Below are 57,671 nucleotides of genomic sequence, written 5' to 3'. Positions count from 1 at the left end.
GTAATGCTCCATATTCTAACCTGACCTGTGTTTCAATTCAGCAACAATTGACAGTATTTCATAAAAAATCCCTGCAATTGCAGGGAGATTTTCAATTTAATACTTATTGAAGTAGAAAATCACTCCGCCGTTGCTTGATCAGCAGGTGCATTTGCAACTTCTTCAGGAACATCAGTATTATTTTCATCTTGTAATGGCTGATCAATAGCATCGATAGCCGCTTGTTGTTCAGCACTAATATCTGATGCTTCAACAGCAACTTCTGATGTTGATGTTTGATCTGCAGCTGGTGCACTTTCTTGTTTAGAACAAGCCGTCATAGCAAGAGTAGCAGCCAATAGTGCAATTACGCATAATTGTAATTTCATGATGTTATTCCGCATGATAAATCAGATTATGATCATAATATTTCAAAATTATTTCATTTTCATGACGAAAATTAGTCAAAAAAAAAGACCTTCTTAGAAGGTCTTTTTTCTTAAATCCAATTAAGCGCGTTCAAGTAGAACAGCGACTGCTGGTAATGTCTTGCCTTCTACAAATTCAAGGAAAGCACCACCACCAGTTGAGATATAACCAATTTTGTCAGCAACTTCATACTTATCAATCGCAGCTAAAGTATCACCACCACCGGCGATAGAGAAACCTTCAGATTCTGCAATCGCTAAAGATAGCGCTTTCGTGCCCTCACCAAATTGATCAACCTCAAATACGCCTACTGGACCATTCCAAAGAATTGTTTTTGAAGTTTTTAAAATTTCAGCAAATGCTTGAGCTGTTTCTGGACCAACATCAAGAATCATGTCATTGTCAGCAACATCTTCAACTTTTTTCACTACGGCTTTTGCTGCCGCTAATGAGCCAAGGAAGTCATCAAAGTTAATTTCTGATGCGTCAGCAACAACAACATCTGTTGGCAATGGAACCGATACTTTCGCAGCAATTGCTTTAGCTGTATCGATTAAGTCATTTTCACAAAGTGATTTACCAACGTTATAGCCCGCAGCTGCTAAGAATGTATTCGCTATACCACCACCGACAATGAGCTGATCACAAATATCTGATAACGATGTTAAAACATCTAGTTTAGTCGATACTTTTGAACCCGCTACAATAGCAACCATTGGTTTTTCAGGCGTCTGAAGCGCACGACCGAGTGCGTCTAATTCAGCGGCAAGTAATGGACCTGCTGCTGCAACTTTAGCAAGACGAGCCACACCTTCTGTCGATGCTTCTGCACGATGTGCAGTACCAAATGCATCCATAACAAACACATCACAAAGTGCTGCATATTTTGCTGCTAACTCTGGATTATTTTTCTTTTCGCCTGTGTTAAAGCGACAGTTTTCAAGTAACACAACTTGGCCTGGCGCAACTTCAACACCATCCAAATATTCAGTGAGTAATTTAACTTCTTGACCCAATGCTTCAGTTAAGTAGGCAGCAACAGGTGCAAGTGATTGTTCAGCTTTAGGCTCACCTTCAACTGGACGACCAAGGTGAGAATAAACCATTACTGCTGCGCCTTTTTCAAGAGCGGCTTTAATTGTTGGTAATGCAGCGCGTAAACGTGCATCACTCGTAATCACACCATTTTTAACAGGAACGTTTAAGTCTTCACGGATCAGAACACGTTTACCTGCTAAATCGAGGTCAGTCATACGCTGAAAGTTCATGTATAGCTCACTTTATAGATATCAAAACCGCATAGATTCTAAATGATTATGCTAAAAAAGGTGAGTAAAATTTCAGAAAAGCTGTAGAAATCTTTAGATTTGATTATGATAGATGGAGTCGAACCACAAAGTGTTGCTATGTCTATCCATCCAGATCCAAGTATTAATCGTTTAAATGTTTTCGGCGAACCGCTCGCCAGTTGTTGTTTTGATCCTATTACAGGATATTTCAGAAATGGTTTTTGCCACACTGCACCCTCTGATTTAGGTCAACATACAGTCTGTGCCGAAATGACGTCTGAATTCTTAAGTTTCTCGCAACGAATTGGGAATGATTTGACAACACCACTACCCGAAGTTGGTTTTCCCGGTTTAAAGCCTGGTGATTTCTGGTGTATTTGTGTGACGCGCTGGGTTGAAGCTTATCAGAATGATATGGCACCGAATTTAAAACTTCAGGCTTGTCATCAATCAGTACTTGCTTATGTCCCGATCGACATTTTAATGGAATTCTCAGTGTAATGAATCATCATGTTGCTTCAACGTCAGCAAGAATTATTTTAGCTTCTGGCAGTCAAACACGTAAGGAACTACTTAATCGATTACATATCGATTTTGAACAAATATCACCCGATATCGATGAGACTCCGCGTGGGGAAAGCCATGCCGATGATCTTGCCTATCGACTCGCATATGAAAAAGCAAAATATTTTGCTGAGAAAGATCCAGATGCGATCGTTATCGGTTCTGATCAGGTGGCTTGGCGTGAAGGCGCACCTGACATATTTATTGGAAAACCTTTATCTCCTGAAAAAGCAATCAAACAACTTCAAGCAAATTCAGGAAAAATTGTTTATTTCAGTACGGCATTAAGTGTTCAACACGCTTCATCTGGGTTTGAAGAAACCATTGTTGAACATTATAAGGTCAAATTTAGGCATTTGAATCTGGAAGAAATTCAGCGTTATGTCGCACTTGAACAACCTTTACAGTGTGCTGGAAGTTTCAAATGCGAAAGTTTGGGCATCAGCTTATTTGAAGAAATGATTGGGCAAGACCAAACCACGTTGATGGGCATGCCGATGATTCAATTGTGTAAAATTTTACGTGAATTGAAAATTCTAGTGCCTTGATACGTTGCATATTAATAAATAAGACCGAGTTCAATAACTCGGTTTTTTTGGAATTATTTGTTACTAGCAACTGATGAATGAAATAAATACCCTATTTTTAGCTCAAATAATTACAACTGAGCTAAATTAATTTATATACACAAAGCTGTGGAAAATTGATCGATAAGCGATCTCAAAACATAGAAATTGTAAAAAAGTTCAAATGATCATATTTGGGTTGTTCATTTCAAGTTAAGAATATGAATTACATGAACAAGTTAAGAAACTTTGTATAACATCCATTATCTTAGTTTAAGTTATCATTGTTAAAGTTTTTTTCAATTTTGGATACTATCTTTAGGGGGATACATATGCATGATAACTTCTGGAATAGATTTCTACATATAGAAAAAAAACTAAAAGAATTTAGTACTCACTTAGATTTTGACATTAGAAACAATGAAACTTTTTCTATAGAAATAATGAATTTGTATCTTACAATTTGTTCAGAAATTGAAGCTATTTTTAAGGCTTGTACATCTAATATTGGTAATTCATTCAACTTTAGAGATTTTCGTGAATACTATAAAGATGAAACACAACTACAAAGTCTATCTCTCTTAAAGTCTGACGTAAAAATTAAATATACATCTTTAAAATTCACTCCATTTGATAAGATAGATAGCGATGAAACAATTTTATGGTGGAATCACCATAATAAAATTAAGCATGATCGTGAGATTAATAGAAATCTCGCGAACTTAAAAAATCTATTAGACTCAGCTAGCGCACTTTTTTTACTTAACTTAGTCTACAGATTTGTAGTTCAAGAAAAAATATACCTTATACCCCCTCCTGAAATTTTCGAAATAAAAGACTTCTTGGTCAGCATTCATTCTTCAGGAGGTGGGCTTCTATATACATCCAAAGCCTGTATAAATAGTTTTGGTGCTGAAAGCCCTTTTGATGATGATTAGTTTAGTTAATATTTGATTCAATAAATCTGCCTCATTTAACATAATGGCTGTTATACGATATGAAATTCCCCTCAAAGTGTAAATTAATTATTTCTTTAAAATAGCTATATTCATTTTTTTCATATTCATTTGTATCATCCATAAGCAAGAAAACATGCGCTTTTAAAGCCGTGTCACTTGCAGAACTTGCATCGTTCAAGGGACAATAAGCCAAACTAAATTGTAGTCCTTATTATGTCCCAAACTTTAGACGTTCTCGGCGGTATTAGCGCTGAACAATTCCTTACGGAATATTGGCAAAAAAAACCGCTCCTCGTTCGTAATGCAGTTCCTGAAATTGTGGGTTTACTTGAACCCAATGATGTTATGGAGCTTGCACTCGATGAAAACGTGACTGCACGTTTGATCAAACAAAAAGATCGTGACCCTAATCAATGGAATGTGAAGTCATCGCCACTGCTCAAAGCAGACTTCCAAAAAATGCCAAAATTATGGACACTACTCGTTCAAGCGGTCGATCACTATTCGTTTGATCTTGCTGAGTTATGGAAAAAATTTCCTTTTATTCCTCAATGGCGTCGTGAAGATATTATGGTGTCTTACGCACCACAAGGTGGTTCTGTCGGTAAACACTTCGATTTTTATGATGTATTTTTAGTTCAAGGTTACGGACATCGCCGTTGGCAATTAGGCCAAATGTGTGATGAACAGACAGCACTCGTTGCAGGTCAGCCTTTAAAACTTTTGCAAGAAATGGAAGTTCATTTTGATGAAGTTTTGGCGCCAGGAGATTTACTATATGTCCCACCTGGTCTTTCTCATTATGGCGTAGCTGAAGATGAGTGTTTAACCTATTCTTTCGGTTTCCGCATGCCAAATATCTCAGACATGATGGATAGTCTTGGTGATTCTTTTTCAGAACAAGAGCAACTGGAAAAACCATTATTAGATATCACACGCTCTGTCAGCACTGCTGTCGGCGAAATTTCAGATCATGAGCTTAGCTATTTGCGCGAACAACTTTTAGCTCAACTGCAAAATCCTGAGATGCTAAATGAAGCCATCATGTGTCTCGCTTCGCAACCTGGTTATCCTAACAATATTCCAGAAAATGACGAAATTGGAACAGGTGATTTAGAAGAAGCACTTGAAGAAGGCTATTTATTAAAAATCGAACCTGCTTCACGTTTGCTGTATAGCAACTTCAATGATGAACTTAACTTTTGGGCAAATGGAGAGCGCTTATGTATCTCCGAAGAATTTAAACCTCATTTAAAACGTATCGCTGATGGTGAAATGATCGCTTTAGATGAAAGTTTATATGATCAACATATTCTTGAAGATCTCGCTGAACTCTTGAATAGTTCGATCATTATGTTGCTTCCTTCGGAAGAAAACTAAACCTATAAATATAAATTGTTAGCTTACAGCTGTAAGCTAACAATTCACTACTTGTCTGATTCCATAGAAGTTCGTAAGGTAATTACAGTAAAGAACGATGGAAAATAAAAATGGCAAGTCCTGCTCAAGCAATAAGACATAAATTACTGAACACTTTTTTTTCAAGACATTCTGTATGGTTCGCATGTATTATCATCGCCCTGAGTATTACGTGGCTTAGGCTATTTTACAACCCCCATTATATTTATTATTTTCTATCCGACAGTGTCATTAATATTATTTGGCTACTGACCAGTTTACTCAGTGTCTTAGGCCTATATGATGTACTTCAAAATAAACATTCAATTTTAAAGAACTACCCAATCATGGGGCATTTTCGCTTCTTATTTGAAGATTTCAGACCCGAAATTCGTCAATATTTTATTGAATCAGACCAAGACGCTTTACCCTTTTCAAGAATGCAACGTAGCTTAGTTTATCAGCGTGCAAAGAATGAAAATGCTGATAAGCCTTTTGGTTCAATTATTGATGTATATCAAGATGACTATCGTTTCATTACTCACTCTCTTGCACCGAAACTCCCAGCTGATACCAGCACCTTCCGCATTAAAGTGGGTAATGATCAGTGCGCTCAACCTTATAGTGCATCAATCATGAATATCTCAGCAATGAGTTTTGGGAGTTTAAGTGCTAATGCAATACGCGCACTTAATCTCGGTGCCCACATGGGTCAGTTCTATCATGATACTGGCGAAGGAAGCCTAAGCCCCTACCATCTTGAAAATAATGGAGATATTGTTTGGCAAATCGCCAGTGGATATTTTGGTTGTCGAACTGAAGACGGTCTCTTTGATCCTGAAAAATTTAAAGCTCAAGCCAAACATCCCAATATCAAAATGATTGAGCTAAAACTGTCTCAAGGTGCAAAACCAGGTCACGGCGGTATTTTACCCAAACATAAGATTACAGAAGAAATTTCGAAGATTCGTGGTGTTCCTCGTGATCGCGATTGTATTTCCCCGCCAAGCCACCCTAGCTTTAATACACCGATTGAAATGATGCATTTTATTCAAAAGTTACGTGAACTATCAGGTGGTAAACCTGTTGGATTCAAATTATGTATCGGACAGCCTTGGCAATTTATGAGTATTGTCAAAGCGATGCTTGAAACCAATATTGTTCCTGATTTTATCGTCGTAGATGGATCAGAAGGTGGAACCGGTGCTGCACCGATTGAATTTAGCGATAATATCGGAACGCCACTGCGTGAAGCGCTCTTATTTGCACACAATACCTTAGTAGGTGCTGGATTAAGAGATAAAGTAAAAATTGGCGCAAGTGGTAAAATCATCAGTGCTTTTGATATTGCGAGTACCTTTGCCTTAGGTGCAGATTGGGTGAATTCAGCTCGTGGATTTATGTTTGCTGTCGGTTGTATCCAAGCTCAAAGTTGCCATACCAATCAGTGTCCAGTTGGGGTAGCAACACAAGATGCTGAGCGCCAAAAAGCAGTCCATGTACCAACGAAAGCAGAACGTGTTTATAATTTCCACAAAAATACATTGCATGCACTGGCGGAAATGATAGCAGCTGCAGGTTTAAATCATCCGAGCGAAATTAAAGCTCATCATCTCGCGCAACGTATAAATGATCGTGAAATCAAAAATTATGCTCAATTACATTTTTGGTTAGAATCAGGTCAATTATTAAACTGTAAAGATAGAGATGAAGAAAATTTCTATTTCAGAATGTGGAATTTGGCAGATGCCAGCAAATTCTAGTTTCGTCAAAAAGGTGCTGAAATCAGCACCTTTATTTTAAAAGTATCCTTTGTGACTTTGAGCATGCAAGAACGCTGGGATTAAACCCGTTAATGCTGCCCGTATATCCGCACGCTCATTGATCAACTGATGAGATCCCTCCTCTAACATGAGCAAGGTCTGAAGGCGAAACTTTCTGCGTATAAATTCGATATTATAACGCCAGTCTACGGTTTGATCTTGGGCACCTTGAGCGAGCCAAACTGGAATTCGGCATGCAGGTCGATTTTCCATTTCCAACATCCACTTTGACATTGCTAATATCCAATCCATCCCCATCATACGCGGTTGTAGTGGATCTTTTAGACGTACAAATCTTAAAAATTCAGGGTTGTGATTATTGCGCTTAAAATGTCTTGGAACTTCACGTTTGATACGGCGAATGATGCCCAAGCCTACTGGATTATGCCACCATGCTGTTTTTGCAGGTCTGACTAACGGGGACAAGAGCAAAACGCGTTCTACAATTGGATTTTTACGTTGTTCAGCAAACTCCAACAAATGATGCATCCAAATTGCACCACCAGTACTCTGTCCGATACCTAGCCATGGTTTAGGCAATTGATCAGCTTGTTTTACATATTGGTGAACCGCATGGAGTACTTGCTGATAATGATCAAAGTTCTGAATGCTGGCAGCATTGCCATCACTTAACCCATGTCCAGGCAAGTCATAAGTTAAAACACTAAACCCTTGATCCAGTAATTCACCAATAATTGGTTGGTAAATCCCACTGTGTTCCAAATAGCCATGCAATAAGAATACAGTACCTTTCACCTGCTCTATGCGAGGTTGATACACCTGCACATGAAGTTTGAACAAAGGCATTTTGATATAACCCTGCCAATAATTCGCTTCAAGACGATCAAGTGCGTAAAGATGACGATAAGCTTGAATCTCTTTCGAAGGAGAATAAGGTCGATTTAAGTTTAAAGGTTCCAACCTTAATGGTGTTTGTTCTCGATTCGGAATGGGTAAATCGAGTTGTTTCAACACATTTGGATTCAGAAATGGAATATCAGACATTATGGCACCTCCCGACAACCGCTAGAGCCAAACATTACATCTCTGATCGTGGCAAGTAATTCATAATTTGCACGACGACTGTGATCGTAATTTAATTGGCTAGGACGCCATGTTGTCAGCATTGTAGGCATGGGCGCTTCAACAGGAACTGTCTTGATACCGTTCAAAGCAAAAAGACGTCGTGTACGTGTCATATGATAACGATCGGTAATCAGAATCACTGTCGGCGCTCCTCCTTTTTTTTGTAATAATAATGAACTAAAGCGTGTATTCTCACAGGTATTCATGCTGCGTTGCTCTAATAGATTCGCTTCTACCCCACGCGATGCTAACCAAGCTTGCATATACGGTGCTTCAACACCACTCAATACAATAGGTAAATCCGTTTGCTTCTCAATCTCAAGTGTTTTTTCTAGTCTAGAGCGTGTGTAATCATTAACTACGATATCAATTTTATTATCCCCTAGCGTCAACCCACCACCCAACACAACTATCGCATAAGGTTTATCTTTTTGATTTGATAAAGTTTTATTTTCATTTTGAATCAACGCGATATCTTTATAGATTTGCGGATCTAATGTTTGAACCTCATCTTCTTCTAAGGGATGATTTCTAAGGAAAAATTCATATTTTTCCATTAAAGCCAAGCGCTGATTTTTTTCTTCATTAATGGATGAATTTGTTGAATCAGTTTGGCTTATGGCAACATCACTGGCTAAATCAGGCTGATCAATTGCGAAGACAACATCCTCTTTAGTTTCATTCTTTGTATTTATATCTGTAAGCAATTCATCTTTAATTTTTTGTTTTAATAACACATAGCGAGTTTGAATTTCAGCAAGCTGTTCAGCCCCTTGATCATTCAATTGTTCTTCAATAAGTTTGAGATAAGCTTGTCTTGCAATCCACAGCCTTGAACCAGGCTCCAAATCCTCCTTATCAGTTAACGCTGCCATTTGCTGGCTCTTGGCCGCAATTTCGTCAACTTTGATAGGGACAAATGCGTGAAGTGATTTCACAACAAGTGCTGAATAAAATGGTGTATACCAGAAAACCATGAGACAGCCCAAAAGTGCGAATATGATCGCCATCATACGCACCGTTGCCACCATCCAATGTTTTCTAGACATACTGTCCTTTTTAAACCAAATGAGATTGAATAGAACCTTTTTGATCGAACAAAACAGGCTCAGGTTCTAATAAAATACCAAACTTATTTAACACATCTTGCTGCACAGAGCGATAGGTTGCCTGCACATCTGTGAGAGATGCATCGGCGTAATTGACTAAAACTAAAGCCTGTCGATCAAACATTCCCACTTTTCCTAATTTTTTTCCTTTCCAGCCTGATTGGTCAATCAACCAACCAGCTGCAACTTTTACAGAACCATCTGCTTGAGGATAGTGTGGAATCGTGGGATGAAGCTGTAAAACTTCCTCAAATTTCGTTTTAATTAAAATCGGATTTTTAAAAAAGCTCCCTGCATTTGGATATTCTGCAGGATCTGGGAGTTTACTTTGACGAATTTTGATCACTTGTTGCTGTAAATTATATGGCGTAATGTCATCGCCCATCGCAGCTTTTAAATCTCCATAATTCATTTTGAGTTGTGGCTGTTTAAGTAATTTAAAGATGACCGCAGTAATAACAAACCGCTCAGGCTGATCTTTAAAAATGCTGTGTCGATATGAAAAATGACAATCACTCGCTTGGATTTGAACGATTTCATTTTTAGTACGATCAAAAGCCTCTACAAATTCAATAAATTCACCGACTTCAACGCCATAGGCACCAATGTTCTGAACAGGTGCAGCACCCACCCACCCTGGAATCAATGCGAGATTTTGCAATCCATAGAAACCTTGCTCTGTTGTCCAAAGCACGAACTCATGCCAGTGACGTCCAGCACCTACTCGAATTGTTACATTGGTATCATCTTCAGCAAGCAGGACAAGATCATCTAAATGTAATTGAACAACCAAAGCATCTAGATGCTCAGGGAGCAGCATATTACTCCCCCCTGAAAGTATCATCATGTTTAATTGAGCTTGCTCAGCGAATTCAATTGCTTCACGCAAATCTTGAAGAGATCGAACAATACAATAATGAGATGCAACAGCATTTAAATTCAACGTATTGAAAGACTGGAGTTGTATATTGGTTTGAATATCAATCATATTTTTATCTTACTCAACGTTTGACTGCTGCAACATTGGTTTTAAGTAACTAATCCATGCTTTACTGTTCGACTCACATTGATCTAAGACCAACTCAAAGCCATCATCTCCACCATAGTAAGGATCAGGTACTGGTTGATTTAAATATGAAGGATCTTTGGCACTCATGAGCTCTATTTTTGCTCGCAGTTCATGGTTTTGAAATATTTGCGCTGCTTCAACTTGCAGTTTCTGAATATTGACTAGATTTTCATGATCCATCGCCAAGATTAAATCAAATTCCTTAAAGTCTTCAATACGAATCTGTCTCGCACGTAATGAAGATAAATCATATCCTCGTTTCAATGCGTGCTTTTGACTTCTATAATCAGGCGCTTTGTTTGGGTGATAATTACTGGTTCCAGCTGAATCAACTTGAATATTTAATTTTTCTAAATCCGCAAAGTGTTTCATTACCACTTCTGCTGTTGGGGAACGACAAATATTTCCTAAACATACACATAAAATTTTGTATGGCATTTTCGTCGTCATCTTCGCCTCAAAAATACATATACTTTCGCAGTGCATATGTTAAGTTATTTAAGGAGTGAATCCTATAGAACTGTAAAACAATAATCTTATTTAAAGCGAAAAAAGGATGTGTGATGAGCCAATTTCAATTTCAAACTGTCGGGAATATTATTTCTGGTTTAGGGAGTATTCAACAGCTTGGCTCAATTTTAAAACAACATCGATTTAATAAAGTTCTTCTCGTCACAGATCAAGGGATGATTGATCACCACCTCCACCAACCTATTCTTCACATTTTCAACGCTACTGGGACTGAGTTCAGTATTTTTTCCGATGTCGTTGCAGACCCTCCAGAAGATGTCATCTTAAATGCAGTAGATGAAGCAAAACGTTTACAGATTGATGCAGTCATTGGTTTTGGCGGTGGTAGCTCCTTAGACGTGGCAAAAATTATTGCCGTACTTTCACACCCCAATCAAACCCAAACGATTTCTGAGTTATATGGCGTCAATCAAGCTCAATCGCCACGATTACCACTCATCTTAGTGCCTACAACTGCAGGTACGGGTTCTGAAGTTACACCAATCTCTATTGTCACTACAGGCAAAACAACAAAAACAGGAATTGTTTCACCCGTTCTGTATGCGGATACTGCCATTTTAGATGCAACTTTTACTCAAGGTCTTCCGGCTCACATCACTGCAGCAACAGGAATTGATGCAATGGTGCATGCAATTGAAGCCTACACCTCAAAACTAAAGAAAAATTTCTATTCTGATTTGCTCGCTAAACAAGCATTGGATTTATTGAATCAAAATTTAAAACTTGTTCTAGAGCAACCCCAAAACCTAGAAGCGCGCCAAAAAATGCTCTTAGGCTCTATGTTGGCTGGACAAGCATTTGCAAATGCTCCTGTTGGAGCTGTTCATGCGCTTGCCTATCCTTTGGGCGGGCATTATCACTTATCGCATGGTCATACCAATGCAATCGTGCTTGTTGAAACACTGAAATTCAATGCACCTCAAGCGAAGAAATACTATGCTGAACTGATGCAATGGATTGACCCATATAGCAAAGGCAATACTGATGGCTTATGTGATTTATTTATTGATCATATGGAAAGGCATGTTAGCCAGAGTGGGTTGAGCTTAAAACTCAATGAGCTAGGTGTACAAGAATCAGATTTAGAGATGTTAGCTAATGATGCGATGCAACAAACGCGCCTCTTACAAAACAATCCTAGAGCTCTAAGCTATGCTGATGCTTTAAGCATCTACCAAGCAATTTATCATTAAATGACTCGAAATCTTTAATCAACTTTCTGAATAAAATATGACAACTATTTCAAAAAAAACTAGAGCAGACTATCAATTCTTTTTTCCCATCCAAACCCGTTGGGCTGATAATGACGTGTATGGGCATGTCAATAACGTCACTTATTACAGCTACTTTGACACCGCCGCAAATGCGCTACTTATTCAACACGCACTATTTGACTTTAAAACTTCGCCTATCATTGGACTCGTTATTGAATCAAAATGTACATATTTTTCTGAACTATCCTACCCCGAAGTGATTGATGTTGCTGTCGCTATCGAAAAGATTGGACGATCTTCAGTGACGTATAGCATTTCAATATTTAAGAAAAATCAATCAGAGCCTGCTGCTCAAGGTTATTTTGTGCATGTATTTGTCGACCGTGACTCTCGTAAAAGTATTGAATTACCAAACTCAATACGCGAAGCCTTAACTACGTTTATGACGAAATCAACTTAAGACTTAAGCTGAATATTATGTAGCTCACCGCCGAAAATTTTTAACAAGTCTTCCACGACGGGTTCTTGATGAATCAATTCTTCAGCACGTCGATATGCCTTTTGCTTACGCTTTTCCTGCAGATCGAAAGGCGTCTCACCGTTTGGTTCGTTGTATTTTACGATTAATTGAGATTTTGAAAATGATTGCTTGAGTGCTGCTTCTAAACTCGGAATGAGTGAGTGCAATAAAGCTTCGTATTTTGCAGGGATATAGAATTCACATGTTCCATCAATTTGACCTTGCATAAGACCTTGTTGTGCTAATTCTTGTACCGCAGGTGTTAATGGACTATTTCTGAACCAATATTCCCACTTTTGAGTATCCCATTCACCTACCAATTCGACAGGCTCAAGCCTTAAAATATCTTGAGGCATTAAACCTTTTAAGCCAGCATCTGCGACAACATTTTTATTCTCATCAAGTAGATCTAGACTTGGGCAATGAGTGCCATTCGATGATCCTTCTTCTTGAACTGACAATTCAGCGCTTTCAGCAGAATGTTCATTTGGCTTAGGCTCTAAAAAGAAAATATTGTCTTGATCAACAATAGAAGATTCAACAGGCTCTGAATTAAAGCTTGCTCCAAATGAAGTCAGCTCAATCTCCCCACTGCCTACCACAGAGTTGGTTAAATTCTCTTGTTTCACTTCAACAGATACAGACTGATCGACATCATCCGCATGATTTAATTCTGTTGAATGCAAGCTTTCAGATTCAGATTTTTCAGGATGAACTGACTCCGTAGGAACAGCCTCATCATCTGATGCCATCATCTGTTGAAATAAGATTAGATCCGTATTTTCCTCATCATTTACATCACGACTACGCTGAATCGAACTCGTATTATTCTCAGGCGAACTGATTTTCGATCCTGCTTCTTGATGATCAGCCGATATAGATTCTGAATTCTCTGTCGAAATCTGATTGAAATTTTCAGCTTCTTTTAAGACATTTGATTGTTCTGGAGGTGCTTGAGTGGTCAGCTGCTCATTATTCGCCATCGGGCGGAATGCCAACAACCTGAGCACACACATTTCAAAGCCTTGCTCTTGAGTCACTGCAATTTGTAATTCAGCACGACCTTTACATGCAATTTGATAATACAATTGTAGATCTTGAGCAGAAATCATGCTCGAAAGCTGCATAATTTTCTGATTAATCTCAGCACTATATTTTAAACTCAAGTCTGGTAAGTATTGGAGTAAAGCCAACTCATGTAAAGTTGAAATGAGTTGATCCAACACCAAAGAAACATCAAGTGCTTGTTGACGGAATTGGAGTAATAAAGCACTGACTTTAGCACGTTGATTTTGATGTATCGCCAAAATAAGGTCGAAAATAATCGTGCGATCAATCAAACCCAGCATTTCTTTCACATCTTGGTGGTGAATCGCACCTTGCCCATATGCAATTGCTTGATCTGTTAGCGACAGTGCATCACGTAAAGAACCTTGTGCTGACTCAGCGATCTGCCAAATCGCATCAGCTTCCGCATTAATTGATTCTTTAGTTAAAATTTGTGTGAGATGTGAAGTGATTTCATCAACCGCCAATGGGCGTAAAGTAAATTGCAAACAACGTGAAATAACCGTAATTGGAAGTTTTTGAGGATCTGTCGTCGCAAATAAAAATTTGACATGTTCAGGCGGTTCTTCAAGTGTCTTGAGTAAAGCATTGAAAGAATGTGTGGACAGCATGTGTACTTCATCAATGAGATACACTTTAAAACGACCTTGCGTTGGTGCATAAGGTACGTTATCCAATAATTCTCGTGTATCCTCAACTTTGGTTCGGGAGGCTGCGTCAATTTCAATTAAGTCTATAAATCGACCTTCATTGACTGCGGTACACGTTGGGCATACTTCACACGGTGTAGATGTTACACCTGTTTCACAGTTCAGACATTTAGCAAGAATCCTTGCAATCGTTGTTTTACCAACGCCACGCGTCCCCGTAAAAAGATAAGCATGATGCAGTCGACCACGCTCTAAAGCACTGGTTAATGCACGCGACACATGGTTTTGACCAACCAATTCTAAAAAATTACGTGGACGATATTTACGCGCAAGAACCTGATACATGAATGCTCCCTAATTACAGGACTAAGCATACTGTTTTTTTTGGCAAGAGTGAATGCGTTACAGATCATTCATACATTCAAAAAGCAATTTAAATCCAACTCTTTTTTCTTGGGAAAATTTAACCTGTTAAATTCAAACTAAAATCATCGAAATTTTCGTATTCCTCACCAGTCCCATCGATACGAATTTCGAGCATTTTGTTGACCAAATCGACAAGAATGATATTTCTGGTTGGGACACCGTTTAATTGAATCAAAGACTTTTCAGTATTAATGAATTTGAACTGACCTTTGATTTCTTCTGCTTGGTTATGACCGCTTAGACTTAATCGTGACAACACATACGTTTGGTCTGCGTTAAGTTGTAAATCAACAGCCATACCAGGACAATCCTCACAACGCGAAAAACACCCCATACATGGCGTAGTACCTTGATACAAACCAATATATTGAGGTGTTACTTGATTTTTTATTGAATCATTCTGTTTCAAGAGTTGATTTGATTGCGTGGACTGATCGCAAGAAGCCATATGAATCGACGATATCAAAACGAATGGGATGACAGTACTACGGCGCATAATCACAAATCAATTTTAACAATTTTGTGAAAATTACCATATCTCAAGTCTGCAAATGAATCAATGCGTATGTTGGTGCACGTGAACCCCATCATCATGTAAAACTTGATCAGGGTAAGCGAGTCCAATCCCTTTAATTACTTCAGCAAAATATGACCCTTTATCTGTATAAACTTTAATAATTGCATATTGATCTTCAATACTTTGAGTAATCGTAAAATAGTTTAGATCAGCAGGATAATCCTCAAATTGCCCCTTGTATCGCACAATTCCATCCTCAACTTGTTCAATCTCAGTAATTTCAGCCACACGGTTGATACCAAATTGCAAAAGTTTCAAGGGAAATTTACTGCCCTCTTTCATGCTCGCCACTTGATCAGGACTAAACTTAAATAAATAACCCGAGTCAGCCCGATGCTGAAAACTTTCTGGAAGAATCATATGCCGTTCAACATTTTGTTCTAGTACAGGCATAAGCTCAGGCATCAGATGAGAACTCGATGATTCATTCTTATTTTCAAGCCGTTCGTCATGAGCATTAACATTTTGACCCAGTTCATTTTCAACTTGATGCTGCTGTAAGCTTGCAGATGATTTGTCTTTTTCGGGTTTTAGATATAACGTAAATGTAGCAGTCACAAAAACTGCTACACCCAATAAAATATAAATTACTTTCATACGTTATTTGAATAGCGACACTGCTTTAGCATTTTTATTAATCATAGTGACAGCATCACGATCATTCGTACCCCCTAATTGGTATCCATACTTTGGATGGAATAAATCTGGGCTTGAGAAATAAGAGATACTATTACCTCCCATAATCGTACCACCCAATGGATGCTCCAAACCACGTGCTGGTCCAGCGGTATCATCATGATTCACCCCCATATTATGACCGAATTCATGACGTAAAACCGTGATTCCACAGTTAATACTTCCACTACCGATCATATAATTAGAGTTAGGGTTTTCAAGCAAGTAAGCTAAACCACAGCCTTCTTCATCACCTTCATAATATACAGCATCAGCTTTTAAGCGATTACGCTCATTCTGAATAACTTTGTCCACACGACCAATATCAAGGACATTGTTTAATGTTTTAGAACCTGGTGTTTTATATTGCAGATAACCAACGTTGCGCAGATAAAACTTGGCATTTGAATTCTCTGCAGACACATTGGTTAGATCAAAGCCTTCAATCAACCTCATTTTCGCTGCATTTGCACCTAATTTCTCTGCAACAGCAGGACTACTCACCAAAAGCATGTCAATGGTTGCACTATCAGCTTGCCATCCTTGAGATGTATAGACAAAACGTTGCGTTTCACCAGTTTGAATCGTTTGTCGTAAATTATTGGATGCCTGAATTGTGCTGCTCCACGCCGCTCCAGAACTTATGATTATCTTGTCATTGATTTGAGCGCGATCAGGTAAATTAATTACTGATTGCCAATTTCCATTTGCCAACTTAACACGTGTCACTGGTTGTTTAGGATCAGGAACTTTTTGATTATTTAAATCTTTCGCTTGTATCACACGTTCTGGTGCAGAAACTAAAATCCACTTCGCTAATTCTTTTACAAACATAAATTCATATCGTTCACCTCTATTTAGTTTTAAAGTTGCTGAGGTATTGATATTCTGATTTGAAATAGTAGCTTGCCATGTTGCAGTCGACTTCACGATCACACGATCACGGTCATATGCTGAACTTGGTAATGTGAATTGTGACACCCAGTTTCCATCACCAAAAATAATTTCAGTTAAAGGGCTATCTGTTTTATTTAACTGAGTACCCACTGAACTAACATTTAGTTGTCTCGGCTTGACATATTCAGGCACCCATTTTTTTAGATTTTGATTAAATACAAACCAATAGCGATCTCCTTTTTTTAAATTAAAATTACTCGAAAAAAGAAGATTTGTTGTATCAATTGATGAATCCCTGCCTGCATCAGATTCAATCAACATTACCGTATTGTTAGCAACATCGCTCGGCAATACTATTTTCTTTGCCCAAGCGCCATCTTTTAGATGAACTCGCTGTATTGTTTGTTGATTAGATATAATATTTTGTACACTTGAATTATCTAAAATGACACTGGGTGTACTGTTGATTCGCCATTTTTTTAAAGATTCACTATAAATAAAGTCGAATGTGTTTCCTTTATTGATTTGAATTGATTCAAGGGGAATATCAATATTGGAAGTATCTAGATATGCCGCATATCCCGCCGATGAGGAAATTCTAATCTTGTCATTATTTTTTGGATTGTTTGGCAGATAGATTTGTTTCGTCCAATTTCCATCACGCAATTCGAATTCTAATTCAGCATAACCGCTCGGAATCTGCCCGCTTTGCTGATTTTGGTTTGGTGTAAGTACTGTACTTGCCACAACACCACTCATCAAACAACCCATTAGTAAAAAGGTAATTTTTTTATTCATCATGTCACTATTTGTTTATTTTAGTTAAAGTTAGTATACATTATAAATACAAATTCTCCTTTGTAAATGTTAAAACCATCCCTTTTTACCATTATTAATGTGATCCACACATCTTAATGCCTCTTGCGATAAACTCCACAAACGATAATCCCCTGTAATTGACCCAACAGGATAATTATGGGTATAGGCGAAGCTTAATTTTCTTTCAGGATCACACCAAGCCCCTGATCCGTTGTAGCCCATATGACCAAATCCATTTTTTGCACTTTTACCCAGCGTGATAACTCTGTGATAACCCAAACGCCAATGCATAGGTATTGGCATCACCTTGTCTCGATCATAGCTTTGAATTTGCGAAAGTTGTTTGAATACAAGTGGCTTGATAAATTGTCTTGATTCGAACTGACCATAGTGCGCCATCATGGCATAGATTTTCGCTAAACTTCTGGCTGTAAAGACACCATTAGCAGCAGGAATGGGTTGAGTCAGAACACGATCATCAAAAAAGCTAAACCCCTTCATTCCCTTTGGAATCATTGCATCTATAAAATCATCAGGATTTTGACCAGAATATTGAATGATACGATCCGAAAATGAAACTTTCTGTTTTTTCTTCTTTTGTTGTGCAACTTGAGTAGTTGATGACTTTTTTTCAATATTTGTTTTTTCTAGAGGTTTGGCTATTCTTGAAAGTTGATCCTGAGGGACACCAAAATAGGCACCATCTAATTGCAGTGGTTCTACTAAATATTGATTCATCAGCTCAGAAAGATTTTGCTGAGTCGCTTTTTCAATCAGCCCTCCTAATAACCAGCCATACGTAAGTGCTTGATATGCATAATTTGAATTGGGTTTAAAACGTGGTGTCGCGCTAGCCATCACATTGAGCATGTGATCCCAGTCTGCCATTTCAGATGCTTGAGCAATGACATTTCTAACATCATATAAACCACTACGGTGACTTAATACGTCAGCCAAAGTAATCTTAGATTTTCCATGTTCAGCAAATTCTGGCCAATAATCAGCTATGGGTTGACGATAGTCTAATTTCCCTTCACTCACTAGAATATGCGACAAAGTCGCTAAGATCCCCTTTCCGGTGGAATAGCACATCGCCATCGTGTCTTCTGACCACTCTTCACTCGATGACTTTTTTCCAACATAAATATCAACAACTTTTTCTTGACCATAATATACAGCCAATGATGCACCACCTTGTTCAGTACGAGAGTCTTGTAAACGACTAAATAAATGTGCCAAATCTGCAAACTGATGGTGAACGATACCCTTATAATTATGTGTGTCAGCGTAAATTAAATCTTTTAGAATTTTCATCTTCTATCCTTGATTTATAGTTATAAAAAAGCCTAACAAACATGTTAGGCCTAGAGCATCTATTAAAGTGGTTTCACAACACCAGAAACATGAGGTTTTTGTGATTTTGCATTACGAACTAACAAATATGTCGCTTGATCTCGCTCACCCGTTAAAAATTCAACCTCAGATGGTAAAAACATAGGCAACTTAAAATAAACATCAGCATCATAAGCATCCGGTAAACTAATACTTGCTAATGCTTTAGCTTTACTCCACATGCCATGCGCAATCGCTTGTTTAAAACCAAATGCTTTTGCTGTAACTGCATGAATATGAATGAGGTTAAAATCACCTGAAACGAGCGCATAGCGACGACCCGTGTTTTCAGCGACTTTCCAATTACCCTGTGATTTAAATTCAGGTAACTGATCTTCTTTCGCCTTTGAAGAGGATGAAGTATTTGTTTTTTCACGAGAAAGATAGGTTGTTAAACCCTCCATCACCACATCATTACCTACTTTCGCAGTGGTAATGAAGTCAAATTGCAAACCTTTGTCATGTGGTTTTAACTCACCAAATTTGCATGATAGCGTGATGGTTTCATTCACTCCAATTTTGCGATACTGCTTAACTTGATTACGAATATGAACTAAACCCAGCAAAGCAAATGGGAAAGGTTCTTGTGTCATCATTTGCATCTGCAAACTTTGAGAAATGACTGCCAAGTAAGTCGATGGTACATATCCATTATTCTTATAACCACAAATTTCGTTATAAGATTTTAAATGGTCATGATCAACACGATATTCATCAACGATGTAATCCACTTGTGGCAGTGTCTTTTCGCCTTTCGGTTTTTTAAAAATTAAACCTTTAATGACTTTAGGATAAGCTAAATAAGCTTTTGGCAATTGACTAAAGTGACGTGTTTTCATGTTAAAAATTCCCATTTATCTTTATAAAAATTTACAGTTTGCAGCTCAACAAAACGATCATAACAAATCATACGAGCAATAAAGAGAGCAATGCCTGAACATTACTCTCTTTCATTTAACAATCTATGACCACTAAAGCTTAAGCACCTAATAAACTTTGACCGCACACACGTACAATGTTTCCATTCAGCCCCGTTGAAGCAGATGAAGCAAATAATGCGATTGTTTCAGCCACATCAACTGGTTGACCACCTTGACTCATCGAATTCATACGGCGACCCGCTTCACGAATTGCGAATGGAATCGCTGCTGTCATTTGAGTTTCAATAAATCCAGGAGCAACAGCATTAATCGTTACACCATTTTTCAAAATTGGTGCTGTAAATTTCACTAAACCAATCACACCAGCTTTAGAAGCTGCGTAGTTCGTTTGACCGAGGTTACCCGCAATACCTGAAATCGAAGATACGCAAACGATGCGACCATTTTCATTGATGCCTTCATTAGACAACAAATATTCATTCACACGCTCAATCGCAGATAAGTTAATGTTAATCACAAGATCCCAAAGCTCTGGCTTCATATTAGCAAGCGTTTTATCACGTGTAATACCGGCATTATGGACAATCACATCTAGCCCGCCTTGAGCAGCCGCTGCAGCTTTGATTTTTTCTCCAGCATCTGGTGCAGTGATATCAATCGCTAAAGTCGATCCACCAATTTCACTCGCAACACGATCAAGATCTGCTTGTTGTTGTGGTACATCTAAGCAAATGACATGAGCACCATCACGCGACAAAACATGCGCAATCGCTTCACCAATACCACGACTTGCACCTGTGACCACTGCAGTTTTGCCCGCAAGTGGTTTAGTCCAATCAACATCAACAACATTTGCTTTTGAAACACGAATGACTTGACCTGATACATACGCTGAGCGCGGAGAAAGTACAAAACGAAGTGTAGATTCAAGATTTAAAGCAGCATCTTGATCTACATAAACCAATTGTGCAGCAATACCTTTCTTAAATTCTTTACCTACAGATTTCACGAAACCTTCTAATGCACGTTGAGCAATCGCTTGTTTCACTGTAGGTGCTGATTCTGGTGTCAAGCCAACGACGACTACACGACCTGAAGTTTGAATTTGGCGAGCAATTGGATTAAAGAATTTATACAATTCAATTAACTGTTCAGAGTCCTGAATACCCGAAGCATCAAACACAACTGCTTTGAATTTCGACTCTTTATCGCCTTCATTAAACGCACCTAAGTTCAACCCTACTTTAGCTGCAGCTTGTTGTAACTCAGCATTGTTTCCCGCATAGCTGTTGGCATGAATATTACTCAGAACTTGCGCAATTTCACCATTAAAAAGACTTTTAGACGCAGAACCGAATAAAACAGCGCCTTGAACAACAGGCGTTGCTGATTCAAAGCGATCTAAGTGAATTGGAGATGGTAAACCTAAATTTTTGATGACAAATTTACCAATTGGAGATTTTGCAAAAGCTTGATATTGGTCAGTCATGAATATGATCTCTCGATAGAATAATTTTTTGAAGGATCTATGATGTAGATGAAGTTCAGTTCAAACTCTGATACTTAGTAAATTAATCGATCCCTGCGTTTCAGTTAAATAATACTTGAGTTATTCTATGTATGTCTTGACCTGAAAGCATTGCTAAATGTCATTTTAGTCAATACGACCTCTTAGCGATTATGCTAATGTAGCACTCAAGAATATCCCAAATATGCTTGGAAAAGCCTTATGAGCAAAACAACTCAAGAAAATCCAACAACTGAGAATTCTGCGAAAGCGACTGTGTCAAATACATCAAAAGCTCGTTCAAATGCGAGTAGTGGTAATGCAAACAGTGCCAACAACGCAAATACTCCAAAAGCGACTCGCCCTCGTACGTCGACGACTCGCAAAAAAACAGCAGCAACAAATAAAACTAAAGCTGAAAATCAAACTTCAGCAACTACGACTCAATCTTCCGCTGAACAGGAAAAAACTATGACTCAAAATACTGTACGCCGTGTTGCAATTATCGGTGGTAATCGTATTCCTTTCGCACGTTCTAATGGTGCTTATTTCACAGCTACAAATACGGATATGCTTACAGCAGCATTGAATGGTCTAGTTGAGCGTTTTAATCTTCAAGGTCAACGTCTGGGTGAAGTTGTTGCTGGTGCTGTACTGAAGCACAGCCGTGATTTCAATATGACGCGTGAATGTGTGTTAAGCACAGAGCTTGCACCTGAAACTCCAGCTTACGATATCCAACAAGCTTGTGGTACTGGGCTTCAAGCCGCTTTCCTCGTAGCGAATAAAATTGCATTAGGTCAAATTGAGGTGGGTATTGCAGGTGGTGTGGATACCACTTCAGATGCTCCTATCGCATTTGGTGATGGATTACGTAAAGCCCTCTTAGAACTCAACGTTGCAAAAACAGGTAAAGATCGTCTTAAAGCGTTAACTAAAATTAACGTAAAAGATTTGCTAGATGCTCCTAAAAATGGTGAACCTCGTACTGGCCTATCTATGGGCGATCACCAAGCGATCACAACACTTGAGTGGGGCATTTCTCGTGAAGCTCAAGATGAACTTGCTGCATCGTCTCATCAGAAAATGGCTGCAGCTTATGAAGCAGGATTCTTTGACGATTTAATGACGCCATTCCTCGGCCTTGAGCGCGACAACAACTTACGTCCTGACTCAACTGTAGAAAAGCTTGCAAAACTTAAGCCAGCGTTTGGTAAAGGTGATGCCCGTACAATGACTGCGGGTAACTCTACTCCACTTACCGATGGTGCTTCTTGTGTATTATTAGCATCAGAAGAATGGGCTAAAGCAAATGGTCACGAAATTTTAGCGTATTTAAGTTTCTCTGAAACTGCTGCTGTAGATTTCATTGGTAAAAAAGAAGGTTTGTTAATGGCTCCTGCTTACGCAGTTCCACGTATGCTCGATCGTGCTAATTTAAAACTTCAAGATTTTGACTACTATGAAATTCATGAAGCATTTGCATCTCAAGTTCTTTCTACATTAAAAGCTTGGGAAGATCCTAAATTCTGTAAAGAACGTCTAGGCTTAGATGCGCCTTTAGGTTCAATTGATCGTGCGAAGTTAAACGTTAAAGGCTCTTCGTTGGCTGCAGGTCACCCATTTGCCGCAACAGGTGGACGTATTATCGCAACTGCTGCAAAAATTTTAAATGAAAAAGGTTCAGGTCGTGTACTTGTGTCGATCTGTGCTGCAGGTGGTCAAGGTGTAACGGCAATTATTGAAAAATAATTCGATGTTCTTAACAAATAAGCCCCTCGATTGAGGGGCTTATTTGTTATAAATTTTAATGATTTAAAGTCTCAGGCGCATAACCCAGTTTAGCCTCGATCCCATCATAGAACCATTGAAATATAAACGTATACACCAGAATACTGAGCGTCAAAGCTAAGTCGACGATAAAAGCTTGTATGAGCGTCATATCCATCATATATGCTACAATTGGAATGGTCACTAACATCAAGCCACCTTCAAATCCTAGCGCATGCAATATACGAACTTTTACAGTACGCTTCCACTGATTGCGCGCTTCAATTTTTTCAAAATAATGATTGAAAATCATATTCCAGATCACTGAAAGTACGGCCATAATCACACCTAATGAACCTGCAATCTCCAGGGGAACTTCAAAAATAAAACTCAAAGAAATTGCGATGATCACCAATAGAATGATTTCATAGCTTATTGCGTGAATAATTCTTCTCTTTGAAAAAAACATGCGTTCACTCATCAACATTGTTATTCATGAGCGCATTTTATTTTCATAATATTGAATGATCGAGTTAGAATCTATCAAAATTTTTGAAAGAACAAACATGAATATTAATCAAGAACAATTGGTCGTTTTTAAAACGGTGATGGAAACAGGTTCTTTTTCCGCAGCCGCACGTCAGTTAGGCAAGGTCCCCTCTGCTGTCAGTATGGCGATTTCCAATTTAGAGATTGATCTGAATCTTCAACTGTTTGAAAGAGTAGGACGTGAACCACAGCCAACACTTCAAGCCAAAGTTTTGTATGAACGTACTAATCATTTATTGATTGAAATGAATCAATGGAAACAACATGCATTTGGTTTGAGTAGCGGCATCGAAACCGAATTAAATATTGTGGTGGTATCTGAGTTACTGCATAGTAGATGGACTGATTATATTGTTTTATTAGAACAACAATTTCCTCAACTACAAATCAATATATTCAGCGCACCACAAGAAGATGCTCAACAAATGATTTTAACGGGTAAAGCACATTTAGCATTGATGTTTGAGCGTGAACATATTGAGGCGAATGAACAATTCGTGGAATTAATGAAAGAAAGTTTAATTCCAGTTGCATCTGTTCATCATCCGCTGTGCCAAAATCAAAAAGTGAGCTATGAAGAAATTTTTCAAAGTCGTCAGATTGTAGTCGCTAGTCGCGATCGGAACATTAAGCCTGAATTACTCTTTTCCAAAGATGCATGGCGTACAGACAATCACCATTCTGCATGTAGATTAATTTCACAAGGACTTGGATGGGGAGTTTTACCCACTGAAATGCTTATCGAACAACCAACATTAAAGAAAAAACTTAAAGTTCTACGATTTTCAGATTTCACTCCAAAATTTGATTATTTTATCGATCTGGTTTGGAGTAAAGAGCAACCATTGGGCAAAGCTGCTCAATTTTTAATTCATCACATCAGAAATAAAAGAAAAATGTAGGAAAATAACTTGATTTAAAACTTTTGTAGCATGTTTCAAAATAATCATGTGTTATAAAGATGGTATAAGTAATGAAACAAAGAATTAGATCGCAATGACTGAAACAGCTTTATCTCAATTAAAAAACTTCACTACAATTGTTGCAGACACAGGTGACTTAAACGCTATAAAAAAATTTAAGCCATTGGATGCTACCACTAACCCTTCACTCATCACGGCAGCAGCTTCATTACCTGAAAACAAAGAACTGATTGAAGCTGCATTTGATCAAGCAAAGTCAGAGGGTTATCAGTCAGATGAGTTAATCGATAGAACAATTGATATCCTGACTGTCAAATTAGGTGTGGAAATTCTAAAAGTAGTTGAAGGTCGAGTATCAACAGAAGTTGATGCAGCACTTTCATACGATACAGCCGCGACAATTGCTAAAGCTAAAGAATTACTCGCTCTCTATGCGACTTATGGTGTTGATCAAAACCGAATTTTAATTAAAATCGCCTCAACATGGGAAGGTATTCAAGCTGCTAAGGTTCTTGAAGCAGAAGGCATTCATTGCAACTTAACTTTGTTGTTTGGCTTACATCAAGCAAAAGCATGTGCGGATGCTCAGGTCACATTAATTTCACCATTTGTAGGTCGTATTCTCGATTGGTATAAAAAAGCTGAAAATGTGGATCACTATCCAATTGAACAAGATCCTGGTGTGCAATCCGTTAAACAAATTTACCAGTTCTACAAACAAAATCAGGTGAAAACTGAAGTTATGGGCGCAAGCTTTCGTAGCATAGAACAGGTTCTCGGACTTGCTGGATGCGACCTCTTAACTGTATCACCGAATTTACTTGACGAATTGGCTCAAGATCATCGCCAAGTTGAAGTTCAGTTAAATGCAAATGCACACAGCTCAAATATCGAATCACTTAGTCCAATCACTGAAATAGATTTTAAAGCGCAAATTCAGAAAGATCTTATGGCATCGCAATTATTGCAAGGCGGTATAGATGGCTTTATTAAGGCAAGAGATCAACTCAGCTCTCTGTTAAAACAATCATTTGGCATAGATGCTGATATAAAAGCTTAATTGCACCTATCCATCATTCTTTCAATCGAGCTCTTAGGAGCTCGATTATTTTTTAAGAGATAAATGAGTGTTTGGTATAACTGATCTTCCAACCTATTTAATAGGTACATTACTTATTATTTTATTACCTGGACCTAACTCGCTCTATGTCATGTCTATTGCGACTCGCTTTGGCATAAAAGTGGGCTATCAAGGTGCTTTCGGTATTTTGTGTGGAGATAGCATCCTTATTTTGCTAACTGTCTTAGGTGCCGCAACATTATTGCATCAATTTCCCTGGATTTTTTTCGCCCTAAAAATTATTGGTGCTTTATATCTTAGTTATTTAGGTATCCGTTTAATATATGCAGCCTATTTAACTTGGAAACGTCCAAGTAAAGATCAAGCTAATGTTTCTATTGTACAAAAACAAGAAAAATTTCATCCTTTTCGTACCGCATTACTCATTAGTCTGATTAACCCAAAGGCAATACTGTTCTTTTTATCGTTTTTTGTTCAATTTGTAGATCCAGCTTATCCTTATCCAGCCCAAAGCTTTTTAATGCTTGCTGTAATTTTACAATTAATGAGTATAGCCTACTTAAGTATGTTGATCTTCACAGGTATCAAAATTTCAAATTACTTCAACACGCATTATAAATTAGCAGCTGCTTCTGTTGCCGCTATTGGTATTTTATTTGGATTGTTTGGGATCAAACTTGCGACATCAACAATGTAATCTTAACTTCACAGAATCATTAGGGAAATAATATAAAAATGCTCATAGACGTGATAACAAGAATAAAAAAAGATTTAAGTCTACCTGCTGTTTTCGCTGGCTTTATTACATTTTTAATTGGCATTAGCGTTTCATCTGTACTGGTTATTCAAGCTGGACAAGTATTAGGTGCAAATCAAGCACAGATTAGCTCATGGTTTTGGGCACTGGGTTTGAGTATAGGATTATCAGGACTGATCTTAAGCTGGAAGTTTAAATATCCAGTTGCAACATCATGGTCAACAGCAGGACTAGCACTGATTATCGCTACAGGCTCAGGATACAATTTGAATGAGGCGATAGGGGCATTTTTAATATGCGGAATTATGACTGCTGTATTGGGCTTTTTTGGAATATTTCAAAGAATTCTTGAATTTTTACCGCAATCTCTTACAAGCGCCATGTTAGCTGGAGTGTTATTAAAATTTGGCATTTCATTATTTACGGTCATGCAAGACCAATTGATCTATGTTTTAATCTTGATCAGTACATATTTTATAAGTAAAAAAGCATTACCCCGTCACTCCATTGTCATTACATTGTTAGCTTGCATTATCGCCACACCTTTTTTCTTTGAATATACAGCAACCAAAATTCACTACGGAATGACGTATCCAGTATGGATTCAGCCTGAATTTCACTGGTCAAGTATTCTGGGTTTAGCTATTCCCCTCTTGATCATCAATATGGCTTCACAATATTTACCTGGTTTAGCAATGATCAGATCCTATGGTTACAAACCTCATGTCAACCAATTAGTAAGTTGGACAGGAATTGCTCAAGCAATATTCGCTCCGTTCGGGGCATTTTCAACCAATATCGCAGCAATTAGTGCAGCTGTGAGCCTTGATGAACAAGTTCATCAAGACCCTGCTAAACGCTATATTGCAGGTATGGCTTGTGGAGTGTTCTATATCTTTATGGGCATTTTTGCAGCGACACTAACGGGATTATTACTGTCATTCCCTAGAGAAATGATCACCACTTTGGCGGCGATCGCACTTTTTGCAACGATTGGACATAACATCAGTATCGCATTTAAAGAAGATTTAGATCGTGATGCTGCTTTAATCACTTTTTTAATGTCTGCATCTGGAGTTCAGTTTTTGGGCATTGGATCTGCTTTTTGGGGATTGGTTATTGGATTTATTATTTATCATTTGATGCGTATACAAATTAAAAAGCCTATTTAAAAAAATAGGCTTTTGTGAATTAAATTACAGGATATTCACCCGTACCTTCAGGCCAAGGTGTCAATAATTCATATCCTTCATCAGTCACAGCAACCATATGTTCCCATTGTGCAGACCAAGATTTATCTGCTGTTACTACTGTCCATCCGTCTTTTAATTCTTTAACTTTGGCTTTGCCTGCATTCACCATAGGCTCAATGGTAAACACCATTCCTTTTCTTAATACTAATCCCTGACCAGGCTGTCCGTAATGCAATACATTCGGTTGCTCATGGTAGGTTTTTCCAATACCGTGACCACAATATTCACGTACAATCGTAAAACCTTCGCGTTGCGCAACTTGTTGAATAGCATGACCCACGTCACCTAGTGTCGCGCCAGGTTTAACCGTTTTAATACCTGCAAGCATCGCTTCATAAGTCGTATCGACTAATTTTTTTGCTTCAGGTTTAATTGTACCTACATAGTACATTCGACTGGTATCACCAAAATAACCATCCTTGATGATTGCAACATCAATATTAATGATGTCTCCATCCTCTAAGATAATATTGGAAGCAGGGATACCATGACATACAACTTCATTTTTCGAAATACAGGTTGTTTTTGTATATCCGTAATAACCCACATTTGCTGGCGTCACCTTGAGTGTATTGACGATGTAATCATTACAGATATCATCAAGATACGCAGTACTCACACCTGGCTTCACATAATCACCAATCATTGCAAGCACTTGTGCCGCAAGCCGACCCGATATTCTTAGTTTTTCAATATCTTGTTCAGTTTTAATGGTGACAGCTGTTGCCTTCATGATGAACCCCTTTTTAATTCAGGATTCATTATAGGACTTTCATTTGTCGATCACAAACGCTATAGACTATCTGTAACTTAATCATTTTCGACTATTATTTAACCATTCAGTACATTATTTTATTTTGCGAATCAAGATCTATGCTCTGCTTAATTTCAATTCAATAAATAAATTTATTTTATTAGTTTTATAAATACATAGACTTAATTTAACTCATAATTTCCCATCCAATAAAATTATTCGCTTCTTGCTTTTTTACTATTCCATTCGATGGATGACCGCCCTCCCTATTTACTGACATTTGCTCTAAAATCGCTTTCTTTTTTCTTGAACCGATCTCCCTTATGACCAATTTGCGTACACGGGACATTATTGCCTTAGGTTTTATGACCTTTGCACTATTTATCGGTGCAGGCAATATTATCTTCCCACCTATTGTTGCTCAACAAGCGGGTGAACATGTTTGGTTAGCTGCTTTTGGCTTCTTAATTACTGCTGTTGGCCTTCCTGTTATCACGATCATTGCGCTATCGCGTGTTGAAGGCTCTATTCAACTTTTAAGCTCTCCACTGGGTAAGATTGCAAGTTTAATCTTAACCGTAGCATGCTATCTTGCTGTTGGACCACTTTTCGCGACACCTCGGACAGCTACAGTTTCTTTTGAAATTGGTTTTTCGAGTTATTTTGGAACGTCTTCATCGACCTTGTTGATCTACAGTGCAATTTATTTTGCATTTGTAACGTTAATCTCACTTTATCCGAATAAAATTTTGGATACTGTCGGCTATGTTTTATCTCCACTCAAAATTCTCTCTTTGATCATTTTAGGTGGTAGTGCCTTTTTAGTTTCTGCAGATTATATCCCTGCACCTATTGGAAACTATATCAATAGTCCTGTTTCAGAAGGTTTTGTTAATGGTTATTTAACCATGGACACTTTAGGAGCTTTAGTATTTGGTATTGTCATTATTAATGCGATACGTTCACGTGGTGTAACTGATCAAAAGTTAATTACCAAATATGCAGTGATCGCAAGTTTAATTTCAGGTATTGGCCTTACACTGGTTTACATTAGCCTATTTAAACTTGGACTGAGTAGTCACGAGGCTGCACCTAACGCTGCAAATGGTGCCATTATTCTCCATGGCTATGTTCAGCATGCCTTTGGTGACTTTGGCTCATATTTTCTAGGGGCGATGATTTTTATCGCATGCATGGTTACGGCAATTGGTTTGACTTGTGCATGTGCAGAATATTTCTCACAAATCACGAAGATTACTTACAAAAAATGGGTTTTCATTCTTGTTGGTTTCTCATTTGTCATTTCCAACTTAGGTTTAACCAAGTTAATCGCCTTCTCTGTACCTGTATTAAGTGCAATCTACCCACCAGCGATTGTGGTGATCATGATGGGATTTATGTGGAAGTTCTTTAATTCCGCTCCACGCGTCATTGCGCCTGTTACAGCGGTTGCTTTCATATTCGGTATTATTGATGGACTTAAGGTTGCAGAATTAGATCATTTCTTGCCAGCATTTATGAACAATCTACCATTGGCTGAACAAAATTTAGCATGGTTGATTCCTTCTTTAGTTGTATTTGTCATTGTCTACATACTGGATAGACTGAAGAAGTAAATTCAGGTGATTTATAAATAAATATTGTTTTACCCAAGCCGTATTTGTTCTGTAATCAATAATTGTCTCGTTTATCCAACAGACTATTATTGCTTACCCACCTTAACTTTGACCTCATCAGTCAGATTTGGAATGACTTTTGCTACTATTTATTTGTTTTGCAAGATGCTAAAAAGTAAATAGATTAAAGAATTACAAGAAACTCTATTCATCTCATCACGATTTATCGAAATAATTCTAGCACTTAGCTCACGTAGTATCTTAATTTCAAATATTTCGACTTTTGTCATAATAATGTCATAATTTATTTACATAATAGAGTGTTAAAAACTTGCTTTATTCTTCAATCCCCTGTACAAGTATGTAAACAAAGTCGACTAAATCATTCAGATTTGTCATGAATTATCAGGAGGGATGGAGATGTTATCATTACATTTCAACAAGCAAGTCTTCATTAATACTCTTAAAGCGAACAACAATGCTGTCGTTTTTTTAAGCACAATGTTTGCTCTCATGCTGACACTTGTTGTGCAAGGTACAATTCAAGGCACGTTGAAGCTTGAATATTTTGCTTATGCACTTGCTGCGACGCTAGCATTTTACGTGTGGGCCTTTATTGACACGAAATATCGTACTCAAAAGCTTTCTGATCAAGAAGCACATTTAGACTAAGAGATGGATGCCAAAGCATCCATCTTAAAGTCAATGTCATCATTTAAAGCACTCTATCAAAATAACAAGTTTTTCAATTCTGCTCTACTTATTAGAATAACCCAACATATAAACCATAAAGCAAACCTAAGGTCGCCCCAACCTCACCTACGACCAATAGTACCATCGCACCTCTCATGAGCAATTTTGGTAATTCAATACGCCCTAATTGATGTGGTTCTTTGAACTGATTTGTCGTATCTTTCAATAAGCCATGCAAAATATAACTTAAAATTGAAAATGCAAAAAAGAAAATATTAATCAAAATAAAGAGCAAATTTGTCGATTCATTCAACGCTGAAAAATATGCCATAACCGCTAGAATTAACGTTGCAGGTGCATATAGCAAACTACTCCTATGCGCAATATCAACATAATAATGTGCTCGAGCTTGTTTAGATAAGCTGATTTGCACATATTTCCAAACACCAGTAAGCATACCGGTCAATAAAAAAATACCACTAAAAAAAATAGCAAGTCTTACCGATAATTCCATTTGATCAATCATGATCTTACATTCCTTCGCTATAAAACAGATTGCAATATGTTTAGCATCTTATCTCATATTTCGTACTACGACTTTGCTAACTCCATACCTTATATAGAAATTTAAGCAAAAAAAAGCTCCAATAAGGAGCTTTTTTATTAGAGTTTAAAGCGTGATTTTAACGGTTTTAATTCGATTATCTTCCATTTCTAGAATTTCGAAATTAACCCCTTGGTGTTCAATCAACATACCAACTTCAACCGCCCCACTCGTTTTATCTAAAATCAGTCCTGCAACACTAAAGTAACCTGAGTCTTCTTGCACCAGATCTAAATCTAATATATCGAGCGCCAGCTCTAATTGATATAAATCCAACATACCAGACGCCTTCCAAGTGGTATCATCGATTTTAACCAATTCAAGCTGTTCATCAGCATCTGGGAATTCACCAGCAATTGCTTCAAAAACATCTAATGGTGAGATTAAGCCTTGAATATTGCCATATTCATTTGTAACAAGTACCAATGAACCTTTAGAAGTTCTTAATGTATTAATTGCATCAATCACTTTCATTTTTTCATAAATGAAAATAGGACGGACACGTTTCATCAAATCTTTTAGTTGATCTGGATCATCTAATGCATCAATCAATTCTTTTGCACGTACAATCGTGATGACTTTATCCAATTGTCCACGACAAACTGGGAAAAGACTATGAGGTACAGCTAATACCTGTTCACGAATTGCTTCGGCATCGTCCTCAATATTAACCCAAGAAATTTGATTTCGAGGTGTCATAATTGAAGCAACTGAACGTTCAGCAAGTGATAGCACACCACCAACCATATAACGCTCTTCATCACCAAAAGCTTGTTGAATTTCTTCAACTTCTTTGGATGTTGCAATATCGGCATCCAATTTACTGCCCATCAATTTCAAAATTGAATCTGCAGTTCGATGACGTAACGGGATCTTCGCTTGATTTTTTTCAAGATTACGATTCGAAAATTGATTGAATGCTTCAATTAGAATTGCAACACCAATACCTGAATAAATATAACCTTTAGGGATATGGAATCCAAAACCTTCAGCGATTAGACTTACACCGATCAATAACAAGAAACTTAAACAAAGGATAACCACCGTAGGATGACGGTTAACAAACGTAGTTAACGGTTTTGATGCAATTAACATGACAACCATAGCCACAATCATCGCAGCCATCATCACGTAAATATTATCCACCATACCAATCGCAGTGATCACTGAGTCGAGTGAAAATACCGCATCAAGCACGACGATCTGAGCCACAACTGCAGCAAAACCAGCGTATACAACATTGTTATTCGTTTTAATCTCGGGTTTACCCTCCATTTTTTCATGGAGTTCATTGACAGCCTTATACACAAGGAATAGACCACCAAACAGTAATATCAAATCCCGACCTGAGAATGTTTTTCCAAAAATTTCAATCAATGGTTGAGTTAAAGTCACTAACCACGAGATCGCAAAAAGTAGACCTAGACGCATTAATAATGCGAGGGATAAACCGATTACACGGGCTTTATCACGTTGTTCTGGAGGAAGTTTTTCTGCAAGTATCGCAATAAATACTAAGTTATCAATACCTAAAACGATTTCAAGAATGATAAGGGTAATTAACCCTATCCAAATGCCAGGATCCAATAAAAATTCCATATTAGATCTCCTGGTTCTTATTATTTAAGATAATGTAAGAAGCTAAATTAGGCCAACACGGCGACGGGTCCATATATAAAGTTACCTTTTCAGAAATGATGAAACTATTATGCATAAGAATTTTATTTTGTAATTACTTTTTTTATGTTCAAAACAATTTTTTATGTAAATTTAGATCATATCTTTAGTCGTAATTGCCATCCTTGAATAGTCTTTGACATTTTCGACACAAAAAAAAATATCAGTGCCAAGTTATAGTTCCTATATTTTTCAATAGAATTTGGTCAGCGTGGAATTGACATAAAGATATAATCATGAAGATCAGAATAGCTGTATTTTTCGAATCTTCTGTTTTGATACACATAAAGATATTTACAGATCATTGAAATATGTTTTATAAAACTGAAGTCAATAGGTGTCATACCTTTTGTCTGATTTAAGGTAAGCGCTTGAACATAAGTTGATTATTTGAACATAGTTCTTTTAATATAGGTTATGCTTCATGTAATATTTAAATTAATAAAAACAATTAAGTTACACTGACAAGGACGTAGCGATGTCAAAAAAATATGCAAAATTTTTACCTTCATCTGAAAATTTTGAACTCGAAAATTTTCCATTCTATTGGATCACTCAAGTCCATTCTCAGTATGTACTGAATGTTGACCATGTGCTCAAAAAGTATGGCGTTGATAATTCTCGTCGACGTTTGCTTGTCGCATTGTCTACTAAACCAGATGCAAGTGTTTCAGAACTCTCTGACATGATTGTGTCAAAAATGTCGACGACTACAAAAATCGTTTACCGTTTAAAAGATGAAGGAATGGTTGACACTTACTCGTGTGAAAACGATGCCCGTATTACGCGTGTGGTACTAACACCAAAAGGTTTAGAAATGACAAAAAAAATTAATGACCTGATGAGTGTGGTTCTTGAACAAACATTTGAGGGATTAACCCCACTTCAAATTGAAAAACTAATGGAAAGCTTAAAGCATATTTTCAAAAATTTAGCGCATTAATTTTCCTAAACTTTAGATTAAAGCCCATCATCAAACATATTGAGTTGGGCTGTATTGTTCTGCCGTGGTTTTGGACAATAAAAACATTCAAATTCCCCTACTGGAAAGCCTTCAACAAAGTTCTGAATGTCGGGGGATTTTAAACTCAACCACTGATCTAATTTATGGTGCGGAATAATAATTACTGACCGTTTAACATCTCCAGGCTCATGAAAATCCTTCATCATTTCGTGATGAATAGCATCCATGGTAATCATCGTTGCTGAACGATAAATAATTTGATCAATTTTCGTGATTTCATACAACGCTGCGATAAAAAATGCCTGACCATCTTTTCTTCTCACACCCCATCGTTGCGGTCGTCCATTAATATATTTTGCTTCATAAAACTCAGTGACTGGAATTACACCAAATTTACATTTTTCAAATGCTTCTTGAAAACTTTTTTTTTCGCTTAATGTTTCATTGCGTGCATTATAGGTTTTCTTCGCTATTTCTGTATCAGTTGCCCATTTTGGTATAAAACCAAAATTAACTAACCTCCACTCGTAGCTATGATCAGATTTAAATAATAACGGGGTTTCGTAGCTTGGATAAACCTCTTCCACATATTCAAATGAAATATGTGGAAGTTCTAATGCTTGGATTTGATGCGCTTGTATTGGCTTAAAGTTGGCACACATAGCATAATTTTCAATACTATAAAAAACTTAGGCTATTATAGCCGATCCAATTCAGTTCATTATGATGATATTGGTACTGTCATCCAGTGTGTACGCGTGAATTCATCCATAATCCAATGCCCATTAAAGCGCCCTAATCCAGAGTTCTTTTCTCCACCGAATGGTGCATTAGCATGGTCCGCGACACTTATACCATTAATATGTGTCATTCCAATATCGAGTTTTGAAGCGATTTCTACTCCGCGCTCAATATCAGATGTACATACAGCACCAGATAAACCAAACGGTGTGTCATTGGCGATTTTTATTGCATGTGCTTCATCATCTGCTCTGATGATCGGCAGAATTGGTCCGAAGCTTTCCTCTTGAGCAATTGCATATGTCGGCAATACATCGATAAACACATGAGGTGAAACCAAATTATTCCCAATACCCCCAGCATAGACCAACTTAGCACCTTCTATTTGAGCCTGATCAATGATTCGTTGATGCTGTTTCACTTGTGTATTATTAATAATAGGTCCTATAAGCGTCTCATCAAGATTAGGATCACCCACAGGAATATCTTTGACTTTGTTTAAAAGCTTTTCAACATATTCATTGTGAATCGATTGATCTACGATGACACGATTAGTGCTCATACAGATTTGACCTTGGTGAAGGAAGCGCCCCTTGATCGTCAAATCGACTGCCAAATCTAAATCTGCATCTTTAAGAATTAATAATGGCGCATTCCCCCCAAGCTCTAAAGCAAGTCGTTTGATTCTAGAGCTGGCCATCGCTTTAGCACCAACATTTTGTCCTACTTCTGTAGAGCCAGTGAATGAAATCATCTTCGGGATAGAATGCTCGACAAAATAATCCCCTATTTCACTACCACTACCCACAATGACATTCAGTACACCAGCGGGCACACCCGCCTCTTCAAACAATTTCCCTAATAATGTTCCACCTGTAACAGGTGTGTCACTCGCAGGTTTTAGTACCACTGTATTTCCACATGCGATTGCGCAAACAATCGATCGCATTGACAAATGAAATGGAAAATTCCAAGGGCTAATGACAGCAATAACACCCAACGCTTTGCGTTGATAAAAACTTTTTCTCGCAGGATCTTTACTTTCTAGCTGAACAGTTTGGATTTGATCAGGAAAAGTGAATGATTCTGAGATAATACCAAGCGCAGCACCCACTTCAATATTTGCCTTGAGACGCGTACTTCCAGACTCGGTAATCAGCCAATCTATAATTTCGTCTTTACGTAATTGTATGATGTCATGCAGCTTCTGAATGATTTTCTTGCGATCTATAGCAGAGGTAATTAAGCCAAGATCAAATGCTTGTTGTGCTGCAGAAAAAGCGAGATCAACATCAGACTGATTCGCCGCTTGAATTTGGTGTATTTCTTTTAAATCAAATGGATTAAAATTTTGTATGACACGCTCTGAAGAGCCTTTTAACCAAGAACCGTTAATATACTGTTGATTTAAATTTGAATATCGCGTCATTTTATGTCCCTCTTCATGCCACTTTTTACCCAATGGTCAACTATTTTACACAGTCGTAAAAAAAGCCTCCGGAGAGGCTTTTTTATTTTAATTAGTCACCAGTATAACCTTTAAGCTTCAAGCGGTAAGCATGAAGTAATGGTTCTGTATAACCTGATGGTTGTTCAGCACCTTTAAACACTAAATCATATGCTGCTTGGTAAGCATAACCGTCAAACCCAGGCGCCATTGGTGTGTACGCTGGATCGTTCGCATTTTGCTCATCTACAATTTTAGCCATACGTTGCATTACTTCTTCAACTTGCTCTTTAGTCACGATACCGTGACGTAACCAGTTAGCAACGTGTTGAGATGAAATACGTAAAGTTGCACGGTCTTCCATCAAACCAACGTTGTTGATGTCTGGAACTTTAGAACAACCAACACCCAAATCAACCCAACGAACAACATAACCAAGAATACCCTGAAGGTTATTTTCTAACTCTTTGGTTTTCTCTTCATCAGTCCAATTCGTATCAGTCGCTAATGGTGGAGTTAATAAATCATCTAAAGGTAATGCTTCAGTTTTTAACAACTCTTGTTGACGCGCTGAAACATTACATTGGTGATAGTGAATCGCATGAATTACAGCACCAGATGGTGATGGAACCCAAGCACAGCTCGCACCAGCTTCAGGATGCTCAATTTTGGTTTTATACATATCTAAAAGCATATCTGGTTTAGGCCACATGCCTTTACCAATTTGTGCTTTGCCACGTAAGCCTGCTTGTAAACCAACCATCACGTTACGGTTTTCATATGCAGGGAACCAAATTTGAGATTTAACTTCACCCTTACGAACGAATGGACCTGCTTCCATAAAGGTATGGATTTCGTCACCTGTACGGTCCATGAATCCTGTGTTAATGAAGATGGTACGATCTTTCGCTTGAGCAATACAGTTTTTCAAGTTTACAGAAGTACGGCGCTCTTCATCCATGATCCCGATTTTAAGCGTTTTTGCTGGCAAACCTAGAGCTTGTTCAGCACGCTCAAATAGTTCAACTGCAAATGCAACTTCTTCAGGGCCATGCATCTTAGGTTTAACGATATACATAGAACCTTTACGAGAATTCTTGATTTCGTTTTGACCTTTGATGTCAGCAAACGTTAACAACGGTGTGATCAATGCATCCATGATACCTTCATAGATTTCTTGACCATCCACAAGGATCGCCGGGTTCGTCATCAAATGACCAACGTTACGAAGAAGCATCAATGAACGACCGTGTAAAGTTGTTTCGCCACCGATCAGATTCTTGTGGGTACGGTCTTTGTTTAAAGCACGAGTAATGGTTTTACCATTTTTCTCGATTTTCTCTTCCAAAGTACCCTTCATCAAACCTAACCAGTTACGGTAGCCTTCAACTTTTTCTTCAGCATCAACCGCAGCAATTGAGTCTTCCAAATCTTGGATCGTTGTTACCGCAGATTCTAAAACAAGATCTTTTACGCCAGCAGCATCCGTTTGACCAATTGGGCTTGTCGCATCGATTTCAATGATGACATGCAAACCATTATTTAATAAAACGATTTCTGTCGGCGCAGACTCTTCACCATTAAAACCTACAAATTGAGCTTCTTTAGCCAAATTCGTTGTGCTGCCATCTTTAAGCGTTACCACTAATTTTTTTGCTTCAACAGCGTATTTCGTAGCATCCGCATGTGATCCATTTGCTAAAGGGAAAGTTTCATTTAAGAAATTTTTAGCAAAAGCGATAACTTTTTCGCCACGAACAGGGTTATACCCCTTACCTTTTTCCGCACCGCCTTCTTCCGAGATGACATCGAAACCATACAATGCGTCATATAAAGAGCCCCAACGAGCATTTGCAGCGTTCAAGCAGTAACGTGCATTACGTACAGGCACAACCAATTGTGCACCCGCCAATAGTGCGATTTCTTCATCTACATTTTCAGTTGTAATTTGAAAATCTTCTACTTCTGGTAATAAGTAGCCAATTTCTGTCAGGAAAGCTTTGTAAGCTCCTAATTCAAATTTATTATTGCGGTGCCATTCATCAATTTTCGCTTGAATGTCATCACGCTTAGCCAAGAGTGCTTTATTTTTTGGGCTAAGATCAACAACGACTTGTTCAAAGTTTTTCCAGTAAGTTTCACTGTCTAAACCAGAACCTGGTAGTGCTTCATTTTCGATGAAATCGTAGAGTTCTTTAGCAATCGCTAACTTGCCTTTCTGAATACGTGCAGTCATTGTCTTTCCTGATATTGCTACTTTTTATACAAGAGAATCTAGTATACCCATTTATAAATTGCTGAATAGTAATATCACATTGCTAAATAGTGATCATTTATTATAGACACCAATCAGATGAGACTTTTGATCTATTACTTATTGAGTCGTTTTAATTCAACAATCTAATTACAGTGTATAAAGTTTTATAAAGGTAGAAATTAGACTTAAGTGCCAATTTCCATCAAATCTGATTTAATTTAAACCAATATGTCTATTTTCTCTACGCTTTTAAGCGACGATTTCAAATTTATTCCACTCCAAATAAAAAAACCCAAACATCATCTGTTTGGGTTCGTTTTTGAATTTTCACATTTATTCTGCAGGCATATCAATTTGTCGATGCGCAGATTGTAAATAGTCATCTGATTGCATTTCGAGTAAGCGTGAACGTGTGCGTTCGATTTCAAACGCTAATTTTTCGCCACTATATATATCAATGATACTGGCATGTGAGGTTAGTAATAATTTAACACCACGATCATAGAACTCATCGACTAAATAAATGAATCGGCGTGTTCCTTCTGATAAATAATCATTCAGATCGGGAACATTACTGACTAGGACAGTGTTATAAGTGTTCGCAATTTCGATAAAGTCCGCAGGACTTCGTGGCTTCATACAGAGTTCAGAAAACTCACACCATAATACATCATCAGTATGACCAATTGTATCGACATTACGTCCATTAATGATGATCGGTTCTTCACTCACATTTTGAGCACTGGTTAATGCTGAAAAACGTTGTGCCATCCATACCTGATTATCATGGCTTAAAGGTGATTTGAACAACTGCGCTTGTTTCAGTACACGCAAACGATAGTCAACACCTGCATCCACATTCAAAATGACACAATTCTTTTTTACCATTTCAATAGTTGGAATAAAGCGGTCGCGATGAATACCGTTCTTGTATAAACCATCTGGTGCAATGTTTGATGTCGCAACAAGTGTAATTCCACGAACAAATAGCTTTTGGAATAAATCACTTAAAATCATCGCATCCGTGACATTTGATACAAAGAATTCATCAAAACAGATCACAACCGCATCTTTGTAAATTTGATCAGCAACGATGTCGAGTGGATTTTGCTGTCCTGAATTTTTATTTAACTCTTTATGCACATATTGCATAAAATGATGGAAATGCATACGCGTCTTACGACGGAATGGTATCGCATCATAAAACTGGTCCATCAACCAAGTTTTTCCACGCCCAACACCACCCCACATATAAACACCCTTCGGGGCTGTTTGACGGCGAAAACGTCGAAACGCTTTTTTAGAAGCTTTATATCGTAAGATCAGTTCTTCCCAAACACGATTAAGTTCATGTACAGCTTGAGCTTGAGCATCATCAGGCATAAATTGTCCTGACGAAATTGCGTGAGCATAACGTTCTGCAGGTGATTGCGGAGTGTGACTTAAACTATTTTGCGAAGAATGAGAATGGAACATAGATATTGATTACTTTTTTAGGCCGTCGGAAGTATAACGAATATTTAAAAAAATGATAAATAACACTTTGGCATATACCATTTGAGCATACATGCTGAGGTTATTTCCCATACTGTCGTGGACTTTGTCCAAACCATCTTTTAAAAGCATGGTTAAATGCTGCAGGTTCTGAATATCCAAGCATTTCAGCTATTACTTCGATTGAATACTCTTTGTACTCAATTAATCGAAGCGCTTTCTCTCGAATGAGTTGCTCCCGTATTTGCTTATAGCTTGTATCCAGTTGGTTAAGCTGATGTCGCAAAGTACGCTCTGGAATATTCAATGCTTGAGCAGTTTCTGCCATTGTTGGAATCTGCCCCGTTTGTAAATCCAAATAATCGTGAATTCTTTGAATCAACTGGTGTTGATTCAATTGTTGTGCATTCAATCTTTCGATTTCAGCATTACATCTTTGTTGATGGACATTAAATGTGATTTGATCAGCTGAAGGCAACTTCAATTCTAAAATTTCAGCATCAAAAATCAGTCGAAATTTCTCTTGTTCAAACCGAACTTGTTCACCGAAATAATTCAAATACTTGTTCAAAAAAATGGATTCTTTCGGTCGTGAAAACGGCAATTCAATCTGCACTTCAGGAAAGGGCAATCCTATCATTTTGTAGATATCTTGCACGAATTTAACCGTACCTGAAATTTCACATTGAGCCCTGAACTCATCAACTTCACTTTGTAAATTGAGTGGCTCATAACATAAAGCCGCATAGACACTCGTCTGCTCTAATGTAAGCCTACCCGATAAATGGGTAAGCGCTTGATAGCGTATTCCATTTGTGAGAGCCGCACCGACATTCGAGCTTGTGACCAACAGCATGAGAAGCGGACCATAGCCTGCGAGCGCATAATGTTGACCGACATCCAAACCAAGCAGCGGGTTAACCCCTTTAGCAATAATTCTTTGAATGATTTGTTCTAATTCAGGTTGAATCGTTGAACTCGGATCTAAGGCATCCGCCTTTAAACCGACAGCTTCCAATCTTTCGTCCACATTTATTCCGACCTGTCGCATGCCCTGTATGAGATACAACAAACCGAGAATCGACCTTTTCATAAAACAGAATTTTAATATTAAAGTTGCATATGTTTTACCCTAAAAAAAAGGGAAAGAATATTGCCGAAAATATCAATATTAAATGTCAATGAAATCATGTCAGTTTCAGTCCAGACTGCTTATGATAGCTTCAAATAATATAAACGAGTATTAAAATGGAAATTACATCAGATCAGCTAGATACAAATTCAGTCGACTTAACTGAAACGCAACTCATCAAGAAAAATACTAAAATTGCGATTATCGGCGCCGGATTTGGAGGATTAGCCACAGCTATTCAACTTCTTAAACGCGGTATCAAAGATTTTGTTATTCTTGAAAAAGCTTCAGATGTAGGTGGTACTTGGCGTGAAAATCAATACCCGGGTGCTGCATGTGATGTGCAATCTCATATGTATTCATTATCTTTTGCACCCAAATCTGATTGGACAAAACGATATGCTGAAGCACCTGAAATTTTCCAATATATTCAAGATCTTATTCAAGAATATGGTTTAAAAAAATTTATTCAATTTGATACCGAAGTCATTTCGACACGCTTCGATGAGCAAGCTCATGCGTGGGAAATCTCCATCAAGAATCAAAGTGCTCTACACTGTCAATTCCTTATTTTTGCCTCTGGTCCATTGCATATTCCTCAAATTCCAAAGATTAAAGGAATCGAAAAATTTAAAGGCGAAGTATTCCACTCCTCATCTTGGAATCATGGTTATGACCTGAATGGTAAACGTGTAGCCAGTATCGGCACAGGTGGAAGTGCAATTCAATATATTCCTGAGATTGCACCAAAAACCAAACAGTTATACGTGTTTCAAAGAACGGCTGCATGGGTAATACCGCGCGATGAACGAGCTTATAATGCTTTAGACAAAAAACTATTTGCCCAATACGACTGGTTTAGAAAATTGCATCGAGCGCGCTTGTATTGGTCAAATGAATCACGCGTAGTTCCGATTGTTAAACCTCAAATGATGCGACTGGGTCAAAAACTTGCAGAAGCTTTTATTCGCTTCCAAGTCAAAGATAAAGAAATAGCAAAAAAATTGACACCAGATTACACCATGGGGTGTAAAAGAATTTTGGTATCAAATCGATATTTCCCAACATTTAATCGCAAGAATGTAGAGCTCGTGACGGACAACATTCAAGAAATTACTGAAAATGCGATTGTTACCAAAGATGGTCAAGTACGAGAAATAGATTGCTTAATTTACGGTACTGGTTTTATTACTGATCCACGAATTTATTTAAAAGATTTTAAATGTTATGGCGAAAATGGTATTGAGTTGAAAGAAGCATGGAAAGAGGGTGCTGAAAGCTACTATGGAATTTCTACCAAAGGATTTCCAAATCTCTTTCAACTTTTAGGCCCGAATACTGTTTTAGGTCATAACTCTGTAATTTTTATGATCGAATCTCAAGTGAATTACATTCTACAACTGATTGAAGCTGTAGAAAAATCCAAAACCAAAGCAATCGTGGTCAAAGATGTAGTCCAAGAAGAATTCAACCGTAAAATCCAAGAAAAATTTGCAGGCACAGTTTGGCAATCTGGCTGTGTGAGTTGGTATCAGCAAGAAGGCGGAAAGAATTTTTCACTTTGGCCGAGTTATACATGGAAGTATTGGCTAGAAACCAAAAATGCAAATCTAGCCGATTACCGTTTCTTGAATTAAATGAATAAAAAAATCAGCTCAATTGAGCTGATTTTTTTTACTGAGCCAGTGCTTTTTGAATATCATCTTCGATGCTTTCTGGTTTAGTTGTAGGTGCATATCGATTAAGCACTTTGCCATCTTTTCCAATCAAAAATTTGGTAAAGTTCCACTTAATTCCACTTCCTAAAATGCCTTTGCTGTTGTTGGTGAGATACCGAAAAATCACATGGGCTTCAGGACCTTTTACATCCACTTTAGCGAACATCGGAAAGGATACACCGTAATTTCTCTGGCAAAAACTACCAATTTCTTCATGCGTACCCGGATCTTGCCCACCAAATTGATTACACGGAAATCCTAACACCTCAAAACCTTGATCTTTATACTTTTCATACAGCGCTTCCAACCCTGCAAATTGTGGCGTAAATCCACATTTGCTGGCTGTGTTGACTATCAATAGCACTTTACCTTCATAGTCCGAAAATTGCTTATTTTCCCCTTCTAGCAATTCTGCCTCAAATTGATAAATATTGGTCATGGATAGGTTTCCTCATCATTTTTTTCTTGGGTTTTTAATTCTAATGAAGCTGAGTTTACACAATAACGAAGACCTGTAGGTTCAGGTCCATCCTCAAAAACATGACCTAGATGTGCGTCACAATGATGACAAACAATCTCAGTACGAATCATGCCATGTGAGTGATCATCATGTTCTTCAATGACTGTTTGGTTGATTGGACGATAAAAACTAGGCCATCCACAACCACTGTCATATTTGGTTTCTGAAGTAAATAAAGGTTCGCCACAGCAACGACAAACATAAGTTCCTTCTTGTTTGGTATTCCAATATCGCCCTGTGAAAGCAGGCTCAGTTCCCTTTTGACGGGTAATGCGATACTCCTCTGGTGATAACTCTCTTTGCCATTCTCGGTCTGTTTTATTGAGTTTTCCCATGATTAACTCCTTTAAATCTTTGACATTCAATGTCATGCTTCAGTACCTTCATATTTACGCTAGAGCTTGAAAAATTTCTAGCTAAATTTCTACATAGATTGTGATATTTAGTAATCTATTTTTATTCACTCAAAAATAATTGGATGGGAATATGTCCGTTTTAGGTAACACTACTCCACGCGAAATTAAGAAATCGTCTAAGCTCGAGCATGTATGCTATGACATTCGTGGACCTGTGTTACGCGCCGCCAACGAAATGGAAGAAGCCGGACATAAGATAATTAAACTCAATATCGGCAACCCAGCGCCCTTCGGTTTTGAAGCACCTCAAGAAATTATCAATGATGTTGCGTTGAATTTACCAAATGCAATCGGCTATACAGACTCAAAAGGGATTTTCCCTGCCCGCAAAGCGGTTTGTCAGTATTATCAACAAAAAGGTATTTTCAATATGCATGTCAATGACGTGTATATTGGGAATGGTGTTTCTGAGCTGATTGTAATGGCTATGCAAGGCCTGTTAGATGACGGCGATGAAATGCTGGTACCAATGCCAGATTATCCATTATGGACTGCTGCCGTTAATCTTTCTGGTGGTACAGCAATTCATTATAAATGTGATGAAGAAGATAATTGGTATCCTGATATTCAGGATATGGAAAACAAAATTACGCCTAATACTCGTGGGATCGTGATTATCAATCCGAACAACCCAACGGGTGCTGTTTATCCACGCCATGTCTTAGAAAAAATTGTCGCTCTTGCAAAAAAATATGACCTGATTTTATTTGCTGATGAGATCTACGATAAGATCGTTTACGATGGAATCGAACATGTATCGGTCGCTGCCCTTGCGGGTAATCAACTGTGTATTTCATTTAACGGATTATCTAAATCCTATCGAATTGCTGGATACCGTTCAGGCTGGATGGCAATTACGGGTGATAAGACTCGTGCGGCAGATTATATTGAAGGTCTAGATATGCTCGCGTCAATGCGCCTATGTGCTAACCATCAAGCTCAATACGCTATTCAAACTGCATTGGGTGGCTACCAGTCTATCAACGATTTAATTCGTCCAGGTGGTCGTTTGTATGAGCAACGCAATATTGCTTGGCAAATGTTGAATGAAATCCCAGGTGTAAGCTGCGTTAAACCTGAAGGTGCAATGTATTGTTTCCCTAAACTTGATCCTGAAATTTATCCGATTCAGGATGATGAACAGTTTATGCTTGACTTCCTCAAAGCAGAAAAAGTGTTATTGGTACAAGGCACAGGATTCAACTGGCCTACCCCAGATCATTTCCGTGTGGTGTTCTTACCTGCCGAAAATGAATTACGTGAAGCAATCAATCGTTTAGGAAGATTCTTAGCAAAAATGCGTTAATTCGGTCGTTTTATGTGAATGATGTATTTAAAACCCCCAGATTTCAATCTGGGGGTTTTATATTTAATATTTTGATTATTTCATGATATTAATTTCATTTTGATTATATACAAGCACCCTTCTTTTCCTTTATCGTGATTAAGCATTATCCATGCACAATACTATAAAAAACATTTAGGAAAAAAGATGAAAAAGACGCTAACCGCACTGACTCTATCGATTGGCTTGTTATTACCCCTAACGAGCTTTGCTAAAAATAACGTTGTCGTCGTTGCAACTGGGGGAACGATTGCGGGTGCTGGTGCAAGCTCAACCAACAGCGCCACTTACACTGCCGCAAAAGTTCCAGTGGATGACTTACTGAATGCCGTTCCTCAAATTAAAGATTTAGCCAATGTGAGCGGCGTACAAGCAATGCAGGTTGCTTCTGAAAGCATTACAGACAAAGAATTACTTTCCCTTGCCCGTCAAGTCAATGATTTGGTTAAAAAGTCAGATGTAAATGGCGTTGTCATTACACATGGCACAGATACTTTAGAAGAAACCGCTTTTTTTCTTAATCTAGTCGTACAAACGGAAAAACCTATTGTTGTTGTCGGCTCAATGCGCCCATCGACGGCTTTATCTGCGGATGGCCCACTAAATTTATATAGTGCAGTTGCTCTGGCAGCAGACCCGAGTGCAAAAAATAAGGGGGTGTTCGTCCTTATGAACGATAGTATTTTTGCAGCTCGAGATGTGACTAAAGGCATTAATATTCATACTAATGCCTTTGTAAGCCAATGGGGAGCTTTAGGGACGTTGGTAGAATCTAAACCTTATTGGTTCCGAAGTTCTGTTAAGCGATTTAATCAGCGGTCAGAATTTAATATCGAGAATATTAAGGGTGATACACTCCCATTAGTTCAAATTGTCTATGGCTCTGGCAACATGATTCCTGATGCTTATCAAGCGTATGCCAAGGCTGGGGTTAAAGCCATTGTCCATGCAGGTACAGGAAACGGCTCAGTCGCGAAAAATATTGTTCCCACGCTGAATCAACTTCAGCAAAGTGGTATACAAATTGTACGTTCTTCACGAGTGCCACAAGGATTCGTTCTCCGTAATGCCGAACAGCCAGATGACAAATATGGTTGGGTAGTTGCACATGACTTCAACCCTCAAAAAGCTAAAATTTTAACCGCGCTTGCTTTAACCAAAACCAAAGATGCAAAAGAAATACAACGCATGTTCTGGGAATATTAAGCCCAATTTTCATGTTATAAAAAAGTGCCGAATGGCACTTTTTTTGATTGATATAAAATCGCCTTTATTCAAATCGAAGATAATTTGTGCGAATCATATAAAATATCGTGGATTCTCAGCTCTAAATCACTTTGCATGATAAAATACGCTCTGCTCTTGTAAAGGACTCATCTATGCAGTTTGTTCATCTCGGTGTTCATACAGAATTTTCTATTACTGAATCAATCGTACGTATACCTGATCTAATGAAGTCTGCTGTACAGGATTCTATGCCTGCACTCGCGATGACAGATTTATCGAACTTACATGCAGCAGTGAAGTTTTATACCTCGTGTCTTAAAAAAGGGATTAAACCTATTTTAGGAAGTGTGATTCGTTTGAATAATGAATCACATCGTATGACTTTACTGGCGATGAATAATGAGGGTTGGCGTAGTTTAACTGAAGTAGTATCGCGCGGCTTTATTGAAGGACAACAACTCAGTATCCCGTGTGTAAAAAAAGAATGGGTGTTAGAACAAGCGCCGGGCATGATTGCACTTTTAGGGATTAAAAGTGATGTTGGAGAAATGCTGTGTTCAAGTAGCCCTGAAAAAGCTGAACCCTTACTTGAAGCTTGGATCGAAAAATTTGGCAATCGTGTCTATTTAGCACTCACGCGCACCAATCGCCCACAAGAAGAAGATTTTATTATTGAAGCTGTTAAATTAGCCGCAAAATATCAAATCGGTGTTGTCGCTCACAATGATGTTCATTTTATTAGAGAAGAAGACTTTGAAGCCCATGAAGCGCGCGTCTGCATCGCAGATGGCTATGTTTTAGGTGATAATCGTCGTCCACGTACTTACAGCCCTGAGCAATATTTCAAAACAACAGCGCAAATGGTGGAGTTATTTGCTGATATCCCCAGTGCTATTCAAAATACAGTTGAAATTGCTAAACGCTGTAATGTGACACTTCGCTTAGGTAAATACTTTTTACCTGACTATCCAATTCCTGAAGGTCATACAATTGATACCTTCTTTGCCCATTTGTCTAAAGAAGGATTAGAAGAACGTCTTAATCACCTTTATCCTGTGGAGAAACGTGGAGAAGACTGGCCTGAAATTCGCAAAGAATATGACGATCGATTAGATTTCGAAATCAAGATCATTAACTCGATGGGATTCCCAGGTTACTTCTTGATTGTCATGGACTTCATTCAGTGGTCCAAGAACAATGGCGTACCTGTAGGCCCGGGCCGTGGTTCAGGTGCAGGCTCATTAGTTGCATACAGTTTAAAAATTACAGATTTAGATCCACTACCATACGGACTTCTTTTCGAACGTTTCTTAAACCCTGAACGTGTTTCGATGCCAGACTTTGACGTGGATTTTTGTATCGCAGGTCGTGATCGTGTAATTGATTATGTAGCACGAACTTATGGGCGTGACGCTGTATCTCAAATTGCAACCTTTGGTACGATGGCAGCGAAAGGTGCAATTCGAGATGTTGCACGAGTTTTAGGTAAGTCTTACGGCTTAGCAGATCGTATTTCTAAAATGATCCCGACTAAACCTTTGGGTTTAAGTTTAGAAGAATCTTTAGAAGCAGAACCACAACTTAAAGATATTGTAACCAACCCATCCAACCCAGATTATGAAGATGCATCAGAAATCTGGGAAATGGCGCTTAAACTTGAAGGAATAACGCGTAACACTGGTAAGCACGCAGGTGGTGTTGTAATCGCACCGACCAAGATTACGGACTTCTCAGCTGTACTGTGTGACGAAGATGGTACCGGTCGTGTCGCTCAATTTGATAAAGACGATGTTGAGGCGGCAGGACTTGTTAAATTTGACTTCTTGGGGTTGCGAAATCTTACTGTAATTGAAGATGCTATTCAGCACATTAACCAACGATTAAAGTTTGATATACCTCTAAAGATTGAGAATATTCCGCTAAATGACAAAGCTGCATATTCGATATTTGCCGAAGCAAATACCACTGCGGTATTCCAATTTGAATCCGTGGGCATGAAAAAAATGCTCAAGGAAGCACGCCCAAGTAAATTTGAAGAAATTATTGCCTTCGTGTCATTGTACCGCCCGGGCCCAATGGATCTAATTCCAGACTTTATTCATCGTATGCATGGTGGAGAGTTCGAATACTTACATCCCCTATTAGAAGGTGTCTTAGAACCTACCTATGGGATTATGGTATATCAAGAACAGGTTATGCAAGCAGCTCAGTATTGTGCTGGATATAGTCTAGGTGGTGCGGACTTACTTCGTCGTGCGATGGGTAAAAAGAAACCTGAAGAGATGGTTAAACAACGCCAAATCTTTATTGAAGGTGCTGCAAAAAAAGATATCGATGAGCAAACGGCGAACCATATCTTCGACTATATGGAAAAATTTGCAGGCTATGGTTTCAACAAATCACATGCTGCAGCCTATGCATTAGTGGCTTATCAGACGGCTTGGTTAAAAGCACACTATCCTTCTGAGTTTATGTCCGCTGTACTGACTTCGGAAATGCAAAACACGGATAGTATCGTATTCTTGATTGATGACTGTCGTAACAATGGTCTCGACGTGTTACCACCTTCCGTCAATATGTCGATTTATCAATTCCATGCAATTGATGAAAAAACCATTGTATATGGTCTAGGTGCAATCAAGGGTGTTGGTGAAGCAGCTATGCAATCTGTGATTGATTCACGTAAGCAACTTGGACCTTATAAAGATTTATTTGATTTCTGCCATCGCATTGATCTGAAGAAAATCAATAAACGTACACTTGAAGCTTTGATTCGCTCAGGAGCATTAGATTGTCTCGGCCTTGAACGCGCGACTTTAATGGCTCAATTGCCTGAAGCTGTACAAGCAGCCGAACAAGCTCGTTCAAACCGCGAAACAGGCATTATGGATTTATTTGGTGAAGTTGAAGAAGTTCAACGTAAACCCACTAAACCTGTAAAACCTTGGTCTGATGAAGTCCGTTTAAAAGGTGAAAAAGACACCTTAGGTTTATACTTAACGGGACACCCGATTGATGTGTATCGCCCCGAGTTAAAAGCGTTTATTTCTAACAAAATTAATGAGCTGACTCCAACACGTCGTGGTGTGACTACAGTATTTGCCGGCTTGGTTGTGGATGTCGCAAATTTCCCTAACCGCATGATGATCACACTCGATGATGGTACTGCTCGAATTGAAGTCTCAGCAAATCATGAACGCTTCCAACGTTTTAAAGATATTATTGTGAATGAAAGAGTGATTGTGATTGAAGGTGAAATATATGAACGTGAAGGCTTCGATCGTCCGATGGGACGCCTTACTAAGGCGTTTACATTAAACGAAATTCGTCAAAAACGTGCGAATCACATCCTCATCAAATTACAACCTGAGCATATTCAGCCAAATCTTGGTCAAGAGCTTTCACAGATCATTCAACCATTTTGTGATGTAGATATGTGTCAGCATGTGCCATTACAAGTACAACTCGACTTTCCATATGCAACGGCTGATTTTCATTTACCACCACAATGGAATGTCGCACCACTCGATGACTTATTGTTCAAACTGCGCGACTATTTTGGTAAAGAGGCCTTACATGTGGAGTATCATGTCAAGTCAAAAGCTGCACGTTCCCACGCCGCAGAACCAAAATCAGAACCAGTCATCACATCACATGCCTCTCCACCTGACCAGATCAGTATGGATGAAGCAATGGATCAATACATGACGGAAGTCAGTCAATACTCTTAATTTTGGAAGATTTATGAATTTAATTGATAATGCTGCTGTCTCAGCGCATTTGTCTCATGTGCGTATTGTCATGGTGAATACTACCCTGCCTGCGAATATCGGTAGCGCACTTAGAGCAATGAAAACCATGGGGCTTTCAAAATTGGTTTTAGTTGCACCTAAAACTTATCCTCATCCTGATATTGATGCACTTGCAGCCGGTGCAACCGATTTAATTGATCAAATTCAGATTGTAGAAACGCTTGAAGAAGCCATCGCAGATTGTCATTTAGTCTTTGGTACAAGTGCTCGTAGCCGAACTATTCCATGGCCTTTATTAGATGCTCGACCTGCTGCTGATAAATCGATGCAAGCGGTGATCAAAGAACAACAAGAAATTGCCGTAATATTTGGGCGTGAAGATCGCGGATTAACCAATGAAGAGTTGGCCTTGGCGAATTACCATGTGACCATCCCTGTGAATACAGACTATGGGGTACTCAATGTCGCTCAAGCCATTCAAATTATTTGCTATGAAATGCGAATGGCGACCACGGCTCTCATGGAACAAGTTGAAGATCCTCAAGCAGTTATGAAAGTGACTGATGAAGATTCTATGCATTGGGATGAGCCGTTGGTAACACATCAACAGATGGAACAATTTTATCCTCATTTTGAAAAAATGTTGCACGAAATCGAGTTTTTAGACCCAGAAAACCCACGATTATTGCCTTTACGCTTGCGTCGCTTATTCGGACGTATACAATTAGATCGTATGGAGTACCATCTTCTTAGAGGTATTTTCAGTCGTGTTCAGGCATTGAACAATGGCACATGGAAAAAGTCAGATTCTAAAGAGAAATCAAAAGATGCTTAAACAGCTTAAAGAAGATATTCAAGCTGTGTTCGCCCGCGATCCTGCGGCGCGCAACACATTTGAAGTTTTAACCACTTATCCTGGAATTCACGCACTGATTATGCATCGTGTTGCGCATGAGCTTTGGAAAAAAGAGTGTAAAACTTCTGCCCGCATGCTGTCTTCTTTTAGTCGTTTCGCAACTGGTATCGAAATTCACCCAGGTGCCAAAATTGGCAAACGTTTTTTTATAGATCACGGTATGGGTGTGGTCATTGGGGAAACAGCTGAAATTGGTGATGATGTGACGCTCTATCATGGCGTGACATTAGGTGGCACCACTTGGAATAAAGGCAAACGTCACCCAACTTTAGAAGATGGTGTAGTCGTTGGCGCAGGTGCGAAAATTTTGGGACCATTCACCGTGCATAAGAATGCGAAAGTAGGCTCAAATGCTGTGGTCACTAAAGAAGTCCCTGAAGGTGCTACTGCCGTAGGTAACCCAGCGCGATTTATTATCAAAAATCAGCAAAAAGATTTGGACAAAGAATCTGAACGACGCAATTATGCAGAAAGCATCGGTTTTCAGCCTTATGCGACAACCCAAGATCAATCAGATCCTATGTTAGAAGGTATGCGGGTACTGTTGGATCGTATACAGCACAATGAAAAGCGCATGAACACTCTATGTCAGCGACTTTCATTACTTGATCCAACATTTAATAACGCTCAAAGTAATGGACAACCATTTAGCGCTGAAGAGTTAAAAATCATTGACGAAGTTCGTCGTGAGTGCGAAGCTCAAACTGCACAATCAAAAGCTTAATGTATAAGTTTGACTAAGTTAGGTGAATCTGAGTTGCATGTTGTTTCGACTTTTCATAGACTCAGATACAACCTGAACTAGAATTTAAAAACATAATATTGGAAGAAAATATGACGATTAAGCCCCTCATTGCCACCATGATCGCTGTTTCATTATTGAGTGCTTGTAGCTCTCCAGCAGTAAAAAAACAATCTAAAACAAACGATCCAATCGTCTTTTCTGAGCCTGATTTAAGTGCGCCATTTTATGCATTAAATCCTTTTAATTATAGCCAACCACCAGTATTCGAGCTTGAACTAAAAAAAGCTGCTGCTGCACCACTTCAAAAACTTGAGGTGACTGATCCTAATAATCCAAACAGAAAGATGATCCTCGACCAAAACAAATTAATCGTACCGACTGTGAATAGTTCACAACGTGCGATGAAATACACGGTTTTAGCGGGTCAAAATGAAATCGATATTACAGAAATTGATGACTTCCTCCAGATGGTTGAAGGTAAAGCACGTCACTATCCTCCTCGCTTTACAGATCGTCAAGAACGTCGCGGTTTTGAAGCTAAATTACGTGAAGTTTCAGCTCAACTAGATACTTTAGCAGCGAAAGATAACGCGTCATTCGATATCCTAATTCGTGCATTTAAAGCAAGTATATTGGGTCGTAACCTCGATCTTGGTTCTGCTTATACCACTAAATCATTAAAATATGCACAACAAATCCTGAAGATCAACAAAGAAGATGCTGAAGCGAACTTCTGGTTTGGTTTCTCTTTGTCTGAAGGTGGTGGTCAAAAAGAAGCTATTCCATATATCGATAAGGCCATCAAAGCAGGTGTTCAAGAAGCTTATCTCGTAGCTGTTAATAACTACCTCGCATTGAATCAAAAGAAAAATGCAATCACAACTTTAAAAAATTACAAAGTGAAATATCCTGAAGAAACTGAAGTTGCTGACCGCTTAATTCAAGAAATTGAGAAACAAGGTCGTTACAATGTTTGGCAGATTTTAAACAATCCAGCGAAATCATAATCTTATTTCATAAAAAAATAGACTGATCATTCAGTCTATTTTTTTTGAGCTTATTTTTATATCCAAAAAAATAACGTATGCTCAGCGTTAATGATTCATGCTGACAGTTGAAAATATGTTTATGATGAACAATAAATACATTGGCGCCCTACTGATCGCAACACCACTATTTATGACAGGTTGCCAAGTCGTCAGTGTAAAAAATCAAGCGCTTAATGTCTCGATCGCGAATGAACGAGATAGCATATTAACGCGTAAAAAAATGAGTGAAGCGAGTCTGAATGTTCTCTCAATGACAGGCAGTGAGGCTGAAAGTTGTTCTAATGATCCCGATAAATGTGTATCTGATCTAAAAAAAATTAAACAAATTCAAGATGAACAACTTTATTCAACTGCAAGTGAAGCATATTTGACACGGGCATTAGCCCTCAGTAATTCTTCAGCTTGTAATACCAGTTTAATTAATAAATATCAGTCAGAAGAAAAGAAAAAAATTCATCAAGAAAACTATAGTCAATGTCTTGACCAACAGTTAGCAATGCTTGATAAAAGTATTCGTTATAGTTATGCCTATCTATTCAAGACAAAACGCCAACCAAGCGACCGTATTTTCGATAATAGACAAGTTCAAATACGAGATTTCTACAATCAAGCCTTGGCGAAAATGGTGATGACCTATGGTATGCGCTATACGGGTGAAAAAGTTCCCAAACAAATAAAAATTGGTGAAAGCATTTATACCATCAACTATGACCATTACCCTCAGATTGCTAATCAAAAATTAGATAGCCTGCTTTCAAGCTACAATCTCAATTTTAGTGGCTTGCGTTCGATTAACCGTCGAGATGGTTTCGGTGCGGAATTTGTCGCAACGCTTCCAGCGCCAGAGCGAAATAGCGATTCGGGTAAATATATTGTAGATCCATTAAATCACGCTTATAAAAATGGTCGTAATCCTAACATTCATCCACCACGTTATCTTTCAGTCACGATGACCGCTGAGCCTGCGCGTCAAACTAATGTAGAGGATATTCTGAATGACCCGCATTTCACCCTGAATATTTATGATCCTTATGGATTAGATCAATTAAAAGTAGGTGGAAAAGTTTATCCCTTAGCTGCGAATTATTCTGCACCTTATGGTTTGTGGCTTGCCGAAAATAACTTAGGTGCTGCTGCATATTTGAGTTTGATTGATCGTGACAATACAATCACAATGCCTCATCTCTTTATGCTCGAACCCTATAATCCAAACAAAAAAATTATTGTTTTGGTGCATGGACTTGCAAGCAGTCCAGAAGCTTGGATTGCATTAACCAATGACATTATGGGTGATAATGTTCTAAGAGAGCATTATCAAGTTTGGCAAGTATTTTACTCAACCAATATGCCAATTTTAGAAAGTCGCTTTCAGGTGAATGCGATCATTCAACAAGCATTTAATTCACTTGATCAATCTACGGCGTCAGCTAAAGATGCAGTTCTGATTGGACATAGTATGGGTGGTATTATTTCAAGATTATTGGTGAGCCAAGCTGATTTAACACAACCTGCATTGTCTCAATTAAAAAATTCTCAAATTAGCCGTTTTAAGAATGAACCTTTATTTAAAGCTCGTTTACAAATCAAACCTGTGCCACAATTTAATCGTGCTATTTTCTTAGCAGCACCGCATAGAGGCACAGATTATGCTGATCGTTGGTTTACACGAGCTGCTCGTAAAGTGATCAAATTGCCAGGTGCATTTTTGGGTGCATTTGCTGAATCGCTCTCAGATAAAGATATTAATATTAAACATTTTGTCAAAGACTTAGGTCATGGATTGATTCAAAATGGTCCGAGTGATCTGAGTCACAACTCTCCTTTCACCAAATTAACCTCACCTGTGACGCCAATTAAAGGATTTAAATTTCACTCCATCATGGGGAATGTGACTGAGAGTAAAGATCCTACTGTTATGTCAGATGGGATCGTGCCTTATCAGAGTGCGCATCTTAAAGGGGCACAATCTGAGATTATTATCAAAGGTGGTCACTCAATTCAGGAAACGCCTGAAGCTGTTTTGGAATTAAGACGACTCCTAAGACTTCATTTGACAGAGCTTGGAATTGCCAAATAACGATTTCCTTTAGCTTTTATCAGCCGATGTATCAAAGATGCATCGGCTTTTTGTTTTTATAGTCCCAAAGGACGACTTTTGAATCCCACTCATATTTTTAACTACCTTCTCTATAAAATATTTGAGAAAAAATGGATAACGATTAGAACAAACTGGATAGCCTGACTCCGTTAATCACTGTTCAATAGATTCAAAGATAAATGAAATCAAGTGATATAAGGAGTTAGACCATGGGATCTCGTAGCAGCATCGAATGGCATGATTTTATTGAAGGATGTATCGATTTTCGACCAGAGGATGGCGTCTATCGTATCGCACGTGACATGTTTACTGAACCAGAACTTTTTGATCTAGAAATGGAAATGATCTTTGAAAAGGTATGGATCTACGCGTGTCATGAAAGTGAAATTCCAAAACCAAATGACTTTGTCACTGTTCAAATTGGTCGCCAACCGCTCATCATTAACCGTGATGGTCAAGGTAATTTAAATGCAATGGTCAATGCCTGCGAGCACCGTGGTGCTACATTGACCCGAGTTGCTAAAGGTAATCAATCCACATTTACCTGCCCGTTCCATGCTTGGTGTTACAAATCGGATGGTCGCCTCGTAAAAGTTAAAGCTCCTGGTGAGTATTGTGATGACTTTGATAAATCATCACGAGGTCTAAAAAAAGCACGTATTGCAAGTTATAAAGGATTTGTCTTCGTTAGTTTAGATACAACAGCTACAGACACCTTAGAAGATTATTTAGGAGATACACGTGTTTTCCTTGATCTTATGGTTGAACAATCACCTACAGGTGAATTAGAAGTTTTACCGGGTAAATCAGCATATACCTTTGCTGGAAACTGGAAGCTACAAAATGAAAATGGTGTAGATGGCTACCACGTAAGTACTGTTCACTATAACTATGTCTCTACAGTTCAATATCGTCAGCAACTGAATGCACAAAAAGGGACTGGACCAAAGGACACACTTGATTACAGTAAATTAGGTGCTGGTGATGACACAACTGATGATGGTTGGTTCTCATTTAAAAATGGTCATAACGTTTTGTTTAGTGACATGCCTAACCCAACTGTACGTCCTGGTTACGCAACTGTGATGCCATATCTGGTTGAAAAATATGGTCAAAAACGTGCTGAATGGGCAATGCATCGTCTCAGAAACTTGAACTTATACCCAAGCCTTTTCTTTATGGATCAAATCAGTTCGCAACTTCGTATTATTCGTCCAGTTGCGTGGAATAAAACTGAAGTCATTAGCCAGTGTATTGGTGTTAAAGGTGAGTCGGCTGAAGCACGTCGTAACCGTATTCGTCAATTCGAAGATTTCTTCAACGTATCGGGCTTAGGCACACCTGACGATTTAGTCGAATTCCGTGAACAACAGCGTGGTTTCCAAGCTCGTTTAGAACGCTGGAGTGACATTTCGCGCGGTTATCACAAGTGGAATTATGGCGACAGCCCGAATGCTCAAACATTAGGGATCAAACCAGTCATCACGGGTACTGAAATCACTCAAGAAGGTTTATATGTCAATCAACACCAAGTTTGGCGCGATCTCATGTTAAAAGGCTTAAAAAATAAAGCACTTAAACTCACTGAAGATACTTCTGAACCACACGAATGCCCTGCATCACAAGCGACAACTGAGGAGGCTTAATCATGACACAAGCTCTTGTACATCAAGTTTCTCAATTTTTATATGAAAAATCTGCGCTTTGTGACAACTATGAATGGGACGCATATCTAGAACTCTATGACGAAGACAGCGAATACCACATTCCACAATGGATTAGTGACCATGAATACGTCACTGATCCAAACCAAGGGCTTTCATATATCTATTATGAAAACCGTGCTGGCCTTGAAGATCGCGTATTCCGTATAGGAACTGGTAAAGCTGCATCAGCTACGCCCCTTCCGCGTCTCATGCATGCGATTCACAACATCCGTGTAAAAACACTTGAAGACGGATTATTAGAAGTTAAAGCGGGTTGGTCGACATTCTATAACCGCCAAGGTTTAGAAGGCTATTTTTACGGTCATGTCACTTATATCCTTCGTCAACATGAAGATACTTTCCGCATTCGTAAACAGCACACCATTTTGTTGAATGACAAAATTGATTCTGTGCTCGACTTCTATCACGTTTAAGGAGTAAAAGAATGAGTCATTCTGTTGCACTCAACTTTGCAGATGGTAAAACGTTCTTTATCTCTGTGAATAATGATGAGCTTTTACTTGATGCTGCGTTCCGTCAAGGTATCACATTGCCTTTAGACTGCCGTGAAGGCGTTTGCGCAACCTGTCAAGGGCAATGTGAAAGTGGCAATTACACTCAAGATTATGTCGATGAAGAAGCATTAACCGAACGTGATCTGGCAGAGCGTAAAATTTTAGCTTGTCAAACACGAGTGCAATCGAATGCTGCATTCTATTTCGATCATGACTCAAGTTTCTGTAATGCTGGTGAAACACTTCAACTCGAAACCAAAGTGACTCACGTAGAATTAGTCTCTGAAACTACGGCAATCATTCATGTAGATGCCAGTCAACATACGCAGAAAATTGATTATTTACCGGGTCAATATGCTCGATTAAAAATTCCTGGTGCAAATGATTGGCGTTCTTATTCCTTTGCCAATTTACCCAATGAAGGTAATCAATTACAGTTTTTAATTCGCTTACTCCCGCAAGGTCTCATGAGTGACTATCTGCGAGATCGAGCAAAAGTTGGGGATACAATTTTACTCGAAGCA

Annotated in this window: 50 protein-coding genes (1 of these 50 only partly in view); 26 read left to right on the top strand and 24 right to left on the bottom strand. The window is 38.3% G+C overall.

Going from position 1 to position 57,671, the window contains the following annotated elements; genetic code table 11:
- Positions 1–119: 119 nt before the first annotated feature.
- Both AC1M9F_RS11325 and AC1M9F_RS11320 read right to left on the bottom strand, forming a co-directional pair.
- Positions 120–368 carry a hypothetical protein gene (locus AC1M9F_RS11325; protein WP_481597815.1) on the bottom strand — a complete coding sequence of 83 codons (249 nt, stop codon included), beginning with the start codon at positions 366–368 and terminating at the stop codon, positions 120–122.
- Between the two features lie 120 nt (positions 369–488).
- Entirely contained in the window at positions 489–1,676 is a 1,188-nt protein-coding gene (locus AC1M9F_RS11320; protein WP_035269172.1) for a phosphoglycerate kinase, read from the bottom strand.
- A gap of 138 nt (positions 1,677–1,814) precedes the next feature.
- Between AC1M9F_RS11320 and AC1M9F_RS11315 the strand changes: the two genes are divergently transcribed.
- The 5 genes from AC1M9F_RS11315 (at position 1,815) to AC1M9F_RS11295 (ending at position 6,947) form a co-directional block, all read left to right on the top strand.
- Positions 1,815–2,198 (top strand): DUF2237 family protein, encoded by a 384-nt coding sequence (locus tag AC1M9F_RS11315; RefSeq protein ID WP_035269188.1) that lies wholly within the window; start codon positions 1,815–1,817, stop codon positions 2,196–2,198.
- The gene (locus tag AC1M9F_RS11310; RefSeq protein ID WP_481592480.1) at positions 2,198–2,809 is read left to right on the top strand and encodes a Maf family protein; all 612 of its coding nucleotides are present in this window, start codon (positions 2,198–2,200) and stop codon (positions 2,807–2,809) included. The genes AC1M9F_RS11315 and AC1M9F_RS11310 overlap by 1 nt, the downstream gene beginning before the upstream one ends.
- A 350-nt stretch (positions 2,810–3,159) precedes the next feature.
- Positions 3,160–3,765 carry a hypothetical protein gene (locus AC1M9F_RS11305; RefSeq protein ID WP_481597814.1) on the top strand — a complete coding sequence of 202 codons (606 nt, stop codon included), beginning with the start codon at positions 3,160–3,162 and terminating at the stop codon, positions 3,763–3,765.
- A 234-nt stretch (positions 3,766–3,999) separates the two neighbouring features.
- Positions 4,000–5,166 (top strand): ribosomal protein uL16 3-hydroxylase, encoded by a 1,167-nt coding sequence (locus AC1M9F_RS11300; RefSeq protein WP_481597813.1) that lies wholly within the window; start codon positions 4,000–4,002, stop codon positions 5,164–5,166.
- 110 nt (positions 5,167–5,276) lie between these two features.
- Positions 5,277–6,947: an FMN-binding glutamate synthase family protein gene (locus AC1M9F_RS11295; protein ID WP_481597812.1), complete on the top strand. Its 1,671-nt coding sequence runs from the start codon at positions 5,277–5,279 to the stop codon at positions 6,945–6,947.
- A 36-nt stretch (positions 6,948–6,983) separates the two neighbouring features.
- Here AC1M9F_RS11295 and AC1M9F_RS11290 read toward each other — a convergent pair whose 3' ends face one another.
- From AC1M9F_RS11290 to AC1M9F_RS11275, 4 genes are read right to left on the bottom strand one after another with little or no spacing between them, the layout of a single operon-like run.
- The gene (locus tag AC1M9F_RS11290; protein WP_035266046.1) at positions 6,984–8,012 is read right to left on the bottom strand and encodes an alpha/beta hydrolase; all 1,029 of its coding nucleotides are present in this window, start codon (positions 8,010–8,012) and stop codon (positions 6,984–6,986) included.
- Positions 8,012–9,142 (bottom strand): YdcF family protein, encoded by a 1,131-nt coding sequence (locus AC1M9F_RS11285; RefSeq protein ID WP_481597811.1) that lies wholly within the window; start codon positions 9,140–9,142, stop codon positions 8,012–8,014. Before AC1M9F_RS11285 ends, AC1M9F_RS11290 begins: the two co-directional genes overlap by 1 nt.
- A 10-nt stretch (positions 9,143–9,152) precedes the next feature.
- Entirely contained in the window at positions 9,153–10,187 is a 1,035-nt protein-coding gene (murB, locus tag AC1M9F_RS11280; protein WP_481592122.1) for a UDP-N-acetylmuramate dehydrogenase, read from the bottom strand.
- 12 nt (positions 10,188–10,199) lie between these two features.
- The gene (locus AC1M9F_RS11275; RefSeq protein ID WP_481592115.1) at positions 10,200–10,721 is read right to left on the bottom strand and encodes a low molecular weight protein-tyrosine-phosphatase; all 522 of its coding nucleotides are present in this window, start codon (positions 10,719–10,721) and stop codon (positions 10,200–10,202) included.
- Positions 10,722–10,834: 113 nt separating this feature from the next.
- Here AC1M9F_RS11275 and AC1M9F_RS11270 point away from each other — a divergent pair, with 113 nt between their 5' ends.
- Both AC1M9F_RS11270 and AC1M9F_RS11265 read left to right on the top strand, forming a co-directional pair.
- Entirely contained in the window at positions 10,835–11,995 is a 1,161-nt protein-coding gene (locus AC1M9F_RS11270) for an iron-containing alcohol dehydrogenase (RefSeq protein WP_481597810.1), read from the top strand.
- Between the two features lie 37 nt (positions 11,996–12,032).
- A complete protein-coding gene (locus AC1M9F_RS11265; protein ID WP_481597809.1) occupies positions 12,033–12,476 on the top strand; it encodes an acyl-CoA thioesterase in 444 nt (147 codons plus the stop codon).
- On the opposite strand, the gene dnaX is transcribed toward AC1M9F_RS11265, so the two are convergent.
- The 7 genes from dnaX to AC1M9F_RS11230 form a co-directional block, all read right to left on the bottom strand.
- Positions 12,473–14,599: a DNA polymerase III subunit gamma/tau gene (gene dnaX, locus AC1M9F_RS11260; RefSeq protein ID WP_481597808.1), complete on the bottom strand. Its 2,127-nt coding sequence runs from the start codon at positions 14,597–14,599 to the stop codon at positions 12,473–12,475. The two genes, AC1M9F_RS11265 and dnaX, sit on opposite strands and share 4 nt — an antisense overlap.
- A gap of 118 nt (positions 14,600–14,717) precedes the next feature.
- Positions 14,718–15,176, bottom strand: a complete 459-nt coding sequence (locus AC1M9F_RS11255) for a copper resistance protein NlpE N-terminal domain-containing protein (RefSeq protein ID WP_481592111.1) — start codon at positions 15,174–15,176, stop codon at positions 14,718–14,720.
- A gap of 60 nt (positions 15,177–15,236) precedes the next feature.
- The gene (gene cpaB, locus AC1M9F_RS11250) at positions 15,237–15,854 is read right to left on the bottom strand and encodes a metalloprotease secretion chaperone CpaB (RefSeq protein ID WP_481596369.1); all 618 of its coding nucleotides are present in this window, start codon (positions 15,852–15,854) and stop codon (positions 15,237–15,239) included.
- Between the two features lie 3 nt (positions 15,855–15,857).
- Complete coding sequence (gene cpaA, locus AC1M9F_RS11245; RefSeq protein WP_481597807.1) at positions 15,858–17,588, bottom strand: metalloendopeptidase CpaA; 1,731 nt, start codon at positions 17,586–17,588, stop codon at positions 15,858–15,860.
- Between the two features lie 108 nt (positions 17,589–17,696).
- The gene (locus AC1M9F_RS11240; protein ID WP_481597824.1) at positions 17,697–18,956 is read right to left on the bottom strand and encodes a serine hydrolase domain-containing protein; all 1,260 of its coding nucleotides are present in this window, start codon (positions 18,954–18,956) and stop codon (positions 17,697–17,699) included.
- Between the two features lie 68 nt (positions 18,957–19,024).
- Positions 19,025–19,879 (bottom strand): MaoC family dehydratase, encoded by an 855-nt coding sequence (locus tag AC1M9F_RS11235; protein WP_481597806.1) that lies wholly within the window; start codon positions 19,877–19,879, stop codon positions 19,025–19,027.
- Positions 19,880–20,018: 139 nt separating this feature from the next.
- Complete coding sequence (locus tag AC1M9F_RS11230; RefSeq protein WP_092767789.1) at positions 20,019–21,410, bottom strand: 3-oxoacyl-ACP reductase; 1,392 nt, start codon at positions 21,408–21,410, stop codon at positions 20,019–20,021.
- A 240-nt stretch (positions 21,411–21,650) separates the two neighbouring features.
- On the opposite strand from AC1M9F_RS11230, the gene AC1M9F_RS11225 reads away from it, so the two are divergent.
- On the top strand, positions 21,651–23,180 hold the full coding sequence (locus AC1M9F_RS11225) for an acetyl-CoA C-acetyltransferase (protein ID WP_481597805.1): 1,530 nt from the start codon (positions 21,651–21,653) through the stop codon (positions 23,178–23,180).
- Between the two features lie 55 nt (positions 23,181–23,235).
- Here the strand turns inward: AC1M9F_RS11225 and aceI are convergent, their stop codons facing one another.
- Positions 23,236–23,667, bottom strand: a complete 432-nt coding sequence (gene aceI / locus AC1M9F_RS11220) for a chlorhexidine efflux PACE transporter AceI (protein ID WP_481597804.1) — start codon at positions 23,665–23,667, stop codon at positions 23,236–23,238.
- 97 nt (positions 23,668–23,764) lie between these two features.
- On the opposite strand from aceI, the gene aceR reads away from it, so the two are divergent.
- The 4 genes from aceR to AC1M9F_RS11200 all read left to right on the top strand — a co-directional run bounded on the left by aceR (position 23,765) and on the right by AC1M9F_RS11200 (position 27,680).
- Entirely contained in the window at positions 23,765–24,649 is an 885-nt protein-coding gene (gene aceR / locus AC1M9F_RS11215; RefSeq protein WP_092767852.1) for an HTH-type transcriptional regulator AceR, read from the top strand.
- 94 nt (positions 24,650–24,743) lie between these two features.
- On the top strand, positions 24,744–25,730 hold the full coding sequence (gene tal, locus AC1M9F_RS11210; protein ID WP_481597803.1) for a transaldolase: 987 nt from the start codon (positions 24,744–24,746) through the stop codon (positions 25,728–25,730).
- A 67-nt stretch (positions 25,731–25,797) separates the two neighbouring features.
- Positions 25,798–26,448 carry a leucine efflux protein LeuE gene (gene leuE / locus AC1M9F_RS11205; protein WP_481587646.1) on the top strand — a complete coding sequence of 217 codons (651 nt, stop codon included), beginning with the start codon at positions 25,798–25,800 and terminating at the stop codon, positions 26,446–26,448.
- A 53-nt stretch (positions 26,449–26,501) separates the two neighbouring features.
- Positions 26,502–27,680 carry a benzoate/H(+) symporter BenE family transporter gene (locus AC1M9F_RS11200; RefSeq protein ID WP_481587691.1) on the top strand — a complete coding sequence of 393 codons (1,179 nt, stop codon included), beginning with the start codon at positions 26,502–26,504 and terminating at the stop codon, positions 27,678–27,680.
- A gap of 19 nt (positions 27,681–27,699) precedes the next feature.
- On the opposite strand, the gene map is transcribed toward AC1M9F_RS11200, so the two are convergent.
- Positions 27,700–28,494 (bottom strand): type I methionyl aminopeptidase, encoded by a 795-nt coding sequence (gene map, locus AC1M9F_RS11195; protein ID WP_481597802.1) that lies wholly within the window; start codon positions 28,492–28,494, stop codon positions 27,700–27,702.
- 344 nt (positions 28,495–28,838) lie between these two features.
- Between map and brnQ the strand changes: the two genes are divergently transcribed.
- Positions 28,839–30,131, top strand: a complete 1,293-nt coding sequence (gene brnQ, locus AC1M9F_RS11190; RefSeq protein ID WP_481597801.1) for a branched-chain amino acid transport system II carrier protein — start codon at positions 28,839–28,841, stop codon at positions 30,129–30,131.
- Positions 30,132–30,551: 420 nt separating this feature from the next.
- Entirely contained in the window at positions 30,552–30,803 is a 252-nt protein-coding gene (locus AC1M9F_RS11185; protein WP_035266079.1) for a hypothetical protein, read from the top strand.
- A 91-nt stretch (positions 30,804–30,894) separates the two neighbouring features.
- Here AC1M9F_RS11185 and AC1M9F_RS11180 read toward each other — a convergent pair whose 3' ends face one another.
- Together AC1M9F_RS11180 and AC1M9F_RS11175 are read right to left on the bottom strand one after the other, a co-directional pair.
- Complete coding sequence (locus tag AC1M9F_RS11180) at positions 30,895–31,350, bottom strand: hypothetical protein (protein WP_416224324.1); 456 nt, start codon at positions 31,348–31,350, stop codon at positions 30,895–30,897.
- A gap of 144 nt (positions 31,351–31,494) precedes the next feature.
- A complete protein-coding gene (locus tag AC1M9F_RS11175; RefSeq protein ID WP_092767773.1) occupies positions 31,495–33,027 on the bottom strand; it encodes a TerC family protein in 1,533 nt (510 codons plus the stop codon).
- A 556-nt stretch (positions 33,028–33,583) separates the two neighbouring features.
- Between AC1M9F_RS11175 and AC1M9F_RS11170 the strand changes: the two genes are divergently transcribed.
- Positions 33,584–34,048 (top strand): MarR family winged helix-turn-helix transcriptional regulator, encoded by a 465-nt coding sequence (locus AC1M9F_RS11170; protein WP_035266085.1) that lies wholly within the window; start codon positions 33,584–33,586, stop codon positions 34,046–34,048.
- A gap of 17 nt (positions 34,049–34,065) precedes the next feature.
- Here the strand turns inward: AC1M9F_RS11170 and AC1M9F_RS11165 are convergent, their stop codons facing one another.
- From AC1M9F_RS11165 to AC1M9F_RS11145, 5 genes are all read right to left on the bottom strand, one after another.
- The gene (locus AC1M9F_RS11165) at positions 34,066–34,731 is read right to left on the bottom strand and encodes an SOS response-associated peptidase (protein WP_481597800.1); all 666 of its coding nucleotides are present in this window, start codon (positions 34,729–34,731) and stop codon (positions 34,066–34,068) included.
- A 59-nt stretch (positions 34,732–34,790) separates the two neighbouring features.
- The gene (locus tag AC1M9F_RS11160) at positions 34,791–36,239 is read right to left on the bottom strand and encodes an aldehyde dehydrogenase family protein (RefSeq protein ID WP_481597799.1); all 1,449 of its coding nucleotides are present in this window, start codon (positions 36,237–36,239) and stop codon (positions 34,791–34,793) included.
- 91 nt (positions 36,240–36,330) lie between these two features.
- Positions 36,331–38,493: a malate synthase G gene (locus AC1M9F_RS11155; RefSeq protein ID WP_092767767.1), complete on the bottom strand. Its 2,163-nt coding sequence runs from the start codon at positions 38,491–38,493 to the stop codon at positions 36,331–36,333.
- Positions 38,494–38,847: 354 nt separating this feature from the next.
- A complete protein-coding gene (gene zapE / locus AC1M9F_RS11150; protein ID WP_481597798.1) occupies positions 38,848–39,990 on the bottom strand; it encodes a cell division protein ZapE in 1,143 nt (380 codons plus the stop codon).
- A gap of 100 nt (positions 39,991–40,090) precedes the next feature.
- Entirely contained in the window at positions 40,091–41,101 is a 1,011-nt protein-coding gene (locus AC1M9F_RS11145; RefSeq protein ID WP_481592100.1) for an AraC family transcriptional regulator, read from the bottom strand.
- Positions 41,102–41,256: 155 nt separating this feature from the next.
- On the opposite strand from AC1M9F_RS11145, the gene AC1M9F_RS11140 reads away from it, so the two are divergent.
- Entirely contained in the window at positions 41,257–42,777 is a 1,521-nt protein-coding gene (locus tag AC1M9F_RS11140) for a flavin-containing monooxygenase (protein ID WP_481597797.1), read from the top strand.
- Between the two features lie 37 nt (positions 42,778–42,814).
- Here AC1M9F_RS11140 and AC1M9F_RS11135 read toward each other — a convergent pair whose 3' ends face one another.
- Both AC1M9F_RS11135 and msrB read right to left on the bottom strand, forming a co-directional pair.
- Positions 42,815–43,297, bottom strand: coding sequence for a glutathione peroxidase (locus AC1M9F_RS11135; RefSeq protein WP_035266096.1), 483 nt, complete (start codon positions 43,295–43,297; stop codon positions 42,815–42,817).
- Positions 43,294–43,713, bottom strand: a complete 420-nt coding sequence (gene msrB, locus AC1M9F_RS11130) for a peptide-methionine (R)-S-oxide reductase MsrB (RefSeq protein WP_035266138.1) — start codon at positions 43,711–43,713, stop codon at positions 43,294–43,296. Before msrB ends, AC1M9F_RS11135 begins: the two co-directional genes overlap by 4 nt.
- Positions 43,714–43,864: 151 nt before the next feature.
- Between msrB and AC1M9F_RS11125 the strand changes: the two genes are divergently transcribed.
- The 10 genes from AC1M9F_RS11125 to antC all read left to right on the top strand — a co-directional run.
- Entirely contained in the window at positions 43,865–45,100 is a 1,236-nt protein-coding gene (locus AC1M9F_RS11125; protein ID WP_035266106.1) for a pyridoxal phosphate-dependent aminotransferase, read from the top strand.
- Between the two features lie 186 nt (positions 45,101–45,286).
- The gene (locus AC1M9F_RS11120) at positions 45,287–46,345 is read left to right on the top strand and encodes a type II asparaginase (RefSeq protein WP_035266107.1); all 1,059 of its coding nucleotides are present in this window, start codon (positions 45,287–45,289) and stop codon (positions 46,343–46,345) included.
- A 173-nt stretch (positions 46,346–46,518) separates the two neighbouring features.
- Positions 46,519–50,097, top strand: a complete 3,579-nt coding sequence (gene dnaE, locus AC1M9F_RS11115) for a DNA polymerase III subunit alpha (RefSeq protein WP_481597796.1) — start codon at positions 46,519–46,521, stop codon at positions 50,095–50,097.
- Positions 50,098–50,110: 13 nt separating this feature from the next.
- Positions 50,111–50,953 (top strand): RNA methyltransferase, encoded by an 843-nt coding sequence (locus AC1M9F_RS11110; RefSeq protein ID WP_092767753.1) that lies wholly within the window; start codon positions 50,111–50,113, stop codon positions 50,951–50,953.
- Complete coding sequence (cysE, locus tag AC1M9F_RS11105) at positions 50,946–51,758, top strand: serine O-acetyltransferase (RefSeq protein ID WP_035266113.1); 813 nt, start codon at positions 50,946–50,948, stop codon at positions 51,756–51,758. The genes AC1M9F_RS11110 and cysE overlap by 8 nt, the downstream gene beginning before the upstream one ends.
- Before the next feature lie 110 nt (positions 51,759–51,868).
- A complete protein-coding gene (locus tag AC1M9F_RS11100; RefSeq protein ID WP_481597795.1) occupies positions 51,869–52,786 on the top strand; it encodes an ABUW_2363 family tetratricopeptide repeat lipoprotein in 918 nt (305 codons plus the stop codon).
- A 115-nt stretch (positions 52,787–52,901) separates the two neighbouring features.
- Positions 52,902–54,905, top strand: coding sequence for an esterase/lipase family protein (locus AC1M9F_RS11095; RefSeq protein WP_481597823.1), 2,004 nt, complete (start codon positions 52,902–52,904; stop codon positions 54,903–54,905).
- A gap of 230 nt (positions 54,906–55,135) precedes the next feature.
- The gene (gene antA / locus AC1M9F_RS11090) at positions 55,136–56,572 is read left to right on the top strand and encodes an anthranilate 1,2-dioxygenase large subunit (RefSeq protein WP_035266117.1); all 1,437 of its coding nucleotides are present in this window, start codon (positions 55,136–55,138) and stop codon (positions 56,570–56,572) included.
- Positions 56,573–56,574: 2 nt separating this feature from the next.
- Positions 56,575–57,066 (top strand): anthranilate 1,2-dioxygenase small subunit, encoded by a 492-nt coding sequence (gene antB, locus AC1M9F_RS11085; RefSeq protein WP_035266119.1) that lies wholly within the window; start codon positions 56,575–56,577, stop codon positions 57,064–57,066.
- A gap of 11 nt (positions 57,067–57,077) precedes the next feature.
- A protein-coding gene (antC, locus tag AC1M9F_RS11080; protein WP_180028207.1) for an anthranilate 1,2-dioxygenase electron transfer component AntC crosses the window boundary here: on the top strand, positions 57,078–57,671 show its 5' portion. 441 nt of this gene lie beyond the right edge of the window; only the first 594 of its 1,035 coding nucleotides appear in the window; the start codon lies at positions 57,078–57,080; its stop codon lies beyond the right edge, outside the window.

It is taken from the genome of Acinetobacter sp. ANC_7504 (genome assembly GCF_056779995.1).
This window is presented reverse-complemented; position numbering and strand designations above follow the sequence as displayed.

Bases quoted from the DNA above. Each gene is read 5' to 3' on its own strand.
- AC1M9F_RS11325 (WP_481597815.1), bottom strand. From the start codon at position 368: ATGAAATTACAATTATGCGTAATTGCACTATTGGCTGCTACTCTTGCT.
- AC1M9F_RS11320 (WP_035269172.1), bottom strand. From the start codon at position 1,676: ATGAACTTTCAGCGTATGACTGACCTCGATTTAGCAGGTAAACGTGTT.
- AC1M9F_RS11315 (WP_035269188.1), top strand. From the start codon at position 1,815: ATGTCTATCCATCCAGATCCAAGTATTAATCGTTTAAATGTTTTCGGC.
- AC1M9F_RS11310 (WP_481592480.1), top strand. From the start codon at position 2,198: ATGAATCATCATGTTGCTTCAACGTCAGCAAGAATTATTTTAGCTTCT.
- AC1M9F_RS11305 (WP_481597814.1), top strand. From the start codon at position 3,160: ATGCATGATAACTTCTGGAATAGATTTCTACATATAGAAAAAAAACTA.
- AC1M9F_RS11300 (WP_481597813.1), top strand. From the start codon at position 4,000: ATGTCCCAAACTTTAGACGTTCTCGGCGGTATTAGCGCTGAACAATTC.
- AC1M9F_RS11295 (WP_481597812.1), top strand. From the start codon at position 5,277: ATGGCAAGTCCTGCTCAAGCAATAAGACATAAATTACTGAACACTTTT.
- AC1M9F_RS11290 (WP_035266046.1), bottom strand. From the start codon at position 8,012: ATGTCTGATATTCCATTTCTGAATCCAAATGTGTTGAAACAACTCGAT.
- AC1M9F_RS11285 (WP_481597811.1), bottom strand. From the start codon at position 9,142: ATGTCTAGAAAACATTGGATGGTGGCAACGGTGCGTATGATGGCGATC.
- AC1M9F_RS11275 (WP_481592115.1), bottom strand. From the start codon at position 10,721: ATGACGACGAAAATGCCATACAAAATTTTATGTGTATGTTTAGGAAAT.
- AC1M9F_RS11270 (WP_481597810.1), top strand. From the start codon at position 10,835: ATGAGCCAATTTCAATTTCAAACTGTCGGGAATATTATTTCTGGTTTA.
- AC1M9F_RS11265 (WP_481597809.1), top strand. From the start codon at position 12,033: ATGACAACTATTTCAAAAAAAACTAGAGCAGACTATCAATTCTTTTTT.
- dnaX (WP_481597808.1), bottom strand. From the start codon at position 14,599: ATGTATCAGGTTCTTGCGCGTAAATATCGTCCACGTAATTTTTTAGAA.
- AC1M9F_RS11255 (WP_481592111.1), bottom strand. From the start codon at position 15,176: ATGCGCCGTAGTACTGTCATCCCATTCGTTTTGATATCGTCGATTCAT.
- cpaB (WP_481596369.1), bottom strand. From the start codon at position 15,854: ATGAAAGTAATTTATATTTTATTGGGTGTAGCAGTTTTTGTGACTGCT.
- cpaA (WP_481597807.1), bottom strand. From the start codon at position 17,588: ATGAGTGGTGTTGTGGCAAGTACAGTACTTACACCAAACCAAAATCAG.
- AC1M9F_RS11235 (WP_481597806.1), bottom strand. From the start codon at position 19,879: ATGAAAACACGTCACTTTAGTCAATTGCCAAAAGCTTATTTAGCTTAT.
- AC1M9F_RS11230 (WP_092767789.1), bottom strand. From the start codon at position 21,410: ATGACTGACCAATATCAAGCTTTTGCAAAATCTCCAATTGGTAAATTT.
- AC1M9F_RS11225 (WP_481597805.1), top strand. From the start codon at position 21,651: ATGAGCAAAACAACTCAAGAAAATCCAACAACTGAGAATTCTGCGAAA.
- aceI (WP_481597804.1), bottom strand. From the start codon at position 23,667: ATGTTTTTTTCAAAGAGAAGAATTATTCACGCAATAAGCTATGAAATC.
- aceR (WP_092767852.1), top strand. From the start codon at position 23,765: ATGAATATTAATCAAGAACAATTGGTCGTTTTTAAAACGGTGATGGAA.
- tal (WP_481597803.1), top strand. From the start codon at position 24,744: ATGACTGAAACAGCTTTATCTCAATTAAAAAACTTCACTACAATTGTT.
- map (WP_481597802.1), bottom strand. From the start codon at position 28,494: ATGAAGGCAACAGCTGTCACCATTAAAACTGAACAAGATATTGAAAAA.
- brnQ (WP_481597801.1), top strand. From the start codon at position 28,839: ATGACCAATTTGCGTACACGGGACATTATTGCCTTAGGTTTTATGACC.
- AC1M9F_RS11185 (WP_035266079.1), top strand. From the start codon at position 30,552: ATGTTATCATTACATTTCAACAAGCAAGTCTTCATTAATACTCTTAAA.
- AC1M9F_RS11180 (WP_416224324.1), bottom strand. From the start codon at position 31,350: ATGATTGATCAAATGGAATTATCGGTAAGACTTGCTATTTTTTTTAGT.
- AC1M9F_RS11175 (WP_092767773.1), bottom strand. From the start codon at position 33,027: ATGGAATTTTTATTGGATCCTGGCATTTGGATAGGGTTAATTACCCTT.
- AC1M9F_RS11170 (WP_035266085.1), top strand. From the start codon at position 33,584: ATGTCAAAAAAATATGCAAAATTTTTACCTTCATCTGAAAATTTTGAA.
- AC1M9F_RS11165 (WP_481597800.1), bottom strand. From the start codon at position 34,731: ATGTGTGCCAACTTTAAGCCAATACAAGCGCATCAAATCCAAGCATTA.
- AC1M9F_RS11160 (WP_481597799.1), bottom strand. From the start codon at position 36,239: ATGACGCGATATTCAAATTTAAATCAACAGTATATTAACGGTTCTTGG.
- AC1M9F_RS11155 (WP_092767767.1), bottom strand. From the start codon at position 38,493: ATGACTGCACGTATTCAGAAAGGCAAGTTAGCGATTGCTAAAGAACTC.
- zapE (WP_481597798.1), bottom strand. From the start codon at position 39,990: ATGTTCCATTCTCATTCTTCGCAAAATAGTTTAAGTCACACTCCGCAA.
- AC1M9F_RS11145 (WP_481592100.1), bottom strand. From the start codon at position 41,101: ATGAAAAGGTCGATTCTCGGTTTGTTGTATCTCATACAGGGCATGCGA.
- AC1M9F_RS11140 (WP_481597797.1), top strand. From the start codon at position 41,257: ATGGAAATTACATCAGATCAGCTAGATACAAATTCAGTCGACTTAACT.
- AC1M9F_RS11135 (WP_035266096.1), bottom strand. From the start codon at position 43,297: ATGACCAATATTTATCAATTTGAGGCAGAATTGCTAGAAGGGGAAAAT.
- msrB (WP_035266138.1), bottom strand. From the start codon at position 43,713: ATGGGAAAACTCAATAAAACAGACCGAGAATGGCAAAGAGAGTTATCA.
- AC1M9F_RS11125 (WP_035266106.1), top strand. From the start codon at position 43,865: ATGTCCGTTTTAGGTAACACTACTCCACGCGAAATTAAGAAATCGTCT.
- AC1M9F_RS11120 (WP_035266107.1), top strand. From the start codon at position 45,287: ATGAAAAAGACGCTAACCGCACTGACTCTATCGATTGGCTTGTTATTA.
- dnaE (WP_481597796.1), top strand. From the start codon at position 46,519: ATGCAGTTTGTTCATCTCGGTGTTCATACAGAATTTTCTATTACTGAA.
- AC1M9F_RS11110 (WP_092767753.1), top strand. From the start codon at position 50,111: ATGAATTTAATTGATAATGCTGCTGTCTCAGCGCATTTGTCTCATGTG.
- cysE (WP_035266113.1), top strand. From the start codon at position 50,946: ATGCTTAAACAGCTTAAAGAAGATATTCAAGCTGTGTTCGCCCGCGAT.
- AC1M9F_RS11100 (WP_481597795.1), top strand. From the start codon at position 51,869: ATGACGATTAAGCCCCTCATTGCCACCATGATCGCTGTTTCATTATTG.
- AC1M9F_RS11095 (WP_481597823.1), top strand. From the start codon at position 52,902: ATGTTTATGATGAACAATAAATACATTGGCGCCCTACTGATCGCAACA.
- antA (WP_035266117.1), top strand. From the start codon at position 55,136: ATGGGATCTCGTAGCAGCATCGAATGGCATGATTTTATTGAAGGATGT.
- antB (WP_035266119.1), top strand. From the start codon at position 56,575: ATGACACAAGCTCTTGTACATCAAGTTTCTCAATTTTTATATGAAAAA.